Source organism: Dorea sp. MB18-49, from assembly GCF_023669465.1.
GTDB classification, from domain to species: domain Bacteria; phylum Bacillota; class Clostridia; order Lachnospirales; family Lachnospiraceae; genus Dorea_A; species Dorea_A longicatena.
On record NZ_JAMOYX010000019.1, the window covers coordinates 1 to 48,249 of the forward strand.

Genomic DNA, 48,249 nt, shown 5'->3' on the forward strand with positions numbered 1-48,249 from the left:
CTTCTATATAGATCTTATTCCCCTGCTATTTCTATATCTTTAATCTACAGGAGTAACTGAATTTATGGAAACAAAAACAGACAAGTCTAAAACAAGAAAATTAAAACATGTAAAAATATACAATGAATTATATGAACTGATCCAGAACGGAACTTATGAACCCGGTTCACAGCTTCCGTCAGAAACTACACTTTCCGCGACTATGAATGTCAGCCGTATGACACTGCGGAAAGCACTTACTTTATTAAGAGAAGACGGACTGATCAAAGATGTACAGGGTGTCGGACATTTTGTGCGTGAGCCTAAAGCTGCCGGTTCCAGGGGACGCAAACATCCCCAGAGAGCCGGTTCTGCAGATTCCGCAGCTGTTGCAGATGCGGAAGACAGCGCTTCAGATGAAATGCTGTCTTCTGATGGCAGTATGACACATCCTGTCTACGACAGTTGTCAGGAAGAACTGGACAGTGTCGAACTGGATTTCCGTATCGAGCCGCCGTCAAAATCCATTTTAGACAACTTCGACCACTACACCGCCGCTGTTGTCATCGTCGACCGCTGGTATAAGCATGAAGGACATACCATTGCATATTCTTTAAGCTTTATTCCGATTGAATTGGTCGGCAGGCTGCAGATCGACCTGAACAGCACAGATGCACTGTTGGAATTTCTGGAGCATACCTGCTATGAACAGGGACATCACTGCAGCCGCTGTGTTACATATTCTACTGCCGGTAACTTCTCTGCAAAGAATTATAAGCTTTCCAGCCACGATTCTTTCCTTATGACACAGGAGAATGTGTATGATGAGAATGAGGAGATACTTGTGGTTAGTAAGCATTATATACCGGCGGAGGTTTTTGAATTGAAGTTTTCCATTTAATTTATCAGGCTGGCGGATACCCGGGTCTCCATAAAAGTCAGGAACACTTTCTCCACATTCACTGGAAAGAGTTCCTGACTTTTATTCCGTGGATATAGAATGCCTGAAGAATTAAGTGGCAGAAGCGGTAGCCTTTGTAATATTGATAACATATTTACGCTCTCTTTAACAAGAAATTTTATTTTTATTATTGAACTTTTCTACTCTAGATTTAAAGACTCTTATATATTTTTCTACACCTTTAGACACCTTTAAATATTCTGCTCCTTTTTGAGACTCTTCCAACTCTCTATAATAATTCTCCCATTTTTCAACATTTCCTTCAAATCCCAATTCTTCATTATTTCTATAAATATACCTTCCTGCTGCCGGGTGTAACATTTCAATCCCATTTTTCTTTTCTAAGATTTTTCCCATTGGCTTTTCACCCGCACACCAGATAATATAATCTGGCTGCAAAATTTCAATTTCTTCTTTTATCTCGTTTTTATATTCTTCTACATAATCATTAAGTACTTTCTCATTAACTTTCTGTGATCCGCCACGTTTATTTAAATTCATAAATGCGACCTGCTTTACAGCATCTTGAATTTCTTTTCCGCTAGGTCTATTGGCATCTATTTTTTGATTTTTTGTGTACTTCTGTAACAAGTATGCCATTCTTCCAATTGATTCTTTTTGCGGTATGTTGTCAGATTTTTTTCTACACCCATTTTCATCTGTCCAAACACCCTCTTGTATAGTGCCATTAACAAATTCCCGATACCAGTATCTCTGATCGTCTATCATATGCTCCTTTAACCATTCTTCCGTTTTATTATCCGCAATATTAGCTTCCTTAAGTACGACCAGAATTTTACAAGAAGAAACTTCATAAGCTTCAGGATCCACCATTCCATCCTTTGTAAAATGTATCCGTAATATTTCACGTCCTCCTACAGTAGTTTTTTCCCATCCTTTCTCTTCTCCCTGTTTTTTCATCCATCTCTGAAATAAATCTTCTAATTCTTTTTCTCTTTTAGTCATGATGCTACCTCTATTTTTATAAACATCCAAGATCCATGAAACTAATCTCGTTAATCAGTTAAATAGCAGCTATCACATCTGTCACAAGTTTTTCAAAATCTTTCGCTACGCGGTCCGCTGTCTCCTGAACTTCGGCGTGATTCAGTTTCGCATTGCTGACACCTGCCGCCATATTCGTAATGCAGGAGATTCCACACACTTCCATTCCCATATGTCTTGCTGCCATGGCTTCGCAGGCGGTACTCATACCGACTGCATCTGCGCCCCAGCTTCTGACCATGCGGATTTCTGCCGGTGTCTCGTAGTTTGGTCCGGTCAGCTGCACGTATACGCCTTCCTGAAGTGGTATTCCACAGTCTTTGGCACTTTTACGGATGATATCCTGCAGTTTTTTACTGTATACTTCACTCATATCCGGGAATCTGGTTCCGAGTTCTTCGATATTCGGTCCGATCAGCGGACTTGGTACTGCTGTCGTAATGTGGTCTTTGATCAGCATAAAGTCACCCGGTCTGAATGATGGATTGACTCCGCCTGCCGCATTGGTCAGAAGGATCTTCTTTGCTCCCATCATCCCCATCAGTCTGGTCGGAAGTACAACGTCCTGCATCGGGTAACCTTCATAATAATGTACCCTTCCCTGCATCAGTACAACCGGAACATCTTCCACATATCCGAATACAAACTGACCTTTATGCCCCTGAACAGTCGATACCGGAAAGTCTTCGATGTCTGTATATTTTACGATCTTTTCTATCTTGATCTTCTCGGCATAATCTCCAAGGCCCGATCCTAAGATGACTGCTTTTTCTGGTTTGAAATCCGTCTTTTCTCTTATGCTTTTTAAACATTTTTCCAGCTTTTTATACATACTTCAACATCCTTTCTTTCACCGCATCATCTGCAAATGCCACATCCACTGCGTTCCGCATCATAAGATGAATCTCTTCATCGGTGATTCTATAATTCTTCTGGATGAATTCCAGTTCTTTTGTCAGTGTCGTATTGCTGACTGTACGGTTATCGGTATTTACTGTTACCTTTAATCCGGCATTCAGGAATTCCCGCATCGGATAGTTCTTTGTACTTTCCACTGCCTTGGTCTGCAGATTACTGATCGGACACATCTCGATACCGATACCCTTTTTCTGCAATTCTTTCTGCACATCTGCGTATCCTCTCATTGCGATTCCATGTCCGATTCTTCCGGCTCCGGTTTCCACAGAATCAAGGATATTCTGTACACTTCCGCATTCACCGGCATGTAAGGTAAATGGCATGCCAAGTGCTTTCGTCTTTTTGAACAGTTCCATGAATTCTGACATTGGATACAGGCTTTCCGCCCCGGCAAGATCTGCCGCACACACGCCGTGTCCCAGATATTCTCTGGCAGTCCGCAGCATCCGGGCATTCTCTTCTTCACTGTGATGGCGCATCGCGCACGTGATCACTCCGTACTCTATGCCAAAATCGCGTTTTCCTTTTTCCAGTCCTGCAAGCAGTGCTTCGATCACTTTATTGCAGTTCATGTCCGGAGTCTCGGACAGAAGCGGAGCAAAACGGATCTCTGCATAGCATACATTTTCCTGTTTCATACTTTTTAATACATCATAACCGGCTTCTTTCAGTCCTGTCTCATCCATAATGCATTTGCCCGGAAGGTCGAATTTTTCCAAATATTCATTCAGACTTCTGCAGTCTTCGGATACACTCAGCTCACTTTGTGATACTTCCCGTCCCAGCCTCTTTTCTATAAATCCACGGCTCAGCGACCCGTCCAGATGACAATGCAGTTCTACTTTTGGTAGTGCTGTTAATTCTTCTGTTGTCATATTGCTTTTATCATTTCCTCCATTTTACATTCTTCATTTTTCTTCTATTTCAACATTCCACTTTTTTCCTGAATATTGCCTTTCCCCCTTATACGGTCTTCTTTTCTTTCAGATTTCCAGGTCCGAAGCCCAACGGCAATAACTCCTTCAACGTATAGATATCATAATGTTCTACATCCGTTGCAAGAATGATCTGAAATTCTTCCGGATCACAGAATTCCATCATCACCTGTCTGCACACTCCGCACGGCGGTGCATATTCTGTCAGGACTCCGTTCTTTCCTCCTACGATACAGATTGCATCGAATTCCTTCACGCCTTCACTTACCGCCTTGAAAAATGCCGTTCTTTCTGCACAGTTTGTCGGTGTGTATGCCGCATTTTCAATATTACATCCGGTATAAACCGTTCCATTTTTTGCCAGCAGTGCTGCCCCGACCTTGAAGCCGGAGTACGGTGTATAAGAATATTTCAACTGTTCTATCGCCGTCTCAATCAACTGACTTGTATGATATGTTTTGCTTTGTTCTGTCTTCCCCATCTTGTTTCCCCGCTTTTATATTCGTATTCCATTTCTGGTAATCAGTATTATACATGATTTTCCGAATGATTCTACTTATTTTTTTCATTATCCTGCCGGATCAGATTCCGGACTGCCCCGACCGCTGTCCTAACTGCCATATCAGTATCATGTACCACCGGATTTTCCAGTCCGAGTTTCTCTCTTTCCTGATTTGCCATAACAAGAAAGCATGCACCTGCTCTGACACGTAATTTACCGGCCACGATGAACAATGCCGCTGATTCCATCTCGGAAGCCAGACATCCCATCTTCTTCCAGGCCTCCCATTTGTTCAGCAGCTCATAGCCGACAGGCATTGCTTCCGGTTCATGCTGTCCGTAGAATGCATCCTTTGACTGTACCACTCCTGTATGCCAGGTGCAGCCATCTTCTTTTGCAGCCTGCACCAGTGCATTCGTTACTTCCAGATTGGCAACTGCCGGATATTCGATCGGTGCATATTCTTTACTTGTCCCTTCCATGCGGATCGAACCGGTCGCGATCACGATATCGCCGCTTTTTACTTCCGGCTGCATTCCACCGCAGGTTCCGATCCTGACAAATGTATCTGCCCCGCAGCGTACCAGTTCTTCCATTGCGATTGCTGCCGACGGTCCTCCGATTCCGGTCGACGTCACACTGACTTTTTCCCCGTCCAGCATTCCGGTATAAGTGGTGAATTCCCGGTTGCTTGCAACCAGCACCGGATCATCCAGATACGCAGCAATCTTTTCGCATCTGCCCGGATCTCCCGGCATGATCACATAACGTCCGACTTCACCTTTTGCAACCTGAATGTGATACTGTCTGCTTGCATCTTCTGAATAGTTTTTCATACCGATCCTTCCTTTCTGTACATTCTTATCTTACCATTATTTTACCACAATTCATATCAAAACGTTTTATATTCTGACTTTTTCACAAAAAGCTTTCAAATATAACCGTATCTGCAAGACCTGCCACTGGCAATTTCTTTCAAACACATGGTAATACAGAAAACTTGCCACTGGCAACTTTTCTTGCATACTATGGTATAAAAAAGCCAATGAGGACAGAAAAAATATATTTTTCACGTCCGCACTGGCTCATCTTTTTTATGTCTGCTTTTTTATTTCTTTATTCACTTTGTACTTTCTCGATATAATCTATGATCAGATCTGCCGCATCTTCCAGGTCGATCTTACCGGTATTGATCATCAGATCATAATTCAATGGATCGCCCCATGTCCTGCCGGTATAATAATTATAATATCTCTGTCTGGATACATCTTCTTTATCCATCTCTTTCAGGGAAATGCCCTCGTATGCTTCTTTACTTCTTTTTTCTCTAAATGCATCGTCTGCATAAATGAAGATATGATAACAGTCCGGTGTATCTGCAAGTACTGCATCTGCACAGCGTCCCAGGAATACTCCTCCGAATTTATCTGCAAGTCTGTGGATCAGTGCTGCCTGCTCTTTATACATCTTATTATAGTCCGGGATGACATCGCTTCCGATTCCAAGTCCGCCGAAGAAACCGCTGTGACTGCCCGGCACCTTATATGCTTCTTCCAGAATGCTTTCCACATCCAGATCGCCATTTCCGATTTTCTCTGCTGCCAGATATACGATCTGTCTGTCATAACAGCGCACCTGCATCTTCTTTGCAAGAATCTCTGCAACTTCTCTTCCGCCGCTTCCGTATTGGCGGCTGATGGTAACAATCGTATGTTCTCTCATTTTACAGTTCTCCTTTCGCTTCACGTTCGATCAGTTCTTTCATGATATCCGGATACTGTTTATCCAGATGATAGAACAGAAGTACTACAAGCACACCACCTGCAACGATCAATGGACCGCCTTTGTAAATGTTCACGATCATATGTAATGCACTGTCCGGCTGAGTGACACTTCCGGCCGCCGTACTGATGTATCCACCCATAGAAAGAAGTCCTGTCATAACTGCAGATGCCACACCGGCACCGACTTTCGTTCCGATCGAACCACCGGCAAAGATCAGACTTTCCTGACGTACATGTGTCTTCCACTGTCCGAATTCTACTACATCACCAATCATACCGAATACAACTGCATTCAGTGGAGCAAGGCCGACTGCTCTTGCAACACAACTCATCACCATCCATGGAATGCTGTATGGATTCAGGAAGTATAACAGATGACCCACCAGGGCAATGATACTTCCAGCCAGAGCAATGTTTCGCTTTCCGAACTTACGGATCAACGGTGCACATAAGAAAATACATACAACCAGTGTCAGAATTTCTGTCAGATACAGTGCACTGTAAAGCCATGTATCATTGTGGAAAATGTATTTGCAATAATATGGTAAGATCGTTCCTGATACGCTAAATGACACACTCTGGAACATCCAAAGTAATAATACAGCCCAGAAATACTGGTTGGTAAGAAGAAGTTTTAACCCTTTCTTTACCGGAACCTTTTCCGCCTTATCCTGTCCTGCGATCACAACAGTCTCTTTGCAGTTTATAAAGCAGATCAGAAGTAAGATCAGGGCGATGACTGCCCATACCGTCATCGTCTTTACCCATGCTGCCTGGTCATTACCGAATAGTTTAACCAGCGGAGTGGTACAGGTAACGGCAATAATCTTACCGAGCGGTGATAATCCCATTCGTACTACACTTAACATATCTCTTTCGGATGATACACGTGTCATCATGGCCGACAGACTTCCGTATGGAAGATTGATTGCTGTATAACATACAGTTGTACAGAAGTTATAAGTTACAAAAATATAGATCGACTGAACCACTCCCATCGTATGCGGTACAGTAAATAACAGGATCGCAGACAGCGCATATGGTACACTCATCCACAAGATCCATGGTCTTGATTTTCCCCATTTGGAATTGGTCTTTTCTACGATGATTCCCATGATCATATCGGAAAATCCATCGAAGAATCTGGATAACAGCATGATCAGACCTACGGTTGCTGCTGCCACTCCTACATAGTCTGTATAAAATAATGTCAGAAGTGTTCCGACCATACCGAATACTACATTACATGCCACGTCGCCTCCGGCATAAGATAATCTGACCGGCCATGACAGTTTTCCGTTTGCTGCATTGTTCGCCTTTTTTTCTTCCACGTCTCTTCTCTCCTTTTCCTCCATAAAATGACTTCCTTTTCCGGTTCATTTCATGTCTCTCTTGATATGCGAAAAGATCTGTAAATTCATGCTTCACAGATCTTTTCTTTTTTATGCCTTATACTACTTATATTCTAGACTGTGATCTCAGATATTTTAACCGGACGGTGTTCTTCCAGAGATTTCTTAGCTGCAAGTCCCATCAGTACCGGCTGCAGTCCGTCCATAACGCCAAGCGGTGTGTCTGTATCATTTTCGATTGCTTCAATGAAGCACTTGATCTCTTTTGCATAAGCTGCCATGTAACGCTCCAGGAAGAAATATAATGGTTTCTCACCTGTTACGCCATCTGCATTGCTGATGACTGCGGATGATGTAGAGTCATTGGATACGGCAACCATTCCTTTGGATCCGAATACTTCGGCTCTCTGGTCATATCCGTAAGCTGCTTTTCTGGAGTTATCGATCACTGCGATCGCACCATTTTCCATCTTCAGTGTGATGACTGCCGTATCTACATCTCCGGCTTCTCCGATTGCAGGGTCTACCAGTACGGCTGCCTCTACGTATACTTCTGTTGCATTGCATCCTGCAAGGAAACGTACCATATCAAAATCATGGATTGTCATGTCAAGGAAGATTCCTCCGGATACTTTTACATAGTCTGCACATGGCGGCTCCGGATCTCTGGATGTGATCTTGATGATATGTGTATCTCCGATCTTTCCGTCTGCTACTGCTTTCTGTACTGCTTCAAAGTTATGGTCAAATCTTCTGTTGAATCCAACCTGGTATTTTACATTGCTGTCTTTTAATGCATCGATGACTTCTTTGATCTTTGCTACATCATGATCGATTGGTTTCTCACAGAATACATGCTTTCCAGCTTTGATTGCCTCTACCGAAATTGGTGAATGTGTATCTGTGGATGAGCAGATCAGCACTGCATCGATCTCCGGGTCTGCAAGGATTTCTTTATAATCCTTTGTAACTGCTTCTACGCCCATGTCTTTTGCCCATTTTGCAGTCTCATCATTCATGAATGGGTCTGCAAGCATCTTGACTTTTGCATCCTTTACCTGTGTGCAGATACTTTCTACATGTACTTTTCCGATTCTTCCTGCTCCGATAATTCCTACGTTAACCATTTTTTCTTCTCCTTTTCGCGTTTATAATCTTTTTATTTCTATATTTTTGTTCAGTTCCGTTTTTATCCCTTTGGAAAATCTCCCGGTATTTTTCCTGGATGATTTTGTCTGCAGATTGTATTTTTCTTCTATAATCCTGTCTTTTCAGAAATGAACTTTCTTGCTTTCAGTGCATATTCCAGTGGATTGGCTTTTGCCGGATCCTGTTCTGCCTCTACTACCATGTATCCGGTATATCCTGATTCTTCCAGAACTTTGAAAATTGGATCAAAATCAATATCGCCGTCTCCAGGTACTGTGAACGTTCCCATTCTGACTCCGTCTAAGAAACTTAATTCTTCTTTCTTTACTTTCTCTACCATGTCTTTTCTGATGTCTTTCAGATGTACATGTTTGATTCTGTCTGCGTATTTCTTCACCATTTCCAGTGGGTCTTCTCCACAGTATGCGAAATGTCCGGTATCGAATAAGAGACTTACATATTCCGGATCCGTATTGTCCATCATGCGCTCTACTTCATCTGCATTCTGTACAACCGTTCCCATATGATGATGGAAGGTAAGTGCAATTCCGTATTCCTCTTTTGCGATCTTTCCAAGCTTGTTCATTCCGTCACAGAATATCTTCCACTCTTCATCATTCATCACATATTTGTGTCCGAAGATCGGTGTATCAAGCATGCCCTGTACGCTGTAGCTCTGCTCGGAAGCTCCGATCACTTTTGCTCCCATTTCTTTTAAGTATGCAAGCTGTGCACGGAACTCTTTTTCTACTTCTTCGAATGGCTTTGTGATCAGGAATGCTGAGAACCACTGGTTGCAGATCTCTACACCTCGAAGATCCAGTGCATGTTTCAGGACTTTCGTATCTTTTGGATATTTGTTGCCGACTTCCGATCCTGTGAATCCTGCAAGTGCCATCTCGCTTACGCACTGTTCAAATGTATTCTCACTTCCAAGGTCCGGCATGTCGTCATTGGTCCATGCGATTGGTGCGATTCCAAGTTTTACTTTCTTTTTGTCAAACATTTTTCTTACCTCTTTCTTTATGATGTTTTTTCTATGTCTTTCATGTTTTTCTTTGTAACTATATAATACTAAGGATCCGCCTGTTCCGGCATTGGGAGAATCTTTTGAAATGTGTACTTTATTTTTAGATGGTATTTTTCTGATTTTTGTGTCTTTTTTCAGGTATTGCTTTCCACACTTTTTGTGTCTTTTTTTTGGGTTTTATTTTTTGATTTTTCTTTGTGCTTTCTTTTTTGCCAGGTATTTGCACGCAAAAAAAGATACAGTTGCTTTTTCCTTTACATATAGAAAAACAACTGTATCTTTTATTTTTAAGAATGCTTCCGGTACTGCGCCGGGCTCATCCCCTCTGCTTTTTTAAATACTTTTGAAAAATAATGGTAATCATTGAATCCCGATTCTTCTGCTACCTGCCACATCTTAAGATTGGTCTCTCTTAATAACTTCTTCGCATGTTCCATCCGCAGATTCAATAGATAGTTGGCAAATCCAATCCCCATCTCCTGACTGAACAGATAACTCAGATAGGTGCTGTTCACGCCTGCCGCTTCTGCCGCATCACCAAGTCCCACTGCTTCCCGGTAATGTCTCGCCGCATAATCCGCTGCAATCTTAACTGCCTGGCTTAAATCTTCCGGGATATTCGGTTCGCCACATTCAAATGCCTGCTCTGCCAGATGTTCCAGCTCTTTTTTCACCTCTCCGATATAGCCAAAATGCTGGTCCGCCCTTGAGCCGTCTACCTGTAACTTATGTTCCAGCTTCCGGAACCACTGCCGTACCAGCTGACTGTCGCACCGCTCTTTTTTGAACGCCTGTATTACTGTCCCGGCCATGAGAAGAAATTTATCCTTTTCACTTTTCTTCTTTAACAGCTCTGCCTCCTCCAAAAGTGTTTCTGCTTCTTTCGGAAGTTCTTTTCCCATCGCTCTATCTGCTTCATAATAGGCAATTCCATCCTTTTCATAGAAACTATTCTTTATCATCATCCTTGCCTGCTGATATGCCTGGCGAAGTGCATCTGCTCCAATACAGATATTACTGACACCGATCTTGTAGGCTTCCTCTTCTTCCGCACAGATCTTATAACACGCCGATGCCGTTCCGGTCAGATGCTGATACATCACACTGCTTTTGTATTCATCTGACAGATCCAGAAAGCAACAATATGTTCCATTTCCTAGATAGATCATTTCTTTTTCCGTCTCGGATTCGCCGGGTCTTGACTGTAACTTTTCCTGCATACGCCTGTAGAATTCCAGACTATACTGCTCTTTTCTTGCTTCTTCCAGCGGATCCTCGGTATACTCTGTTTCTTCTCTTTTGATCACGATCACTGCACTGTTCTTATATTTTCCACGTATTCCTGCCCGGATTCTTTTTTCTTCCCGTTCCTCTCCGGACAGGGTTCCCGCCAGGATCTGGTTAAAAAACAGGAATTTTTCATTCATATTTCCTGTCTGATCCGACTTCTCTCCCGTTTTCCCGTCAGCATCTGCATTGTTATCTTCTTCTGGATCCTTTTTCATATCCGCATGTTCCTGCGTCTGCTGTTTCTGATCTTTCACACCTGCTTCTTCCTTGCTCTGCCGGATATGTTCTTCCGCCGCTTCAAGAACCGTATACAGACTTTCTTCATTCAGTGTATTCTTTAATACATACTCGTCTGCTCCTTCTTTCATCGCCTTTTTCACATATTCGAATTCATCATGACAGCTAAGTACGATCACATAGATGTCCGGATATTTTCTCCGGATTTCCCGGATCAGTTCGATCCCGTCCATCAGCGGCATTGCAATATCAGTAACAACCAGATCTATCTTTTCCCGGTCCAACACCTCCAGTGCTTCTTCCCCATCTCTTACATCCGCCGTAATCTCAAATCCTGCCTTTTCCCATGACGACAACATCTTCAGATAACTCCGCACAAGAAAGTCATCGTCCGCCAGTAATGCTTTTCTCATGATTCTTCATCCTCACTTCTGTTCACAGGCAGATAGATCGTTGCCTCTGTACCTTCTCCGCTGCTTTTCAGCGAAAGCTTTGCCTGTGTTCCATAATATAATTGCAGTCTTTCCTGAATATTCGGTATTCCGACTGCCGTAAGTCCCTTCGTCTTCTTTCCCTTCTTTTTCAATAATTCTTCAATCTGTTCCTGTGTCATTCCTCTTCCGTTATCCCTGACCTTCATATAAAGTCTGGAGCCGGAAGTATACGCTTCTATCGTTAAATGTTTTCTGTTATTTTTCAGATCCAGTCCATGAATCAACGCATTTTCTACAAGGGGCTGTAAGATCAGTCTTGGTATCAGACATTGCTCTGCTTCGCGCTCTATCGCGTAAGCTGCCTGATATTCTTCTCCATTGCGGAATTCCTGCAGATGAATATAATTCTTCAACACCTGTATTTCCTCTGCAACAGTCAGAAATGTGCCCTTTTTCCGTATACATGTCTGCAATAACTCTACAAAATCCCCGATGACCGTTGCAATCTCTTTCTCATTGTGGATCATTGCATAACACTTGATCGAATTCAGTGTATTATACATAAAATGCGGTGTGATCTGATACTGCAGTGCCTCCAGTTCCGCATCCTTTTTCTTCTTTTCTTCCTGAATAAGCTGTCCGATCAGTTCTTCGATCCGGTCTAACATCCGGTTAAATTCTTCCGCAGCAAGACCAATCTCGTCTTTGGATACGACCTCTGCCCTGGTGTCCATCTCGCCATCCGCAATTGACTGCATTGCAGTCATCAGCTTTCTCACCGGTTTATAGACAATCCTTGAAATGTATATCGCCGCCAGCATTGCGATCAGCCCGAACACGGCCGCCACACCGAATACATATTTCCGCATCTGCGCCAGGTCACCTAATACGGCACTTCTCTTTACACTGGCAAAAATTCCGCAGCCGGAAAAGCTTCCTTCACAGTAAATGTATATATTTTCTTTATCTGCCCCGGTAACTTCAGAATGACTGATAAAATTTTTATACTTCTTTACCGGAAATTTATTGCCCATCCGGGACTGCTCTCTGGCTGCAATGATCCTGCCGTCTTCGATCAGTTCGATCTGTCCCAGTTCCTGATTCGACGGATCTTCCAGATAATCATATCTTAAGTTCTGTTCTTCGATATTCGCACACAGATAACCGATCACCTGTCCATCTTCTCCGGTTACCTTTTCCGTAAACTGTAATAATTTATCTTTGCTGTGCACCAGATCATCCATGATCGCCGGTCCGCCATTTTTTCCACATAGTGTTTCAAATTGACGAAGGTTATCCTCCTTAAGTCCACTTCTGTACACCAGATAATCCAGCGTTGTAACAAACTGACTCTCGCCTGGGATCACCAGATACATACTGGAGATTGCCTGATCCATCTTGGAAAATGTACGTAATCTTGTTGAGATATTGTTCAGCCGTTTCTCATCTTTGTCATTCAGATATTGTTCCAGTTCCTCTTTGATCTCTTTGTCACAGGATGCTTTGATATCGATATTGCATACATTTTTTAACATATCATCTACGGTATCCGTAAGCAGCCTGGTTCTCTGACTGAGCACTGTTATGTAATTTTCCTCAATCATCCGGGATGACCTTCCATAAAATACGAAAGCCATGGCTGCTGCCGTAAGCAGTGTGATCCCGGTGATTGCGATCAGGACCTTACTTCTTATACTTCTGACTTTCATCTTTTTTTCTGTACTCCTTTACATTGTCCTGTGTCAGTATCTCTGCATTCAGATAATACTTCTTTTTCAGATGCTTTCCGTTCCGCAGATTCTGGATATAGTGAATCGTTTCATAACCAATCTCATATCCCGACTGTGCCGCAAGCGCCAAGATCTGCCCATTTTCTACTGCCTTAAGGGAATCTTCCTGTTCATCCACTGCCACAATTTTGATATCAGTATCTTTCAATTCATCAACAAGTCCCATCGCAGTGACAGCACTGGTCGCCATAATTCCCCTGATTTGCGGATATTGTCCCATAAGATCCCGTACTTTCTGTTCCGACATCTGCAGATTGGCATAGCCGCTTTCTACGAACTTCACCGTCATCTCCGGTTCGGACTTCATATATTCTTCAAATCCTTCCACACGTTCTCTGTGGCCTTTCTGTTTTAAATCACCTGCCACAATTCCTACCTGGCCTTTGTGGTCTAACTGTTCTGCCAGTTCCTGTGCCAGCTGATATCCTGTCTTATGATTGTCGATTCCGATATATGGAAGTTCTCCGCCCACCATTCCATTGTCAAAACATACTGCCGTAATCTTCTTTTTCTCTATTTCATCCAGATAGTCCGGAACATGATAAGAGTCAATCGGTGCAACTGCCAGCGCATCCACATTCTGATCGATCAGCTTTTCCACCTGCTTTTCCTGAACTTCCCGGTCCAGTTCCGAATCCGGAGCAAGCGTGATCACATCCATGTCATATTTTGCAGCTGCCGCTTCCATGCCGGAATTCACCGACATCCAGTACTCACTGGTATTGGATTTGGTTACAACTCCTACCACATACCGGTCTTTTGCCTTCTGCCAGGAACTGTGATTACTGCAGCCGCAGCACAGAATTACCGTCATGAGTAATAAAGCTGATATCTGTTTTCCTCTTCTCTGTCTTATTATCATTCTAATCATCCCTTTATCTGCAAAACCTGCCACTGGCACCTTCTCTTGCATCTCTGGTATCAGGGCTGTGTACCCCGGATTATCTTACAGGTTGTATTTTGTCTTAATATCGATTCCTGTATACAGATATTCTGTGTCCGGATAGGTTCCGTTCAACAAGATATCTGCAAGGATCCTCGGCGGCCGGTATCCCTGTTCGAACCCATTCTGATCGATCAGGAAATCTGCGGTTCCTTCTTTTAACAGTGTTTCATTCTTTGCAGTCTGGTCATAGATCACAACATATGGCCGCTGCTCTACACCAAGTTTGCGGAATGCCTCGACGATGCCTTCCTGTCCGCCGGATACCACAAAGATTCCGTTAATCCCGGATATACTCATCATGGCATTCTCTATAATGTGTTCCACTTCATCTGCATTGTTAAAGCTTCCCTGCACGCCGGCAATCTCAAGCTTTGGTGAAATATTCTTTATCTCTTCTACGAATCCGTCTACACGAGAGTTATTCAGCATACTGCTGAAATATCCGGTAATGACAAGGATCTTTCCGACGCCTCTGGTCATCATCCCGAATAACCCTGCTGCTGTCTGCCCGCTTAACTTATTATCCATTCCGACAAAACAGCATCTCTTTGTTCCTACGATATCCGAGTTGAATGTCACGACCGGAATCTTCTTTTCATTCACCAGCCAGTTTAATTTCTCCCTGACGCCTTCGGTATCTACCGGCATCAGTGCCAGTCCCTGGATTCCTTCTTTCACCAGTTCGTCAATTGCACGCAACTGGTCCTCTTCACGAACGGAAGTATTCTCTTTTACGATCACTTCTACGCCAAGTTCTTCCAGTTCTTTTTTTCCGGTCTGTATTCCTCTTTTGACTTCCAGCATGAAGGAAGATCCCGAAAGCTGTGTTACGATCCCGATCTTTTTCTTTCCTCCGGCACTTTTCTGTCTCTTTCTTGCTTTGTGCACATATCCCATCTCTTCGGCGGTTCTTTTCACCATTTCTGCCACTTCCGGGTTGATCCGGCCGCGGTTATTAAGTGCCCGGTCTACGGTTCCTCTTGATACACCTGCTTTTTCGGCGATCTGTTGTATTGTTACTGACATATACGCTCTCCTTATAACTACTGATTCACTGTGTAAATCTCTGATTTCTTATCTTGCATACTATACTATAATAATATCACGCACTCAAAAAGCACGCAATATCCCACTGCGTGCTTTTCTTATTTCGTAACATTTTACAATTCTGTTCTCTCTGTAACAGGCCTTACCTCCTGTTTTTCGGCATATTGCCGATACTATCTATTCAGGCGGTATCCTGCTCCCCATACTGTCTCTATGATCTTCGGATCTCTCGGATCGTCTTCCAGTTTTTCTCTTAACCGGTTGATATGCACCGATACGGTTGCCGCATCCGACACATAATCGAATCCCCATATCTTTTCAAATAATGCTTCCTTTGAAAATACAATGTTCGGATTCTTTGCCAGAAATACGAGAAGTTCAAATTCCCTGTGAGGAAGCTTCACTTCTTCTCCTGCTTTCCATACTCTCCATGTCTGCGGCTCAATCACGACATCTTCTACTTTGATCTGCTCCTGTGCATTTTCTTTCTCTTCTCTTTCTTTATGCCTGGTCGTCAGCCTTTCATAACGCTTCAGATGTGAACGTACTCTTGCGACAAGCTGTGACGGATCAAATGGCTTCGTGATATAATCATCCGCACCAAGTCCCAGTCCCCTGATCACATCAACGCCTTCTGTCCGTGCCGTCACCATAAGGATCGGAATGTCTATCTCATCCCTGATCTTCCTGCAGATATCATATCCGCTGCATCCCGGAAGCATCAGATCCAGAAGTATCAGGTCATAATGATTCGTTTTCAATTCGGAAAGTGCCTTTTTCCCGTCTTCAATGATTTTTGTCTCATATCCGTTACTCTCCAGATAATCACTTTCTAACTGTGCAATCTTCCTGTCATCTTCTACGATCAGTATTCTGGACATCCTACATTCACTCCTCACATATTTTTATCAGCTCTTGGAAAGCGCAGTATCAATTTCAGCCCGCCGTCATTCACAGCTTCCACACTTCCTCCATGCTCTTCCATAATGTATTTTACCACATAAAGTCCGACACCGCTTCCCTTCTTTGTTCTGGCCTCATCGCATCTGTAAAACCTGTCAAATATCCTGCCGATCTTTTCTTCCGGCACGCCGTCTCCGTTATCTTTCCATTCCAGGATTACATGACTTTCATCCTTTCTGACACGCAGCCAGATCTCCACCGGTTTTCTTTCTACATATTTCCTGCTGTTCTCCAGAAGGTTCTCCAGTATACGTTGGATCTGCTCTATATCCACATTGACATCCGGAAGGATCTCTTCTTCCTGTTCCATTACAAGCTGGACTTCGGACGGATCCAGGGTCTTTTCTTTTTGTGCTGTGAATCCCTGTACATATTCTGCAAGATCGATCTGTATCATATGAACTGGCATCTGCCCGCTTTCCATTCTGGAGAAATCGAACAATTTCTGTAGCAAGATATTCATATCTTCCGTAGATTCATAGGCCGTCTCCAGATACATTGTCCGTTTGTCTTCCGTATTTGCCACACCATCCAGAACCCCTTTGATATAGCCCCGGATTGACGTAAGCGGAGTTCTTAGATCGTGAGAGATTCCTGTTACCATATCTGTCCTTGCCTTTTCATTCCGTTCCCGTATCTTCTGATCTTCCAGAATTGTCCTCTGCATCTCATTGAACGCACGGCAGACCCGTTCGAACTCTTCCTGTCCTTCATATACGATCTCTTCTTCCAGATTGCCGTCCTGGATCCTTTTTGCACCTTCAACCAGGCAGTCTAACGGCTCCATGACAAGACGGTTCATTCTTTTTGTAAATATGGATGCCAGGAGAAGCAATGCCAGAATCGCTATAATGCCTACAACCAGCACGATCAGTACCAGAAATGAAAAAGACTCCCGGATGGCTTCTTTCCCGATATCCTTCGAGATATCCCATACATCCCTGTCCATCTTTTCATATCCGATCTCTTCAAATGTTCTTTCAAATCTGTCTTCACATGCTCCTATCACAGCTGTTCCGATTAGAAGCAGCGTAACCATCGACAGGAATAAAAACAGCATATTGGAACGAAATAATTTCTTTTTTAACGGCATAGCTTCTCACCTTCTTGTTGTTCTTATCTCTTTTCTTCATCATAGCATATTCTTATCTTCTATGCATTGCCGGTCTGCAGATTTTACTTTACGCTTCTCTTTTTATTTTTTTCTTACGCATATGTGCTTTGTATTCTTCCTGCTGTCCTCTTAAATTTAATATGATCAGCAGTCCGGCAACCGATGTAAGACTTCCGATCAGGAAATGTCCCCACATTGCAACCGACATCGCACTGATCTCAAATAATCCCGGCAGGATCACAAGTGCTCCAAATGTTCCACATATCATTGTAACACAGATAAATCCACGCAATACATTAAACGGAATACAACTGCGGATCACTGCTGTCATGGAAATAATAATCAGTGTCAGGTACATGATTGTCTGTTTCTCGCCGGATGCCATCGGAAGAAAGAGCGTTGTAACACCTATCATCACCGCGGCCACAATTCCGAATGGTGCCGCATTCCAGATCGCAGTGGAAAGGAATCTTCCTTTGATCCGTCTCGTATCTGATTCCAGAATTGTCAGGAAGGACGGATAAGCTTCTATACACGCATCGATCAATGTAATCTGTATCGGAATGAATGGAAATGGCGTATTCGTAAGGACACAGAAGATGGATACCAGTACCGAATAAATCGTTTTTATAAAGAATACTCCTGCTGTTCTTGTTACATTATGGATGACCTTTCTTCCTTCCATTACTACCTGCGGAAGGTGTGTAAAGTCAGAATCCATAAGGACAACCTGCGCGATCTGTCTGCTTGCATCACTTCCGTCTGCAATTGCGATCGAACAATCTGCTTCTCTGAGTGCGAGAAGATCATTCACTCCGTCTCCGGTCATTGCCACCTTGTGCCCCTGTCTCTGGAATGCCTTTACCAGTTCCTGCTTCTGCTTAGGTGTCACTCTTGCAAATACGGTATACTCCCGGCAGATTGCATCATAATCCGGCTCCTCACCGACGGATGACATATCAATTGCATCTGCCCATCCTCTCAGCCCTGCACGTTTTGCTATCATAGCAACTGTCTTGACATGATCGCCGGAAATGACTTTGACATCTACTCCCTGTCTGTGGAAAAATTCCAGTGTCTCTTTTGCATTGCGACGGATCTGATCCTCAAGCACGACACCGTATAATGGCTGGATCTGTGCCGGTAAATGTTCCTCATCTTTCCATTCTCCGTCATAATATCCGATCGCTACCAGTCTTCTTCCATGCTCCAGTTCATTTTCCAGACTTTCCGGAAGTGTTCCAAGAATCCGCTCCGGTGCACCGACAAAAACGGTTCCCTTTCCAATAAAACTGATACTTCCCCATTTTCGTTTTGATGAAAAGGATATTTTATTCTTTATAAAGTACGTTTTATCTGTCCTGTCATTATATTTTTCTTTATATCTGATATTTTTTTCTTCCACATTTTTCTCTTCAGACTTCTTCTCCGCAAATGCTTTTTTCAGTGCCTGGAATGTTGCATTATTATCATCACTTGCATCCAGATAAGCCCGTACCAACTGTTTTTCTTCATCTTCCGTCAGATTAATTTCTTCATCTCGGTCCATCGGGATCACATATTTTACTTTCAGTTTTCCATCTGTAATGGTTCCGGTCTTATCCAGACACAGCACATCTACATGCGCCAGTGTTTCCAGTGAATAGATATTCTGAACCAGGATTTTCATCTTCGCCAGACGGATCACACCGGTTGCCAGTGATACAGAGATCAGTAACACCAGTCCTTTTGGAAGCATTCCGAGAAGTGCCGCCGCTGAAGCGACAACCGATTCATTTACCGGTGCTTTCCGCAATACAAACGCTTCTAAGAATAAGAGGATTCCAAGTGGAATAATCAAGCTACTTGTAAATCTTGTAACCTTTCTCATAGAGCCTAATAGCTCTGACTGTACCTGCTTTTCTTTTTTTACTTCGTTTACAAGACTAGTTGCATAGTTATCATTTCCTACATGGATGACTTCCGCACAGGCCTTACCGGAAATCACGGAACTTCCTGAATATAACGTACTTCCCACTTCCTTTATCACAGGATCACTTTCTCCTGTCAGAAGGGATTCATTGACCTCCAGACTGCCGCTTGTAACAATACTGTCATTGCAGATCTGGCTTCCGCTTTCCAGGATCACGATATCTCCTTTTACGATATCTTTTAATTCAATCTCCTGATCTTCGCCTTCTCTTCTTACTTTTATAGCTGGCCGGTTCAGAATAGATAATTCATCTACCAGTTTCTTGGCTTTGCATTCCTGTGCGATCCCAATCACGATATTCAGTATAATGATCGCGATGAAGATCATGTTGGTATACGCTCCCACTGCGAATAACAATCCTGCAATGATGAAATTCAACAGATTGAATAATGTCAGCACATTTTCCCGGATGATCTGTTTCTTGCTTTTTGTAATGCTTTCCGGTTCTTGCTCTCCTTCGCCTTTTTTCCTTTTTTCTTCTACTTCCTGCATGGACAGACCATATATCTTTTTTTCCATAATACAATCCCCTCCTGTACGACTTGACTTTTTTCAGTCTCTATCCTACAGAAGGGGATTAAATAAACGGATATGAAGTTTTAAATATTTTTTAAACTCTTATTATTTCTTCACATTAAATGCTGCTTTTCCAGGATATACAGCACTTGTTCCAAGTTCTTCTTCAATTCTCAGCAACTGGTTGTATTTTGCAACTCGTTCTGATCTGGAAGGTGCTCCTGTCTTGATCTGGCAGGTATTAAGTGCTACTGCAAGATCTGCAATTGTTGTATCTTCTGTCTCTCCGGAACGTTGAGATGAGATAGCTGTGTAGCCGGCTTTATGAGCCATCTTGATTGCTTCCAGTGTCTCTGATACTGATCCGATCTGGTTTAACTTGATAAGGATTGAGTTACCGCATCCAAGTTCGATACCTTTGGAAAGTCTCTCTGTATTCGTTACGAACAGATCGTCTCCGACTAATTGTACCTTATCTCCAAGTTCAGCTGTCAGTTTCTGCCATCCTTCCCAGTCTTCTTCGTCTAATGCATCTTCGATAGAGATGATCGGATACTTGTCTACCAGTTTCTTCCAGTGCTCGATAAGTTCTTCGGAAGTAAATTTTGTACCTGCTTTTGGAAGTACATATTCGCCCTTCTTCTCACCTTTCCATTCAGAAGATGCTGCATCCATAGCAATCATGAAGTCTTTTCCAGGCTCATATCCAGCATCTTTTACTGCATCTAAGATGTACTGGATTGCTTCTTCATCAGATGCAAGGTCCGGTGCAAATCCACCTTCATCACCTACGGAAGTTGCAAGTCCTTTTGATTTTAATAATGCTGCCAGTGCATGGAATACTTCTGCACACCAGCGGAGTGCTTCTTTGAAGCTTGGTGCTCCTACAGGCATGATCATGAATTCCTGTACGTCAACTGTGTTGGCCGCATGTGCGCCTCCGTTTAATATATTCATCATAGGTACCGGAAGTCTGTTACCATTTACGCCTCCGAGGAAACGGTAAAGCGGGATCTCCAGTGCATTTGCTGCTGCACGTGCACTTGCGATCGATACCGCAAGGATTGCATTTGCTCCTAAGTTCGATTTATCTTTTGTTCCGTCTGCTGCGATCATTGCTGTATCTACTACATAAATGTCTGATGCATCTACACCTTTCAGTGCATCGTTAATCACTGTATTAATATTCTCTACGGCTTTGGTTACACCTTTTCCGCCGAAACGTGATTTGTCTCCGTCACGAAGTTCCAGTGCTTCGAATTCTCCTGTAGATGCGCCGCTTGGTGCTACACCTCTTCCTACAGTTCCATCCAGAAGATATACTTCTGCCTCTACCGTCGGATTACCTCTCGAATCAATAATCTCTCTTCCAATAACCTTCTCAATTGCTAAAAAATTCTCCATGTCAAGATCCTTTCCCATGGAACTACTTCTGCCTCTCTTGCTCAGGGATGAGACAGAAGGAGTATGCCATGATTTATTCACACGATAGTTAGATTATTCTAACTATCGTCAGCATATCATATCTTTTTAGGTGAATCAAAACGCGGCTAGCAAAGTGCCTTTCCAAGTGCCTGGCAAGCTGCAACTGCATCATCATCCGGTGCTTCATTTGCAAGTACACTATCACATGCAAGAACAGCTCCATCAGCCTTGCATGTCTCTTCCCATGTTCTCATCCATTCTCCGTCTCCCCATCCATAAGATCCGAAGAGTGCGATCTTCTTGCCTCCAAGTTTTCCTTCACAGTCAGAGAACATTGGCTCGAATTCGCTGTCTTCCAGTTCTTCTGCTCCCATAGCCGGGCAGCCAAATGCCACTGCATCGTAAGCGTCCATCTTGTCTGCGCCAAATTCTGAAGCCGTTAATACATCAACTTCTGCTCCTGCCGCCTTTGCTCCTTCTGCTACTTCGTTGGCCATTGCCTCTGTGTTACCTGTTCCGCTCCAATATACTACTGCAATTTTACTCATTGTTTCTACCTCTTTCATTGATAAATTTATATGTCAGGCAGCTACCGTAAGCTGCAAAACACTTCTTCCCTGCTGCCAGAGACGTACATAGACATCTCTGCATTTTTTATATTTTGCAAATGTTTTCCGGCATGCACACTCATCACAATATACCTTCCAGCATCCTGCGCATTTGAAATTGCGTCCCTGATTCACAATGAATCCGATCACGTCACCAAGCGGATAATCCAGAAAAATTCCGATTTCATGTGGAAATTCATTATTTTCCCCTATTCTTGACTTTAACCGGCTCAATGCATATTTGATCTCTGTGCTTTCATAGCCGTATTTCTTCAGGAACTTTGCTACTCCCGGCCGGTTCAGACTGACCTCGAGCTGTTTCTTCCGATAGACATAGACCAGTACACGTTTATCCTGTCTCTGTAATATATAGAGACGGATTCCTTTTTCTTTCATGCACTGATTCCAGAACTCAATCTGATCTTCCACGTCTGTATCATCTGCAAATGTCATATTAAATAAATTTGCTGATTTCATAGATGCCAGTGTTGCCGAACAATGTTCCACCAGACATTTTTCAATCAGATATCTGTCCATCACCTTAGTACCTCCTAACAAGCGTTAGTTATATCTAACAATCTATATTTGAATACTATATCATTCTTCCCTTGCTGTCAAGAATTATGTATAAAAAAAGAAGCTTAATGACATAAATCCTCATTAAACTTCTTAGATTGTAAATATTTTTAGCAAAACCGTCTCATATGTATAATATTCCAAATACAACTCTTCCTTATAATGCTTCTAACGCTGTATTAGATCCAACCAAAATCAAAACCATATCTTTTCGCAATACTTCTAAAGGATCCGGGTTGACTTCTACATGCGCCCCACTTTTAATTCCTACGACATTCACTTCATAGTTCCGGCGCACATCCAGTTCTTTCAAAGTTTTTCCACTCCATTTAGCCGGCATTGGAGTTTCCACTATACTATAGGCCGGAGATAGTGCAATCCAATCTGTAAAACTGGCTGACATAAGATTCTTTGCCAGACGGACTCCCATTTCTTTCTCCGGAAAAATGATGGTATCCACACCGATTTTCTTTAATACAGTTGCATGACGGTTATTTTTTGCTTTTGCGATTACGTTCGGTACTCCAATTTCCTTACACTCAAGTGCTGCCATAATACTTGCTTCCAGACTTTCTGCTTCAGCAATCACAACAGCGTCCAGATTTCTTGTTCCAAGAGATCTGATAAATTCTGGATCTCCAATATCTGCCTGCATCGCATATGATACAGAATCAGCAATTCCATTTACCCGCTCCATATCTTTATCTACAGCAACTACCTCACATCCAAGTTTTTGTAATTCTAATGCAATGCTTTCTCCAAAACTTCCCAAACCAAATACTGCAAATTGTTTCTTCATAATCTTTTCCTCCTTGTTACCCAATCATAATCTTTTCCGTTGGAAGTGTCCGCATCTTTTCTTTTAAGTTCACCTTTCCTGCAAATAATAATGCAATGGTCATAGGCCCGACACGTCCTATATACATCATTATCATCAGCACAATCTTGCTTCCCGTCCGCAAGTGTGTTGTCAGATCCTGCGAGAGTCCAACTGTCGCCATTGCAGATGCGGTCTCATACATGATTCTCTGAAATGAAATTGTATCTGGTTCAATGACAGCAACAAATGTTGTTCCTGTTATGTATATAGCTAATGCCAACATAATTGTAACAAATGCTACATGGAAGTTTTTTTCATCCACTTTTCTCCGGAAACATTCAATATCATGCCCTCCCCGAAGCATTGTATGAAATGCGAGAAATAAAAGTGCAAATGTCGTCGTCTTCAGACCACCTGCAGTTCCTCCCGGAGAACCGCCTATAAACATCAAAATAATATTTAAAAAACCAGTTTCTTCGTACATCCCAGATTGCTGAAATGTACTAAACCCAGCCGTTCTTGTTGTCACAGCCTGAAATGCGGAAACCATCAATTTCTGTCCGGTATTAAGATGCCCTATCGTTGCCGGATTATGATACTCCAGTGCAAAGTTCAAAACTGTCCCTGCTATCAATAAGAATCCCGTTGTAATGATCGCTATTTTTGAATGTAACTTAAGTCTGGTAAACCAGCATTTTCCGGGAATTTCCCGATGCCAAATCTTCTTTCCGTTATCAATCACGTCATACCACACGGTAAAACCAATTCCGCCAAGGATAATCAACAGCATTGTTATAATATTAATCAAAGGATCTGTTGCGTATCTTGCCAGACTGTCATCTCCAAGGATGTCAATTCCTGCGTTGCAAAATGCAGAAATTGAATGAAAAATTCCATACCAGATTCCTTTTGCAACCCCATAGTCCCGAATAAATTGTATGGCGTAAAAAACGGCCCCAATTCCTTCTACTACTACTGTCCCAATCAAAATTTTACGTACCAGACCTACCAGACCACCGAGAGAATTCATATTATAAGCTTCTTGAATAACAACTCTCTCTTTTACCGTAATCTTTCTTTTCAGAAGCATAAAAAATGCGGTAATACATGCAATCACGCCCAATCCTCCAATCTGAATTAAAATCAGCAAAATTACTTTTCCTGTAATTGTAAATTGGTATTTGGGAACAATTGTAACCAATCCGGTCACACATACCGATGATGTTGATGTAAAAAGCGCATCCAGAAAACTGATTGATTTTTCGTTAGATACCGGCAACCATAAAAGCACCGCTCCAAGAAAAATTACACTTAGAAAACCTACTGCCAGAATTTTCATGGTATTCCATCTGATATTTTGTTTTCCTGTTTTCTTCATTTATATTTTTCCTCTTTTCTGTCTTGTTCTTCCAAAATTGACTATCTTTTAATCTACACTTGCGCTTCGCAAAAGTCAACAGTTATTCTTCCTTCGTACAGAGAACTTGCCACCGGCAACTTCTCTTGCATACTTTGATCGGGTAGGAGGTCAATAATTATTCCCACTACTAGAGCGGATTAGGGACTTTCACCCGTTAGAAACGTGCGCCGCAAGGCGCACGTATTAAAATGAACAGGGACGACTTTTGTCATCCCTGTTCATTTCTTTATCCATTATTTTTTAGATATTTTTTCATATTGTATCTTTACTCATCGAGCAGATTCTGCATACTTCTAAGTCCAATGATCAGAGTGGATGTATTATGAAGTAATGCGGATGTTGTCGGCATGATGATACCTGCTACACCAAGTGCGATCAGTCCTGCATTGAATCCTACAATTGAATGATAATTGTGGCTGATTCTCTTGATCAGACCGTTACTGATCTTCTTTAATGTAACCAGTTCTTTTAAATTGTCTGCGCCAACTGTAATATCAGCAATTTCTCTTGCAATCTCTGCTCCATCACTGATTGCGATTCCTACATTGGCTGCGGAAAGTGCCGGTGAATCGTTGATACCGTCACCAATCATGATAACTTTACGTCCGGCTGCTTTTTCTCTTTCACAGAATTCTGCCTTATCTTCCGGTAATACCTCCGCATAATATTCATCTACACCAACACGCTTTGCAATAGCCTTTGCTGTACGTTCACTGTCACCTGTCATCATGACAATTTTGCTAAGTCCGGCCTTTCGCAGTTCACAAATCACTTCTACTGCTTCTTCACGCAGTGGATCTTCGATACAGATCACGGCTGCAAGTTTTCCTTCAATTGCCATATAAAGATGTGAATATTCTTCGGGCAGATTCTCAAATTTTTCTTCCATGCCTTCCGGTATTACTACTTTTTCATCTTCAAATACAAAGTGATAACTTCCGATTACGGCTTTCTTTCCTTCAATCTGTGTTGAGATGCCGTGAGCAACAATATACTCAACTTTTGAATGCATTTCTTCGTGATCCAAATGTTTTGTCTTTGCCGCGCTTACCACTGCTTTTGCCATTGAGTGAGGGAAATGTTCCTCCAGGCATGCAGCAATACGGAGCAGTTCATCCTCACTCATTCCGTTAAATGATACCACTTCTGCTACCGTCGGTTTTGCCTTTGTCAGTGTACCGGTCTTGTCAAATACGATCGTATCTGCTTCGGCAACCGCTTCCAGATATTTTCCACCTTTTACAGTAATCTTGTACATACCTGCTTCACGGATTGCAGAAAGTACGGAGATTGGCATAGCGAGCTTTAATGCACATGAAAAGTCTACCATCAGAATCGACAGTGCCTTTGTTGCATTTCTTGTAAGCAGATAAGTAAGGGCCGTACCGCCAAGCGAATACGGAACTAGTTTATCTGCAAGATGCTCTGCCCTGCTTTCCAGTCCGGATTTTAATTTCTCGGATTCTTCGATCATTGCTGCAATCTTCTCATAACGGCTGGAACCGCCGACTGCTTTAACATCGACTGTCACTTCTCCTTCTTCTACAACAGTTCCGGCATAAACATAATTTCCTGTAGTTCTTCTTACCGGAACAGATTCTCCTGTCAGTGAAGCCTGATTGATCATAGCTTCTCCATCCACAACCTCTCCGTCAAACGGGATGACATTTCCCATATGTACGACAACCTGGTCTCCGGATTTGATCTGATTAGAAGAAACCAGAACCGTCTGATCTCCGGTCTTTAACCATACTTTTCCTACATTTAATGACATGGTTCTTGCCAGGTCATCTACAGACTTTTTATGTGTCCACTCTTCTAAGAGTTCACCGATTCCAAGCAAGAACATGATCGAACTTGCCGTACTGAAATCACTTCTGAAGATTGATACTCCGATTGCTGTTGCATCCAGTACCGGAACTTCAATCCTTCTTTCCATCAGGGTCTTGATGCCTTTCCAGATATATTTTGCCGACATGATCGTTGTATATGCTGCCGAGATCGGATATGGCAGTAAGAATTTTCTTCCATAATGGAACAGAATCTTATCCACCAGTTTCTCCTGATACTCTGCATTCATTGCTCTTCCGGATGTCTCTAACAGGCCATTCGGCACTTCTACTTCCTCATAACGGAATCTGCGGAGTCCTTCGATGATTGTTTCTCTGTTTCCCTTATAATGAATCGTTGCGTCCGCCGTTCTGTCATAGACATCTGCGCGGAATACGCCGTCTATATTCTGCAAATAAAAGAGAAGAATGTCCGCCTGTTCATGAGTCATGCGTTTCTGCTCCATGTGGATACGGATTCTTCCTCTTATCTCATGCTTAATCTTAAATTTCACTCTTGTCACCTCTTGCTAGTCTTACAAAAGCACCTGCAGATGTTCCGCAGGTGCCTGTATCTATGTATTTTCGGCAACTTTTCTTTATCTTCAGTGCCGGATTTTTATTCTTCTGTTGCTTCAGCAGTATCTTCTGCTGTCTCTTCTGTCTCGCAAAAATCATCTACAACTTCTGCTTCTGCCTCTGCTGCTCTGTCTTCATTGATCTGCTTTGCTTCTGCTAAAATATCTCCTGCATTCTCCTGAACGCTTGTTGCAGTCTTCATCACACAAGATTTTGCTCTTAATACGGCTGCTGTACAGTTTGTATATAATTTCTTTGCATCATCACTTGTCAGGATCTTGATTCCCGCTGTTCCGAAAGCTACTCCTGCCGCAAAAAGTCCTGGTTTTTTCCAATTAATGTCTTTTAAATTTAACATATGTATTCCCTCCATTGTATATTTATTAATTCATCACTACAAACATTATAACAAAAAGGACATCCCTTCATTTGTGTCCGGCAGTCGTTTTTGTTTCTGCAAATTATAACACCAAGGAATGTCCTTTTCAAATATTTTCAGGCTATTGATAAATTTTATCAACTGCATATTTATGACTGCACTGTTATGTTCCGTACTTTCTGATCTTCTACATAACCACATGCTTTCAGTCCTGCCTGTATCACAGCATTCCAGTTCTTTGCAGACAGATGCTTGATCGTATCATCGTCCAGTTCAACCGTACATGCATTCTGCAGGTCACAATCCGGATCACATGCTACTTTATACATATTTCTTCGATTGATCGCTCCGATTTCCTCCAGCTTGTTGATCATCCGGTATACGGTTGCTGTTCCGATGCTTGGATCGATCCGAGATGCGCGGTAATAGATTTCTTTGCAACAGGAACAGTTTTCTTCCAGTATAATATCCAGAAGCATCAGTCTCTGCTTGGTGATCCTGCATCCACTGGCTTTTAGTTTCTGTACAATCGCTTCTTTTGCCTTATCCACCTGTCATCCTCCTATCGTATCTACTCTGTAATAGAAGCAACCTGAAATCCTGCTTTTTCAACTGTTTTTTTCAAAACATCATTTGCAATCTCACGGTCATAAGACACCACTGCTTCTTTCTTCTGTAAGTCCACTCTTGCCGAAACACCTTTTATCTCATTTAACGCTTTCTTTACTGACTGTACGCAGTGCTCACAGGTCATACCTTCGATATGAACTATCTTCTTTCCGATCACCGGATTCTTCAGTTCTTTATCGTCAGTTTTGATGATACCGGTTCCGCCGCCACAGCAGGGACTGTCACCTTTAAAATGCCTGATTGCTCCTCTCAGTGCAAATCCAAGAAGAACGATCACGATTAATACAACTATAATATCTGCCATATCTCTATCCCTCTATTCTTTGTTCTCCTCATTATCCATGCTGAACTTTTCGTCTCTTTTTTTCTCCTGCCATTTCCTGAACCAGAGAAATGCCTGATAGATAGAAGCACCGACAATGTAAAGGACAATCACGATCACGAACAGGTAGAACATAGAGCCTGTCGAATTGCCCATGACTGCCAACTCCTTTATTTACCATACATATTTTCGATCATTTTTTTCACTTCATCAGGATCTGAACTGTAGCATCCACCACCGCATCCACTGCATCCGGCACAGCTGCCGCCGCATCCCTGGATGACTCCATTTTTAAATCTCTTCACAATTCCGTATACCAGGTATGCGCAATACCCTAATATTAATGCTAAAATAATGATATCTGCTAAAATGGCTACCATGAAAACTGCCTCCTTCAAAGGGAAATCCGGACGTAAATGAGTTACGTCCGGTCCGCTCTACTTATGCATTTACAGAACGTTTGGAATAAACTTTCTGATCTTTATACGGATCAGGTCTGAATAACAGGAACAGCATGACTGCTACTACCACAAATGCCACTGCTGTACCAACTCCAAATCCGCCGCCAGTTACCAATGTACCGATCTGGTATACACAAAGTGTTACGAGATAAGCGAATACATTCTGGAACAGGATTGCAAACCAGAACCATTTTCTGGACTGCATCTGCTGTGCCATTGTTGCAATCGCTGCCAGACAAGGTGAATCTAACAGGTTGAATAGCAGGAATGAGAACGCTGCTACTGCACTTGGGAACCATGCCTGAATAGCCTGAGCTACTGTTACAGTATCTTCTGACTGACTCTCTGCTACGTTTGCAAGTACACCCATTGTTGAAACGATTGCTTCTTTTGCTGTGAATCCAGAAAGAGAAGCTGCTACTGGCTGCCACTCTCCAAATCCAAGTGGTGCAAAGATTGGTGCGATAAATCCACCGATTGCTGCAAGTAAGCTGTCTGCACTGTCGTCTACAAGTCCGAATCCGCCATTTGTGAATCCGAATCCACCAAGGAACCACATTACTACACAAGCAAGGAACAGGATTGTTCCGGCTTTGATGATGAATCCTTTCAGTCTTTCCCATACATGGAGAAGAACTGTCTTAGCCTGTGGAATATGATACTGTGGAAGCTCCATAACGAATGGTGCCGGTTTTCCTGAGAATGGTTTTGTCTTCTTCAGGATGATTGCTGCTACTAATACTGCTACGATACCTACGAAGTACATGATAGGTGCCATAAATCCACCTGCCGTGTAGCTTCCTGTTGCATAGCTTGTCATAACTCCACCCATTAATGCGATAACCGGTAATTTAGCTCCGCATGGGATGAATGTTGCTGTCATGATTGTCAGACGTCTGTCATTGTCCTGCTCAATGGTCTTAGAAGCCATAATTCCAGGGATACCACAACCTGATGAGATCAGAAGTGGAATGAAACTTTTACCAGACAGTCCGAAGTGTCTGAATACACGGTCCATAACGAATGCGATACGTACCATATATCCGCAGTCTTCCAGGATAGAAAGGAAGAGGAACAGGATTGCCATCTGTGGTACGAATCCAAGTACCGCTCCGATACCGCCGATGATACCATCAACTACCAATCCTTCGATCACGCTGCTTACACCGGCTGCTTCGAGTCCTTTTGAAGCGAGATCCTGAACAGCAACTACAAATGTATCATTTGTCCAGTCTGTTACGATTGTACCGATTGTTGTTACGGAAATGTAGTAAACAACAAACATAACTGCGATGAAGATCGGGATACCAAGAATACGGTTTGTAACAATTCTGTCAATCTTATCGGATGTTGTTAATTTGTCTTTTCCTTTTTTGACAGTTGTCTCAACGATCTTCTGGATGAATTTGTAACGTTCATCTGTTACGATACTTTCCATATCATCGTCGTGTTTTGTCTCAAGTTCTTTTCTGTCTTTATCAACTGCTGCCTTTGCTGCTGCGGAAAGGTTCATACTTTCTACAACCTTGCTGTCGTTCTCAAGGAATTTCACAGCATACCATCTCTTCTTGTCTTCTGAGATTGTATCCGGAAGAACTCCCTTCACGTCTGCAACTGCTGCTTCCATTTCTTTAGAGAAGATTTCTCTTGGAAGATCAACTTCTTTTTTATTAGCTACTTTGATTGCTGTCTCAATCAGAGTATCCAGTCCTGTCTGCTTCAGAGCAGAAGTTTCAACAATCGGGCAGTCTAATAACATTGAAAGCCTATTTGTATCGATCTTGATTCCTCTCTTCTCCAAAAGATCTGTCATGTTCAGTGCGATAACTACCGGCACACCTGTCTCGATAAGCTGTGTAGTAAGATACAGGTTACGCTCGATATTCGTTGCATCTACAAGATCGATGATAACATCCGGATCATCATTTAAGATATAATCACGACTGACTACTTCTTCCAGTGTATATGGTGAAAGAGAATAGATACCCGGAAGGTCTGTTACGATGATGTCATCGTTCTTTCTCTTTCCTTTTAATTTTCCCTCTTTTTTCTCTACTGTAACACCTGGCCAGTTACCAACATACTGGTTGGCACCCGTTAAGGCGTTAAACATTGTGGTTTTACCACAGTTTGGGTTTCCCGCAAGTGCGATCTTGATTCCCATTCCTATTTACCTCCTTGAACGTGTAAATTCTAATGCGACAATATGTATCTGTCAGTTCCTTCGGTAAGTCTTATTTTACCTGGACACACTGAGCATCGTCTTTTCTTACTGAAAGCTCATAGCCTCTTACTGTAATCTCTACAGGATCTCCAAGTGGAGCTACCTTTCTGATATACAGCTCGCTTCCTTTTGTAATGCCCATGTCCATAATACGGCGCTTGTATGCGCTGTCCCCTTTAATCTTCGTTACAACAACTGTACTTCCAACTTTTGCATCACCTAAAGTCATTGCTGTTTCTCCTTTCCTTAGATTGTTAGTATCTATAATACAGCAGACACCCCGGTACTAAACCATGATGTGCCGCGCCATATCCTCATTTACTGCCACTCTGGAGTCTTTGACATTTACGATCACATTGCCTCCGATCTTCGACAGTACAACAACTTCCGCTCCTGCAACAAATCCAAGATTTGCCAGAAAACGTCTTGTCTCTTCATTTCCACCAATACGTGAGATTGTGTTTGTTTCACCGATACCGGCCATTGTAAGCGGCATAATAACACCTCGTTTTCTTTATGTATGATTTTTTGCATTTTCTCTGCCTGTTTTGATAATGATTTTGATAATGATAAATGTTTTCATTATCTCCTGCAATAGTTAGTATATGCTAACGTTCGTTAGCTGTCAACCACTTTATTTCATTTTATTGATTATTTTTTCTCATTAAGATTTTTCTTTTATTTGCCAGTAATTTGGAACTATGCTATACTAAATTCAATGTTAACGTATGAAGGAAGGAATGACTTATTATGAGCAATGTATTAAATGAATCTGCTGAGAACTACCTTGAAACGATTCTGATTTTAAGCCAGAAACTGCCTGTAGTGCGTTCCGTAGATATTGCCAATGAGCTTGGATTCAAGAAATCCAGCGTCAGTGTTGCCATGAAGAACCTTCGCGAGAAGAAACATATTAAAGTAGATGAGCAGGGATTTATTCATTTGACACCATCCGGCCTGGAGATTGCAAATATGATTTACGAACGCCACACACTTTTATCATCCTGGCTGATACATCTCGGCGTACCTGCGGATGTCGCTGCTGCCGATGCATGTAAGATGGAGCATGTGATCAGTAAAGAAAGTTTCGAAGCGATCAAGAGACATGTATACGAGAACAAAGAAGTGTAAATCATCCGTTTCGTTTTATTTTCTTTTTATATTATGAGATTTTATTTTTTCACTGTATTCTAAAGGAGTCTTGATTTATGAACGAAAGTATTAAAAACATGATCGAACGCCGCAGTGTACGCGGTTACAAACCGGACATGATCCCGAAAGAAGATCTGGATCTGATTCTTGAAGCAGGCACTTATGCCGCAACCGGCATGGGAATGCAGTCACCGGTTATTATTGCCGTTACAGACAAAGCCACCCGCGATCAGCTTTCCAAAATGAATGCGGATGTCATGGGAACTGATACAGATCCGTTCTACGGAGCACCGGTTGTCCTGGTTGTATTAGCTGATAAGAACAGACCGACACATATCTATGACGGAAGCCTTGTCATGGGCAATCTGATGAATGCTGCCGCTTCTCTTGGAATCGGAAGCTGCTGGATCCACCGGGCGAAAGAAGTCTTTGCATCGGAAGAAGGTAAGGCTCTTTTGAAAAAATGGGGCGTGGAAGGTGATTATGAAGGCATCGGACACTGCGTGCTCGGATATCCGGCCGGAGATGTGCCGAAAGCGAAGCCTCGTAAAGAGAATTATGTGTATCATGTAGATTAAATGAATAACGAGAACAGAAAAAGAGGAATCCTGGATCAATGTGATCTTTGGGATTCCTTTTTTCTTCGAGCAGCGTATTGTAAATCTGCTGTTTGATACTTCGGTATGTATGGTCTTATGCGTCCTTCCATACCTCTTCTGCGATTTCTTTCACCAGTTTTAATTTTGCCCACTGCTCTTCTTCTGTCAGTTTGTTACCAATTTCACAGGATGCAAATCCGCACTGCGGGCTTAAACACAATCTCTCAAGTGGAATATATTTTGCTGCTTCATAGATTCGTTTGATCACTGTTTCTTTGTCTTCAAGTTCCGGTGACTTAGTTGTGATCAGTCCCAGAACGACTTTCTTATCTTCTGAAACCTTTGCCAGCGGCGCAAATCCGCCCGATCTTGCATCATCATACTCCAGGAATAAAGCGTCTACATTTTCCTTTGCAAATACATAGTCTGCTACGGAATCATATGGGCCGCTTGTGAAGAATGTAGAGTGATAGTTACCTCTGCAGATATGTGAAGTAATCACCATATCTTCCGGTTTTCCTTCTAATGCAAGGTTATTCACTTCCAGTAACTGTGCTTTTACTTTGTTCAGATCCAGCCCCAGTCTCTCATATCTCTGCTTTGCGGCATCTCCTACGATTGCGCCCCATGTACAGTCATCTAACTGAAGGTTACTGCATCCCGCTTCATAGAACTGTCTGATAACTTCCTGATATGCTTTTCCGATGTCCTGAATCAATTCTTCGTTTGTTGCATAATATTTTCTTGTATTCTCAAAGTTTGCCGGAACGATCATCTGCTGGAACATCTGTGCCGGTGCCGGGATTGTATATTTTGCAACGGTGTTCTCATCTTCGAACTGTTTTAAGAATTTGAATCCTTCTACAAATGGATGTGCTTTTGCCTTTACTTTTCCTGTCAGGTAAGTATCTTCTACTGCTGCCATCTCTGCATTGAACTGTACGCCGGCTCCTGTCTGCTCATGACCAACGCCTTCGAATCCCCACATAAAGTCCAGATGCCAGTAAGTTCTTCTGAATTCTCCGTCTGTAATGATGTGGAATCCCAATTCTTTCTGCTTTGCAACTACTTCTGTGACTGCCTTATCAACGATTGCATCACATTCTTCTTTTGTGATCTTTCCTTCGCTGTAATCTGCTTTTGCCTGTTTTACTTCCTGTGGTCTTAAAAAGCTTCCCACAAAATCATATCTGTATGGTGTCTGGTATTTGCTCATTTTCTATATCCTCCTGTGCTTTTCTTCCTGTTGTTTTTGTCTGGATATAGAGTAGCATGATTTGGATGATTTGGATAATACATATAACTTGTGTGTTGCTATAGCTTTAAGCTATAGCAATTAAAGCATCTATAAACCATATATCGCTGACGTTTTTACAAATACCAAGAATTACACTCTTTGACATAAAAAAATACAGTACCTATATCAGATACTGTATCATTCAATCGGAGTGACGTGATTCGAACACGCGACCTCTACGTCCCGAACGTAGCGCTCTACCAAGCTGAGCCACACTCCGATATATGCAATTTTAAAAAGTAACCGGACACTTTCAAAAGCATCCGGCGCCCCTGCCAAGGAACTACGGATAGAGGACTCGAACCTCTACTAACAGAGTCAGAGTCTGCTGTGCTGCCATTACACCAATCCGCATCAGTGTTATGTTCTGCATTGTTCAGCGAACAAATATTATTATACTGATTTTTAGAAAAAAGTCAATAGGTATTTTTGATTTTTTTCATACATTTCCGACAATATGAAAAACCGGATACTTCTTAATGAAGTATCCGGCATTGTAACTACGGATAGAGGACTCGAACCTCTACTAACAGAGTCAGAGTCTGCTGTGCTGCCATTACACCAATCCGCATCAATGTGACTTTTCTCTGCTGTTCTTAAGTTGTCCAGCGAATATTAATTATACTCGGATACAGAGAAAAGTCAATAGGATTTTTTTAAAAAGTTATTTTTTGTCATAAATTTTTGGTTCTACCGTTTTATTTTCAAAGTCTATGAATAACTGGAACGCATATCCGTCATCACTGGTATCCCAGACTTCCACATACTTTGGCTGTACTTCAATCAAAATCTCTGTATCTTCATGGCTGTATTTGTTATAACTTTCCCAGAGATGTTCTTTGTATCCCTTTTCAAAGCGTCTTCCCGGTTCTTCGACAACCAGGCCTTTATTCACAGCAATTCCTTCTACCTGCACACCGCCCCAGCATAATAATTGTGATTGCAGTAACATCATCTGCTAGATTTCATCTATATTCCTCTATGCTATATATGTAAATATTTCCAATTGAAATATTTTATCATTTTTCTCTTTTCCTGTACCACCGATAAAGCCCCAGTGCCAGCACCACACAGCAGCTCTCCGCAATCACCGGTGCCCACCAGATCGCTTCTCCTCCAAATACTGCCGTAAGGAACACCAGACTGATCACCAGTGCAACCAGACTCCTTGTAAGCGAGATCATCGTTGCAAATCCGGCCCTTTCTACAGAAGTAAAATATCCGCCAAGGACCACATTGAATCCCGCAATCAGGAAAGACAGGATAAAGATACGGAACACCCTTACGGAATACTTAATCAACGATGCTTCACTTTCTTTCAAAAACAGTCTTACAATGCCGCCTGCTCCCATATAACATACGACAACTGCTCCTACGGAACCCACAAGAGCCGCCGTGATTCCATATTTCAAAAGCTTTTTATATTTACCCGGTTCATTTTTCCCATAATAGTAGCTGATCAATGGCTGTGATCCCTGTGCAATGCCTGCCATGGACATGACAACGATCGTATTCACATACGAGATGATCGTATAACTTACCAGTGCGTATTCTCCGATGTACTTCAGGATTGCCTGATTAAAGAAGAAGATAATGATTCCACTTGAGAATTCCGTCACGCCGGACGACATACCATTGCGAATCTGACGCCAGATTTCTGACGGCATCAAATGGAACTTCGAAAATCTTATCGTTCCTTTCGGTCCGAGGAAATGCCACAGATACAAGAGGATCACTGCTGCCTGCGAGATTCCCGTAGCAAACGCTGCCCCCCAGACACCTTTATGTAACACCATGACCAAAATATAATCCAGGATACAGTTCAGTACGCTCCCGGACGTTACATAGATTGTCGCAAGCTTTGGATAGCCATCCGTCTTGATCAACGTCTCAAATGAATAAGAGAGAATATATACCATGGAAAATGGTGCAATTGTTCCAATATATGTTTTCGCATAAGAAAGAATATTATCAGTTGCTCCCAGAAATCTGGCAAACGGCTCTAGAAACACTATTACAAGAATTGTGATCAGAACCGATAATGTGCAAAGCAGCACAACATTCTGGGTAAACACTTCATTTGCACGTTCTTTTTCTCCCTGTCCCAGAAGAATCGCCACGATTGTCGAATTTCCCACCGCAAACAGGATAGAGATGGAAAACAGCCCCGTTGTAAATGGCATTGAGATATTGACGGCAGTTAATGCCACTTCTGACACTCCTCTTGCCACAAATATTCCGTCTACCATGGTATAAAGCGAGAATACCCACTGGGCAATGATCGATGGGATAATAAAACGTAAAAAATCACTTTTTAAAGACTTTCCCTCAAGTCTCATTCATAAAACCTCATTTCTTTTTGTTCTTTTCTTTCATTTATAGTTTAAACCTTGGTATAATACTAAGGTCAAGTATCATATTTTCATATACACAGGAGGTTTTCTTATGAATATTTTAATTTTAAACGGAAGTCCACATCCAAATGGTACAACTGCACAGCTTCGTGCCGCATTCGAAGCAGGTGCACTATCTCTTCCAAACAGTAATTATATTGAAGAAGCCGAAAAATCAGGCGCCTCTCTTTCATAGTTCCATCGCACAAAACATATGAAGCAGTTTTACAAAATTAATGAAATATCCAAACTATACAATATCGGACCAGATTCTCTCCGCTATTATGAAAAGCTGGGCCTTCTGGCACCAAAACGCGGGAAAAATAATTATCGGCTATATACTCTTGATGACCTGTGGCGACTGAACATCATCCGCGATCTGCGTCGTCTGGGATTCCCTATGGAAAAGATCCGGGAATATATGGACAACCGAAGCGTAGAAAATACACGTAAACTACTCACGGAAGAGCTCGATGCCATTCATCAGCAGATTCAGGAATTAAATCGCCTGCAGAAAAACGTTGAAGAACGTCTGCAGACATTATCCAGTGCCGAAGACCAGACATTACTTAAAATCCGGCTGCAGACGTTCCCTGACCGCTATTGCCATATATTGAATACACCTTACCATACAGATGAGGAGATGGATCTTCTGGTAAAACAGTTGTTGAATAAAAATACGGAGAATCTTTATATTATCAGCAACCATAACATTGGCTCATTCCTTCCGCTTAAGGAAATCAATAACGGGCAGTATGAAAATTATTCCGGTGTATTTATCATCGATAATTACGGAGAGTATTGTCTCAGTGGCGGCACATATCTTACATTCACCTACGCAGGGGATTACCGTCAGAATGTTACTTATATTCCAGAACTTTTAACCTATGCAGCCCGTCACGGTCTGGTTCCGGATGGACCTCTTCTGGAGCTGATCTGGGTAGACAACCATCAATCGGCAGATATCAGCGAACATATTACAGAACTTCAATTACGAGTATATCCGAAAGACTGATTTCAAATCTTTCTGTATGAATTGTAACCGCATGTGCCGGACACATAGCAATAAAAAACCGGTCAGTATTCGCATGCTTTTATTTTTTCAGCATACGAATACCGGCCGTTTTTTTATTTCATATTTTTTCTTATGCTATAACTTTCAAGATTTACACCGTAAATGCTTCCGGATTATTACATCTTCTTAATTCTTTCAATCGCTGCAACCGTATTCTCATATGTTCCGAATGCAGTCAGACGGAAGTATCCTTCTCCGCTTGGTCCAAATCCTGATCCAGGAGTACCTACTACATTCGCCTTATCAAGCAGGTAGTCGAAGAAATCCCATGAGGTCATTCCCTTAGGTGTCTCAAGCCAGATGTATGGTGCATTGACACCGCCTGATACGTTGTATCCAGCATCTTTTAAGCCTTCTTTGATGACTTTTGCATTGTTCATGTAATAAGCAACCTGAGCGCTTAATTGCTCTTTTCCTGCGTCAGAATATACAGCCTCTCCTGCTTTCTGGATAATGTAAGATGTTCCGTTAAACTTTGTACCGTGACGTCTTGCCCACAGAGAATGTAACATCACATCTCCGGATTTTACATCTTTTGGAATTACAGTGGCACTCAGACGCACGCCTGTAAATCCTGCATTTTTAGAGAAACTTCTGATCTCGATTGCACAGGTTCTTGCTCCGTCACATTCATAGATAGAATGCGGCACTTCTTTTTCTGAAATATATGCCTCATAAGCTGCATCATAAATGATGACTGCACCGACTTCATTTGCATAATCTACCCATTTCTGCAGCAGTTCTTTTGTAATCGTAGAACCTGTCGGGTTATTTGGGAAGCACAGATAAATGATATCCGGTGTCTCTTTCGGAATCTCCGGTGCGAAGTTCGTCTCTTTTGTACAAGGCATATAGATGACATTACTCCATGTTCCTGTAGCAGCATCATATGTACCTGTACGTCCTGCCATAACATTTGTATCTACATAAACCGGATATACTGGATCACATACAGCGATCTTGCTGTCCTTTGAGAAGATTTCCTGGATATTACCGCAATCTTCTTTTGCTCCGTCGGAAATGAAGATCTCATCTGCATTGATGTCGCATCCTTTTGCCTGATAATCGTTCTTAGCCATTGCACTTCTTAAGAACTCATATCCCAGATCCGGTGCATATCCGTGGAATGTCTCTGCATGTGCCATCTCGTCAACTGCTCCATGAAGAGCTTCAACGATTGCCGGTGCCAGAGGCTGTGTTACATCACCGATACTTAACTTAATAATCTCGGCTTCCGGATGTGCTGCCTGATATTCACGCTGTTTTCTTGCTACTGTTGAGAACAGATAGCTTCCTGGTAACTTCAAATAATCCTGGTTTACTTTAAACATCTTCTTACTCCTTTATCTCTGTAATGTCTATCACGCCGTCGAATACAACTTTTGCAAGGCCTGTCATAAATACATGATTCTTCTCCCGATCCCATTCGATCTGCAAGTCTCCACCTAATAATTTTACCGTAACACGCGTATCTGTCAAGTTATTTAATATACTGGCTACGGCTACGGCACATGCTCCTGTGCCACATGCAAGTGTCTCACCCGAACCGCGTTCCCATACACGCATCTCTACTGTATTCCGGTCAATGCAATGTACAAATTCTGTATTAATACGTTTTGGGAATCTCTCATGATTCTCGAATTTCGGTCCGATCTTTTCCAGATCCAGATTCTTTACATCATCCACATAGATGACTGTATGTGGATTTCCCATAGATACACCTGTCATATGGTATACCTGTCCATCTACTTCGATTGGCTCATCAATTACTTTTTCATTTTCTGATATGATAGGAATCAGATCTGATTTCAGTTCCGGTTTTCCCATGTCTACTTTGACAAGTACCACTTTTCCATCTTTTACGGTAAGATCCAGATATTTGATTCCGCCAAGTGTCTCTACAGAGATCTGTGTCTTATCTGTAAGTCCGTAATCATAGACATATTTTGCCACACACCGGATCCCATTTCCACACATCTCACCGCGGGAACCGTCTGCATTATACATCTCCATCTCAAAATCAGCTACTTCGGACGGATTGATCATGATCAGTCCATCCGATCCAATTCCGAAATGTCTGTCACTTACATATCTCGCCACCGCCGGCGGGTTTTCTATCTTTTCTTCAAAACAGTTCACATAGACATAATCATTGCCCAGTCCCTGCATCTTTGTAAACTTCATGCATTTCTCTCCTTTTATTGTCTCACATATTACTCTGCCATAATGCTCAGTACCATCTCTGCTGTTTCAACCATATTCGTCCCGCTGTCCATGCTGCTTTTCTGAAGATACCTGTGTGCTTCTTCCTCCGACATATTATTACGTGTCATCAGAAGTTCTTTTGCCTTTCTGATCGTCTCCTGCTGCTTCGGATCTCTGTTTTTCAGTTCTTTCCTTCGTTTCTTACGTCTCCGGTCCATGGATTGCAGCATCATATTCACAGTATTCAGAAGATCATATACTTTAATCGGCGTAGAAAGGCCTACGGTTCCTTCCACATCACCACTGCTCCATTTGTCCTGTGATGCTACCAGAAGCATTTCAAATGACTCTGGTAAATATTCACGAAGCTGTGTATACATCATATCTTTCATCCGATAACCGCAGACCACGATCCCATCGTCTACAGTATCTGCATAATGCATGGCCTGCGCACCAGTGGTACACACACCAATTACATCCATGCCTCCTCTGGCCAGCAGGTTTCTGATATTGGTTGCATTATCTTTATTCGGGAATACAACAATAAGCCCTGCCACTTACGCCACCTCCTGTCAGATACTCTTTTGCCCGTTCCTTTTTGTGCAAAATCTGTATTACAGTAAGTGCAGGTATTTTTCAAGTTCCCAGTCTGTAATCTGGATTCTGTAATCCTGATACTCAGATGCCTTAGCTTCTATATATTTTCTTGATAGGTCTTCTCCTAATATCTCCTGGATAAATGTATCCTTCTGAAATTCTTTTGCTGCCTCTATTAAACTTCCCGGCAATTTTTCAATTCCGAAAATCTTGCGTTCTTCATCTGTCATCTCATATACATTACGGTTTACTGCCTTCGGCGGCATCGTTCCTTCCTTGATTCCGTCCAGTCCTGCTGCCAGGCATACCGCCAGTGCAAGATATGGGTTAGCCGACGGATCCGGGTTACGAAGTTCGACTCTTGTATACTCCCCTCGTGTTCCCGGAATACGGATCAGAGGTGTACGGTTCTTTGCAGACCATGCAATATATACCGGAGCTTCAAATCCAGGGATCAGGCGCTTGTACGAGTTAACACTTGGATTCGTGATAAAAGTCAGTGCCTTCATGTGTTTCATAATTCCGCCGATAAAGCAATATGCTTCTTTGCTAAGTCCATATTCATCACTGGCATCCTGGAATACATTGATTCCGTCTCTGCTAATAGACATGTTCAGGTGCATACCAGAACCATTGATCCCGAATTTCGGTTTTGGCATAAATGTTGCATGTAACCCATGACGTTTTGCGATCGTCTTAACTACAAGTTTAAATGTCATAATATTATCTGCGGTCGTCAGCGCCTCATCATAACGGAAATCTATCTCATGCTGCGCCGGAGCCGCCTCATGATGGGAAGATTCAATCTCAAATCCCATATCTTCCAGCGTCAACACCATATCACGTCTTGCATTCTCACCAAGGTCCAGAGGCCCGAGATCAAAATATCCGGCACTTTCATGTGACAGCGTGGTCGGCAATCCGTCATCATCTGTATGGAACAGGAAGAATTCCAGCTCAGGTCCGACATTAAATTCGTATCCCATCTCTTTCGCATCTTCCATTACTTTTTTCAGGATATATCTCGGATCACTTTCATAAGGCGTTCCATCTGGTTTATACACATCACAGATCAGTCTGGCAACTTTTCCCTGCTGCGGTCTCCATGGAAATATCTCAAATGTATTCAGATTCGGATACAGATACATATCCGACTCTTCTACTCTTGCAAAACCTTCTATAGATGATCCATCAAACATGATTTCATTATCCAGTGCTTTTTCCAGCTGGCTTGTGGTTATCGCGATATTTTTCATGGTTCCGAAAATATCCGTAAACTGCAGCCGGATAAATCCTACATCCTCTTCTTCTACCATTCTCAATATATCTTCTCTTGTGTAATTGTTCATTCTATCGACCTCCACTCAATACACGTCTTTCATATCATGACATCTGCATTCTATTGTTCTTCACTGCTTCTTAGATGCATTTACATAGCATCTATGATCTGCTGTGCAAATGCATCTAAGTTATCTTCCTGATCCGCTTTTAATGTAGATTTGATCGACAGTTTCTGATCGAGTACCGTCATATTTTTCATCTCTTCTAACTGTTTTACGATCTGCTTTCCTGCTGTTGCAGCCCAGGTTCCGTTATCCATAACAGCAACCGTTCTGTTCTGTACAGCCAGTGCCTTCATGTGCGCCAGCAGATTTTCGATCGGTGGATAGATGCCTCCGTTGTATGTCGGGCATGCGATCACCACATGGCTGACACGGAAGATCTCGGCGATCAGTTCTGATACATCTGTCTTGGATGCATCATAGACTGCAATATTTTTTACACCTTTTGCACCAAGCTTTGCTGCCAGTGCATCTGCTGCCTGCTCTGTATTTCCGTAAATAGAACCATAGATAATGGCAACAGCCTGGTCTTCCGGCTCGTATTTGCTCCACTTATCGTGTTTCTCAATAAAGTAATTCAGATTATTTCTCCATACCGGTCCGTGAAGCGGGCAGATCATCTGAATATCCAGCCCTGCTGCTTTTTTCAGAAGTGCCTGTACCTGTATGCCATATTTTCCTACGATATTCGTGAAGTATCTTCTTGCATCATCAATCCAGTCCTTTTCGAAATCAACCTCGTCGTTGAACAGATTGCCGTTCAATGCGCCAAATGTTCCAAATGCGTCTGCAGAGAACAGGATCTTCTCCGAATCTTCATAAGATACCATAACCTCCGGCCAGTGTACCATCGGTGCCATCACAAAATGAAGGGTATGATTTCCAAGTTCCAGCGTGTCGCCTTCTTTTACCACAACCTGTCTGCCTTCCAGATCTGCATCAAAGAACTGGCTGATCATCTGCATGGTTTTTACATTTCCAACTACTTTTGTCTCTGGATATAACTCCAGAATTCTCTGGATATTGGCACAATGATCCGGTTCCATATGCTGTACGACAAGGTAATCTAATTTCCCGCCGTTTAATGCATAAGCTACATTTTCAATAAATTGTTCGGATGCGGATGCATCTACTGTATCCATCAGGGCATTCTTCTCATCTTTAATCAGATATGCATTATAGGATACCCCTCTTGGAATCGGGAATAAATTCTCGAATAAGTTTAATCTTCTGTCATTTGCGCCCACCCAGATCACGTGATCTGTTACATTTCTTGTACATTTCATAGTTCATTCCTCCTCGTCACATAATATCACATTTTTTACCACATTAACGCACAAACTTTTAGAATTTACGCATTATTTTTAATACAATTTTTCCAGTATTCCGATTTTCTTTTTTTGTGTTATAATCTAACAATATGAAAAGAATATCTGACCGGCTTTCGGAGAAAGGAGCAACATTGAAAAAAACAGCAAAAACCGACAATTCATCTGACCCTAAGACTTTATGCTATAATATTCTTTCTACTATCTGTATCCTGACACTGGCAACGGTTCTGGCTTTCTCATTTTTTCATATTACCAGAAGCGATCCTGCCAATATTGCACTTATTTATATTCTTGCTCTTATTATCATTGCCAGAATTACCAGTGGATATGTTTTTGGTATTATTTCTGCTTTGTTTTGTGTTATATTCATCAACTGGTGCTTTACATATCCTTATTTTAAAGTTAATTTTCAGATCAGCGGATACCCTGTCACATTTGTATTTCTGCTTTCCATTTCACTGATCGTATCCACATTGACAACACAGTTAAAGAAACAGGACAAAATGATTCTGGAAAGAGAGCGTGCGATCAATGAGGCAGACAAAGAACGGATACGTGCCAATCTTCTGCGGGCAATCTCTCATGATCTTCGTACACCGCTTACTTCTATTATAGGCTCTTCGGATTCTTTTATAGAAAATTATCAGAATCTGACTGATCCGGAAAAGCAAAGTCTTGTATCGTCTATTAACGAAGATTCACACTGGCTTTTGAATATGGTCGAAAATCTTCTGTCTGTCACAAGAATTCAGGATGATACCGGAACTGTTAAAAAAGAGGACGAAGTCGTAGAAGAAGTCGTTTCCGAAGCAATCATCCGATTAAAACGGCGGCTTCCGGATATTGAAATTCACGTAAGTGCTCCGGAAGATGTCCTGATCATTCCGATGGATCCGCTTCTTATCGAACAGGTTCTAATGAATCTGATGGAAAATGCTTTTGTTCATTCCGAAAGCGACAGGCCTATCGACCTTCGTATTACAGAAAACCCGGATACCGTTACCTTTCATATCATAGATTATGGAAAGGGTATTGACGAACAGACCATCCCACTGATTTTAAAAGGCGAATATACAGCCCCACGTACATCGGATACCCACCGTGGCATGGGAATCGGTCTTTCTATCTGCAACACTATTGTCCAGGCACATGGCGGAAAAATTGCCGCACATAATCATGCAGATGGCGCTGAATTTCTATTTACATTACCAAAGGGGGATACTTAATCATGAATGACAGCTATTCTATTTTGATCATAGAGGATGAAAAAAATATTCTGGACTTCATGTCCAGAACATTAAAGGCCAATGGATATAAAACAACTACCGTCACTTCCGGGAAGGCCGGATTGTCCATTATCAATTCACAATGTCCGGATCTGATCCTTTTGGACCTTGGACTTCCGGACATGGATGGAAATGATATCATAGCTTCTGTCCGCGAATGGACCAGTTGCCCGATCATCGTCATTTCAGCAAGAACCGGAGAACATGATAAGGTGGCCGCTCTGGATCTTGGTGCCGATGACTATATCACCAAGCCATTCGGCACTTCGGAACTGCTTGCCAGAATCCGTACTTCTTTACGTCACAGCAACCGTATGGCATCAAACTCGCCTCTTTATATCCGTCCTTACAAATGTCAGGGACTTATACTTGATTTCGAAAAAAGAATGCTGACTCTGGACGGCGAGGAGATACATCTGACACCTGTAGAATACAAAATTGTTGCCTACCTTGCGCGCAATTCCGGAAAGGTTATGACCTATGCTTCTGTAATGGCAAATGTATGGGGACCTTTTACCGACAACAATAATCGTATTCTGCGTGTAAATATGGCCAATATACGCCGCAAAATAGAACGGAATCCATCACAGCCACAGTTTTTATTTACCGAAGTCGGTGTCGGTTATCGTATGTGCGAAGATGAGAATGAAGTGTAATTTACTGCTCTATCTGCCGGGTACCCTTTTATATATACGATTGCTAAGAATGTGTTAAGGAACCCTGTCGGGTCTATACATTCACTTTAAATGTGTTATTATAGTTAATGAAGTGGCATATCGAAAAGAAAAGCCTCATTCATTATTCTCTCAAAAAAGGATGCAAATTGATGCATCCTTTTTTACTATCTGTATTTATTTCCTGTATTTATTTCGAATTGATATTCAAAATGAAAAGTGTAGATAATACCAGTGCAAATCCCAGAATATCTATTGCCGGGAATGCAGTTCCTAAAAAGATCGCCGCCACGATCGTTGCCGCTACCGGCTCCACGCTTGATAATAATCCTGCATATACACTTCCTGCGTATTTTACCGCTGCCAGATACAGACAGAACGGTAAGATTGTTCCCACGATTACGATTGTCAGGAATCCTACAATCACAATCATATCCAGATGTGCCTCAATTCTCCACGGTCTTAAGAATACCGCCAGCACGCCTCCGCCGATCAGCATCGCCCATGCGCATACTGACTCGGCCGGATATTTCTTAAGAAGCGGTCCCGGAAGTACTCCGTAGAAACAGGTCGTAATCGCCAGCAGCATTCCCATGATCAGGCCTTTCGGTGAAATGGATAATGCATGGATATTTCCCTGCGTTGCCACCAGAAAGATACCTGCATTCATTTTCCGATTGTTTTTGTGCGGCTTATTCCCTTGCACACATTTTATACATGCCAGATATCTCTGTTATACTCGGCGATCGTACGATCTGATGAGAAGAATCCTGCTTTTGCAATGTTCACGATCATCTTCTTTGCCCATGTCATACGGTCTTCGTAATCTGCAAATACTCTTTCTTTTGTCTGAATGTAATCTTTTACATCCAGAAGTGTCATGAACCAGTCTTTCTGGATCAGTTCTGCATGAATCTCAAGAAGTGTACGCACATCACCGATTTTCAGCATCTCAGGGCTGATAATGAAGTCTACCCACTTACGGATGTCTTTGTCATTGATATAGTAATCTGCTGCCACATAGTCTGATTTTGCATAGTGCTCGATTACCTGGTCGCTGCTCTCTCCGAAGATATAGATATTCTCGTCCCCGACAAGCTGATGGATCTCTACATTTGCACCGTCCTCTGTTCCAAGCGTTACAGCACCGTTCAACATGAACTTCATGTTACCTGTTCCACTTGCTTCCTTAGATGCCAGTGAAATCTGCTCAGATACTTCGCATGCCGGGATCAGTTTCTCTGCCATTGTCACATTGTAGTTCTCTACCATAACAACCTGCAGGTACGGTGCCACTTCCGGATCATTCTTGAGCAGTTCCTGTAAGCACAGGATTACATGAATGATGTCCTTTGCAATAATGTAAGCAGGTGCTGCCTTGGCACCGAAGATCATTGTAATCGGTCTCTTTGGTTTATTTCCGGCTTTGATGTCCAGATATTTGTAAATGATATACAGGACATTCATCTGCTGTCTCTTATACTCATGGAGACGTTTGATCTGAATATCGAAGATTGCGTTGTCGTTCAGTACAACTCCGGATTCTTTTTCCAGATATTCTTTTAATGCTGTCTTATTCTGCTGCTTAACATCCAGAAGCTCATTCAGTGCTTCTTCGTTATCGATCTGTACAAGAAGTCCTTCCAGTTTGGAAGCATCTTTACGGAACTCACCGACTCCGTATTTATCCATCCATTCTACCAGTTTCTTATCACAGTGCATCAGCCATCTTCTGAATGTGATACCATTGGTCTTATTGTTGAATTTCTCCGGATAAATGTCATAGAATGGCTTCAATTCTACATTTTTCAGGATCTCTGTGTGGAGTGCTGCAACACCATTGACACTGAATCCGTAATGCATATCCATTCTTGCCATGTGTACACGGTTCCACTCGTCGATGATCTGCACATCTTTGTTATCATATTTTGCTGCCACTCTTGCTGCCAGTTCACGGATGATCGGCATTAAGTGCGGAACAACCGCCTCCAGATAGTCGATCGGCCATTTCTCCAGTGCTTCTGCAAGGATCGTATGGTTCGTGTATGCACAAGTATTTGTCACGATCTCGATTGCTTTATCCATAGAGATTCCTCTTGCTGTCAAAAGACGGATCAGCTCCGGAATTACCATAGACGGATGTGTATCGTTGATCTGGATTACAACGTGTTTGTCAAGTTCTTCCAGTGAATAGCCCTTTTCTTCACATTCTTTTAAAATGAACTGTGCACCATTACTTACCATGAAATACTGCTGATAGATACGAAGCAGTTCGCCCTGTTTGTCACTGTCGTCCGGATAGAGAAACAGCGTCAGGTTCTCACGGATATCATTCTTGTCAAATGAGATTCCGTCGCCTACGATGTTTTCATTTACAGATTCGATATCGAATAAGTGAAGTTTGTTGGTTCCATTTTCATATCCGGTTACATCGATATCGTATAATTTTGAATGCAGGCTGAAATCTTTGAATGGTACATCGAATCCGATTCCTGTATCAGTAAGCCAGCTTGTATTCTGGATCCATGGGTTTGGAGTCTCTTTCTGTTTGTGATTTTCAAATACCTGTTTGAACAGTCCAAGGTGATAGTTCAGTCCGATTCCGTCTCCTTCCAGACCGAGTGTTGCAATAGAATCTAAGAAGCATGCTGCCAGTCTTCCAAGTCCGCCGTTACCAAGTGACGGTTCCGGTTCTACTTCTTCGATCTCGCAGATGTCTTTTCCATTTGCTGCAAGAAGCTCTCTTACTTCATCGTATACGCCAAGGTTGATCAGGTTGTTGGATAACAGTTTTCCGATCAGGAATTCTGCTGATATATAATATACTTTTCTTCCTTTTTCGGAAATATTTCTTCCTTTATCTGCTGCAGCTTCTTTTACCGTGTTAAGAAGTGCTGCGTAAATCTCTTCATTCGATGCATCTTTGATTGCTTTGCCAAGTGTCTGCTGTAACTTTTCTGAGAAATTCATAATTAACCTCCTGAATGTGTGCTGTCGCATGATTGTTTTTAATATTGATCTGAATCTTTGTTTCATCAGTTTTCTTTTGTTTTACACTGATATTATAATAGGATTATACATTTTATCTCTTGCATCATAG

The 48,249-nt window shown here is 42.2% G+C and carries 47 protein-coding genes and 3 tRNA genes; 7 read left to right on the top strand and 43 right to left on the bottom strand.

What is annotated here, in order from left to right:
• The first annotated feature begins 64 nt into the window (after positions 1-64).
• Positions 65-880, top strand: coding sequence for a GntR family transcriptional regulator (locus NCY30_RS07415; RefSeq protein ID WP_006428476.1), 816 nt, complete (start codon positions 65-67; stop codon positions 878-880).
• A gap of 165 nt (positions 881-1,045) precedes the next feature.
• Here the strand turns inward: NCY30_RS07415 and NCY30_RS07420 are convergent, their stop codons facing one another.
• The 30 genes from NCY30_RS07420 to NCY30_RS07565 all read right to left on the bottom strand — a co-directional run bounded on the left by NCY30_RS07420 (position 1,046) and on the right by NCY30_RS07565 (position 31,693).
• Positions 1,046-1,906: a hypothetical protein gene (locus NCY30_RS07420; RefSeq protein WP_022415950.1), complete on the bottom strand. Its 861-nt coding sequence runs from the start codon at positions 1,904-1,906 to the stop codon at positions 1,046-1,048.
• Between the two features lie 58 nt (positions 1,907-1,964).
• Complete coding sequence (locus tag NCY30_RS07425; RefSeq protein WP_006428474.1) at positions 1,965-2,777, bottom strand: purine-nucleoside phosphorylase; 813 nt, start codon at positions 2,775-2,777, stop codon at positions 1,965-1,967.
• Positions 2,770-3,738, bottom strand: a complete 969-nt coding sequence (add, locus tag NCY30_RS07430) for an adenosine deaminase (RefSeq protein WP_006428473.1) — start codon at positions 3,736-3,738, stop codon at positions 2,770-2,772. Before add ends, NCY30_RS07425 begins: the two co-directional genes overlap by 8 nt.
• Positions 3,739-3,826: 88 nt before the next feature.
• Positions 3,827-4,279 (bottom strand): cytidine deaminase, encoded by a 453-nt coding sequence (gene cdd, locus NCY30_RS07435; protein ID WP_006428472.1) that lies wholly within the window; start codon positions 4,277-4,279, stop codon positions 3,827-3,829.
• A 71-nt stretch (positions 4,280-4,350) separates the two neighbouring features.
• Entirely contained in the window at positions 4,351-5,136 is a 786-nt protein-coding gene (udp, locus tag NCY30_RS07440) for a uridine phosphorylase (protein ID WP_006428471.1), read from the bottom strand.
• 280 nt (positions 5,137-5,416) lie between these two features.
• Positions 5,417-6,022 carry a cytidylate kinase-like family protein gene (locus tag NCY30_RS07445; RefSeq protein ID WP_006428470.1) on the bottom strand — a complete coding sequence of 202 codons (606 nt, stop codon included), beginning with the start codon at positions 6,020-6,022 and terminating at the stop codon, positions 5,417-5,419.
• A gap of 1 nt (position 6,023) precedes the next feature.
• On the bottom strand, positions 6,024-7,439 hold the full coding sequence (locus tag NCY30_RS07450) for an MFS transporter (protein ID WP_006428469.1): 1,416 nt from the start codon (positions 7,437-7,439) through the stop codon (positions 6,024-6,026).
• Positions 7,440-7,549: 110 nt separating this feature from the next.
• The gene (gene iolG, locus NCY30_RS07455; protein ID WP_006428467.1) at positions 7,550-8,563 is read right to left on the bottom strand and encodes an inositol 2-dehydrogenase; all 1,014 of its coding nucleotides are present in this window, start codon (positions 8,561-8,563) and stop codon (positions 7,550-7,552) included.
• A 128-nt stretch (positions 8,564-8,691) separates the two neighbouring features.
• The gene (gene iolE / locus NCY30_RS07460; protein WP_006428466.1) at positions 8,692-9,591 is read right to left on the bottom strand and encodes a myo-inosose-2 dehydratase; all 900 of its coding nucleotides are present in this window, start codon (positions 9,589-9,591) and stop codon (positions 8,692-8,694) included.
• A 311-nt stretch (positions 9,592-9,902) separates the two neighbouring features.
• Positions 9,903-11,555 carry a response regulator transcription factor gene (locus NCY30_RS07465; protein WP_006428465.1) on the bottom strand — a complete coding sequence of 551 codons (1,653 nt, stop codon included), beginning with the start codon at positions 11,553-11,555 and terminating at the stop codon, positions 9,903-9,905.
• On the bottom strand, positions 11,552-13,285 hold the full coding sequence (locus tag NCY30_RS07470) for a sensor histidine kinase (RefSeq protein ID WP_250818598.1): 1,734 nt from the start codon (positions 13,283-13,285) through the stop codon (positions 11,552-11,554). Before NCY30_RS07470 ends, NCY30_RS07465 begins: the two co-directional genes overlap by 4 nt.
• Complete coding sequence (locus tag NCY30_RS07475) at positions 13,260-14,228, bottom strand: ABC transporter substrate-binding protein (RefSeq protein ID WP_070099001.1); 969 nt, start codon at positions 14,226-14,228, stop codon at positions 13,260-13,262. The genes NCY30_RS07470 and NCY30_RS07475 overlap by 26 nt, the downstream gene beginning before the upstream one ends.
• Before the next feature lie 84 nt (positions 14,229-14,312).
• A complete protein-coding gene (locus tag NCY30_RS07480; RefSeq protein ID WP_022415946.1) occupies positions 14,313-15,338 on the bottom strand; it encodes a LacI family DNA-binding transcriptional regulator in 1,026 nt (341 codons plus the stop codon).
• A 194-nt stretch (positions 15,339-15,532) separates the two neighbouring features.
• Positions 15,533-16,240, bottom strand: coding sequence for a response regulator transcription factor (locus tag NCY30_RS07485; RefSeq protein ID WP_006428460.1), 708 nt, complete (start codon positions 16,238-16,240; stop codon positions 15,533-15,535).
• Between the two features lie 14 nt (positions 16,241-16,254).
• Positions 16,255-17,415: a HAMP domain-containing sensor histidine kinase gene (locus NCY30_RS07490; protein WP_130096182.1), complete on the bottom strand. Its 1,161-nt coding sequence runs from the start codon at positions 17,413-17,415 to the stop codon at positions 16,255-16,257.
• A gap of 88 nt (positions 17,416-17,503) precedes the next feature.
• Positions 17,504-19,927, bottom strand: a complete 2,424-nt coding sequence (locus tag NCY30_RS07495; protein WP_006428458.1) for a cation-translocating P-type ATPase — start codon at positions 19,925-19,927, stop codon at positions 17,504-17,506.
• Positions 19,928-20,029: 102 nt separating this feature from the next.
• Positions 20,030-21,328: a phosphopyruvate hydratase gene (gene eno, locus NCY30_RS07500; RefSeq protein ID WP_243121226.1), complete on the bottom strand. Its 1,299-nt coding sequence runs from the start codon at positions 21,326-21,328 to the stop codon at positions 20,030-20,032.
• Positions 21,329-21,474: 146 nt separating this feature from the next.
• Entirely contained in the window at positions 21,475-21,897 is a 423-nt protein-coding gene (locus NCY30_RS07505) for a flavodoxin (protein WP_022415942.1), read from the bottom strand.
• A 33-nt stretch (positions 21,898-21,930) separates the two neighbouring features.
• Positions 21,931-22,494 carry a DUF3793 family protein gene (locus tag NCY30_RS07510; protein ID WP_006428455.1) on the bottom strand — a complete coding sequence of 188 codons (564 nt, stop codon included), beginning with the start codon at positions 22,492-22,494 and terminating at the stop codon, positions 21,931-21,933.
• A 196-nt stretch (positions 22,495-22,690) separates the two neighbouring features.
• Positions 22,691-23,332, bottom strand: coding sequence for a potassium channel family protein (locus tag NCY30_RS07515; protein ID WP_006428454.1), 642 nt, complete (start codon positions 23,330-23,332; stop codon positions 22,691-22,693).
• Between the two features lie 16 nt (positions 23,333-23,348).
• Positions 23,349-24,731: a TrkH family potassium uptake protein gene (locus NCY30_RS07520; RefSeq protein ID WP_006428453.1), complete on the bottom strand. Its 1,383-nt coding sequence runs from the start codon at positions 24,729-24,731 to the stop codon at positions 23,349-23,351.
• 307 nt (positions 24,732-25,038) lie between these two features.
• Positions 25,039-27,117, bottom strand: a complete 2,079-nt coding sequence (locus NCY30_RS07525) for a heavy metal translocating P-type ATPase (RefSeq protein ID WP_022415940.1) — start codon at positions 27,115-27,117, stop codon at positions 25,039-25,041.
• A gap of 104 nt (positions 27,118-27,221) precedes the next feature.
• Positions 27,222-27,539 (bottom strand): DUF6110 family protein, encoded by a 318-nt coding sequence (locus NCY30_RS07530; protein ID WP_022415939.1) that lies wholly within the window; start codon positions 27,537-27,539, stop codon positions 27,222-27,224.
• A gap of 170 nt (positions 27,540-27,709) precedes the next feature.
• Positions 27,710-28,111 carry a transcriptional repressor gene (locus NCY30_RS07535; RefSeq protein WP_022415938.1) on the bottom strand — a complete coding sequence of 134 codons (402 nt, stop codon included), beginning with the start codon at positions 28,109-28,111 and terminating at the stop codon, positions 27,710-27,712.
• 20 nt (positions 28,112-28,131) lie between these two features.
• Positions 28,132-28,494 carry a heavy-metal-associated domain-containing protein gene (locus NCY30_RS07540; protein WP_022415937.1) on the bottom strand — a complete coding sequence of 121 codons (363 nt, stop codon included), beginning with the start codon at positions 28,492-28,494 and terminating at the stop codon, positions 28,132-28,134.
• Positions 28,495-28,506: 12 nt separating this feature from the next.
• Positions 28,507-28,668: an ACS family MFS transporter gene (locus tag NCY30_RS07545; protein ID WP_138376016.1), complete on the bottom strand. Its 162-nt coding sequence runs from the start codon at positions 28,666-28,668 to the stop codon at positions 28,507-28,509.
• A gap of 14 nt (positions 28,669-28,682) precedes the next feature.
• Positions 28,683-28,892, bottom strand: coding sequence for a FeoB-associated Cys-rich membrane protein (locus NCY30_RS07550; RefSeq protein WP_161170300.1), 210 nt, complete (start codon positions 28,890-28,892; stop codon positions 28,683-28,685).
• Positions 28,893-28,953: 61 nt separating this feature from the next.
• Entirely contained in the window at positions 28,954-31,137 is a 2,184-nt protein-coding gene (feoB, locus tag NCY30_RS07555) for a ferrous iron transport protein B (RefSeq protein WP_250818599.1), read from the bottom strand.
• A 70-nt stretch (positions 31,138-31,207) separates the two neighbouring features.
• Complete coding sequence (locus NCY30_RS07560) at positions 31,208-31,426, bottom strand: FeoA family protein (RefSeq protein WP_250818600.1); 219 nt, start codon at positions 31,424-31,426, stop codon at positions 31,208-31,210.
• Between the two features lie 57 nt (positions 31,427-31,483).
• Positions 31,484-31,693 carry a FeoA family protein gene (locus tag NCY30_RS07565; protein ID WP_006428444.1) on the bottom strand — a complete coding sequence of 70 codons (210 nt, stop codon included), beginning with the start codon at positions 31,691-31,693 and terminating at the stop codon, positions 31,484-31,486.
• Between the two features lie 254 nt (positions 31,694-31,947).
• Here NCY30_RS07565 and NCY30_RS07570 point away from each other — a divergent pair, with 254 nt between their 5' ends.
• Both NCY30_RS07570 and NCY30_RS07575 read left to right on the top strand, forming a co-directional pair.
• Positions 31,948-32,328 (top strand): metal-dependent transcriptional regulator, encoded by a 381-nt coding sequence (locus NCY30_RS07570; protein WP_055193370.1) that lies wholly within the window; start codon positions 31,948-31,950, stop codon positions 32,326-32,328.
• Positions 32,329-32,405: 77 nt separating this feature from the next.
• Positions 32,406-32,927, top strand: a complete 522-nt coding sequence (locus NCY30_RS07575) for a nitroreductase (protein ID WP_055193372.1) — start codon at positions 32,406-32,408, stop codon at positions 32,925-32,927.
• A gap of 115 nt (positions 32,928-33,042) precedes the next feature.
• Here NCY30_RS07575 and NCY30_RS07580 read toward each other — a convergent pair whose 3' ends face one another.
• From NCY30_RS07580 to NCY30_RS07605, 6 genes are all read right to left on the bottom strand, one after another.
• Complete coding sequence (locus NCY30_RS07580; RefSeq protein ID WP_006428441.1) at positions 33,043-34,164, bottom strand: 5-methyltetrahydropteroyltriglutamate--homocysteine S-methyltransferase; 1,122 nt, start codon at positions 34,162-34,164, stop codon at positions 33,043-33,045.
• Between the two features lie 227 nt (positions 34,165-34,391).
• Positions 34,392-34,465, bottom strand: a tRNA-Pro gene (locus NCY30_RS07585).
• A 63-nt stretch (positions 34,466-34,528) separates the two neighbouring features.
• Positions 34,529-34,599 (bottom strand) — tRNA-Gln (locus NCY30_RS07590).
• 146 nt (positions 34,600-34,745) lie between these two features.
• A tRNA-Gln gene (locus NCY30_RS07595) sits at positions 34,746-34,816 on the bottom strand.
• A gap of 93 nt (positions 34,817-34,909) precedes the next feature.
• Complete coding sequence (locus NCY30_RS07600) at positions 34,910-35,200, bottom strand: hypothetical protein (protein WP_242853876.1); 291 nt, start codon at positions 35,198-35,200, stop codon at positions 34,910-34,912.
• Positions 35,201-35,264: 64 nt separating this feature from the next.
• Positions 35,265-36,584, bottom strand: coding sequence for an MATE family efflux transporter (locus NCY30_RS07605; RefSeq protein WP_055182075.1), 1,320 nt, complete (start codon positions 36,582-36,584; stop codon positions 35,265-35,267).
• A 106-nt stretch (positions 36,585-36,690) separates the two neighbouring features.
• Between NCY30_RS07605 and NCY30_RS07610 the strand changes: the two genes are divergently transcribed.
• The gene (locus tag NCY30_RS07610) at positions 36,691-36,834 is read left to right on the top strand and encodes an NAD(P)H-dependent oxidoreductase (protein WP_139009388.1); all 144 of its coding nucleotides are present in this window, start codon (positions 36,691-36,693) and stop codon (positions 36,832-36,834) included.
• 18 nt (positions 36,835-36,852) lie between these two features.
• Positions 36,853-37,653, top strand: a complete 801-nt coding sequence (locus NCY30_RS07615; protein ID WP_055182074.1) for a MerR family transcriptional regulator — start codon at positions 36,853-36,855, stop codon at positions 37,651-37,653.
• A gap of 176 nt (positions 37,654-37,829) precedes the next feature.
• Here NCY30_RS07615 and NCY30_RS07620 read toward each other — a convergent pair whose 3' ends face one another.
• From NCY30_RS07620 to NCY30_RS07640, 5 genes are all read right to left on the bottom strand, one after another.
• Positions 37,830-39,044 (bottom strand): LL-diaminopimelate aminotransferase, encoded by a 1,215-nt coding sequence (locus NCY30_RS07620; RefSeq protein WP_055182071.1) that lies wholly within the window; start codon positions 39,042-39,044, stop codon positions 37,830-37,832.
• Positions 39,045-39,048: 4 nt separating this feature from the next.
• Complete coding sequence (dapF, locus tag NCY30_RS07625) at positions 39,049-39,897, bottom strand: diaminopimelate epimerase (RefSeq protein ID WP_250818601.1); 849 nt, start codon at positions 39,895-39,897, stop codon at positions 39,049-39,051.
• A gap of 29 nt (positions 39,898-39,926) precedes the next feature.
• Positions 39,927-40,475 carry an ANTAR domain-containing response regulator gene (locus NCY30_RS07630; protein ID WP_055182064.1) on the bottom strand — a complete coding sequence of 183 codons (549 nt, stop codon included), beginning with the start codon at positions 40,473-40,475 and terminating at the stop codon, positions 39,927-39,929.
• Between the two features lie 57 nt (positions 40,476-40,532).
• Complete coding sequence (gene glnA, locus NCY30_RS07635; protein WP_006428434.1) at positions 40,533-41,864, bottom strand: type I glutamate--ammonia ligase; 1,332 nt, start codon at positions 41,862-41,864, stop codon at positions 40,533-40,535.
• An 80-nt stretch (positions 41,865-41,944) separates the two neighbouring features.
• Positions 41,945-43,144 carry an FprA family A-type flavoprotein gene (locus NCY30_RS07640; RefSeq protein WP_055182062.1) on the bottom strand — a complete coding sequence of 400 codons (1,200 nt, stop codon included), beginning with the start codon at positions 43,142-43,144 and terminating at the stop codon, positions 41,945-41,947.
• A 134-nt stretch (positions 43,145-43,278) separates the two neighbouring features.
• On the opposite strand from NCY30_RS07640, the gene NCY30_RS07645 reads away from it, so the two are divergent.
• Complete coding sequence (locus tag NCY30_RS07645; protein ID WP_130096188.1) at positions 43,279-44,415, top strand: sensor histidine kinase; 1,137 nt, start codon at positions 43,279-43,281, stop codon at positions 44,413-44,415.
• 2 nt (positions 44,416-44,417) lie between these two features.
• On the top strand, positions 44,418-45,131 hold the full coding sequence (locus NCY30_RS07650; RefSeq protein ID WP_006428431.1) for a response regulator: 714 nt from the start codon (positions 44,418-44,420) through the stop codon (positions 45,129-45,131).
• Between the two features lie 208 nt (positions 45,132-45,339).
• Here the strand turns inward: NCY30_RS07650 and NCY30_RS07655 are convergent, their stop codons facing one another.
• Both NCY30_RS07655 and NCY30_RS07660 read right to left on the bottom strand, forming a co-directional pair.
• Positions 45,340-45,819 carry an EamA family transporter gene (locus NCY30_RS07655; RefSeq protein WP_006428430.1) on the bottom strand — a complete coding sequence of 160 codons (480 nt, stop codon included), beginning with the start codon at positions 45,817-45,819 and terminating at the stop codon, positions 45,340-45,342.
• A gap of 41 nt (positions 45,820-45,860) precedes the next feature.
• Positions 45,861-48,119, bottom strand: coding sequence for a glycogen/starch/alpha-glucan phosphorylase (locus tag NCY30_RS07660; RefSeq protein WP_250818602.1), 2,259 nt, complete (start codon positions 48,117-48,119; stop codon positions 45,861-45,863).
• Positions 48,120-48,249: the final 130 nt, after the last annotated feature.

What these genes read in the sequence shown, in the direction of transcription:
- NCY30_RS07425 (WP_006428474.1), bottom strand. Translation starts at nt 2,777, where the DNA reads ATGTATAAAAAGCTGGAAAAATGTTTAAAAAGCATAAGAGAAAAGACG.
- NCY30_RS07660 (WP_250818602.1), bottom strand. Translation starts at nt 48,119, where the DNA reads ATGAATTTCTCAGAAAAGTTACAGCAGACACTTGGCAAAGCAATCAAA.
- NCY30_RS07540 (WP_022415937.1), bottom strand. Translation starts at nt 28,494, where the DNA reads ATGGCAGATATTATAGTTGTATTAATCGTGATCGTTCTTCTTGGATTT.
- NCY30_RS07580 (WP_006428441.1), bottom strand. Translation starts at nt 34,164, where the DNA reads ATGAGCAAATACCAGACACCATACAGATATGATTTTGTGGGAAGCTTT.
- add (WP_006428473.1), bottom strand. Translation starts at nt 3,738, where the DNA reads ATGACAACAGAAGAATTAACAGCACTACCAAAAGTAGAACTGCATTGT.
- NCY30_RS07560 (WP_250818600.1), bottom strand. Translation starts at nt 31,426, where the DNA reads ATGACTTTAGGTGATGCAAAAGTTGGAAGTACAGTTGTTGTAACGAAG.
- cdd (WP_006428472.1), bottom strand. Translation starts at nt 4,279, where the DNA reads ATGGGGAAGACAGAACAAAGCAAAACATATCATACAAGTCAGTTGATT.
- udp (WP_006428471.1), bottom strand. Translation starts at nt 5,136, where the DNA reads ATGAAAAACTATTCAGAAGATGCAAGCAGACAGTATCACATTCAGGTT.
- NCY30_RS07620 (WP_055182071.1), bottom strand. Translation starts at nt 39,044, where the DNA reads ATGTTTAAAGTAAACCAGGATTATTTGAAGTTACCAGGAAGCTATCTG.
- NCY30_RS07615 (WP_055182074.1), top strand. Translation starts at nt 36,853, where the DNA reads ATGAAGCAGTTTTACAAAATTAATGAAATATCCAAACTATACAATATC.
- NCY30_RS07510 (WP_006428455.1), bottom strand. Translation starts at nt 22,494, where the DNA reads ATGGACAGATATCTGATTGAAAAATGTCTGGTGGAACATTGTTCGGCA.
- NCY30_RS07420 (WP_022415950.1), bottom strand. Translation starts at nt 1,906, where the DNA reads ATGACTAAAAGAGAAAAAGAATTAGAAGATTTATTTCAGAGATGGATG.
- glnA (WP_006428434.1), bottom strand. Translation starts at nt 41,864, where the DNA reads ATGAACAATTACACAAGAGAAGATATATTGAGAATGGTAGAAGAAGAG.
- NCY30_RS07515 (WP_006428454.1), bottom strand. Translation starts at nt 23,332, where the DNA reads ATGAAGAAACAATTTGCAGTATTTGGTTTGGGAAGTTTTGGAGAAAGC.
- NCY30_RS07655 (WP_006428430.1), bottom strand. Translation starts at nt 45,819, where the DNA reads ATGAATGCAGGTATCTTTCTGGTGGCAACGCAGGGAAATATCCATGCA.
- NCY30_RS07545 (WP_138376016.1), bottom strand. Translation starts at nt 28,668, where the DNA reads ATGGGCAATTCGACAGGCTCTATGTTCTACCTGTTCGTGATCGTGATT.
- NCY30_RS07445 (WP_006428470.1), bottom strand. Translation starts at nt 6,022, where the DNA reads ATGAGAGAACATACGATTGTTACCATCAGCCGCCAATACGGAAGCGGC.
- NCY30_RS07645 (WP_130096188.1), top strand. Translation starts at nt 43,279, where the DNA reads ATGAAAAGAATATCTGACCGGCTTTCGGAGAAAGGAGCAACATTGAAA.
- NCY30_RS07480 (WP_022415946.1), bottom strand. Translation starts at nt 15,338, where the DNA reads ATGTCAGTAACAATACAACAGATCGCCGAAAAAGCAGGTGTATCAAGA.
- NCY30_RS07600 (WP_242853876.1), bottom strand. Translation starts at nt 35,200, where the DNA reads ATGATGTTACTGCAATCACAATTATTATGCTGGGGCGGTGTGCAGGTA.
- NCY30_RS07550 (WP_161170300.1), bottom strand. Translation starts at nt 28,892, where the DNA reads ATGGTAGCCATTTTAGCAGATATCATTATTTTAGCATTAATATTAGGG.
- NCY30_RS07485 (WP_006428460.1), bottom strand. Translation starts at nt 16,240, where the DNA reads ATGTCCAGAATACTGATCGTAGAAGATGACAGGAAGATTGCACAGTTA.
- feoB (WP_250818599.1), bottom strand. Translation starts at nt 31,137, where the DNA reads ATGGGAATCAAGATCGCACTTGCGGGAAACCCAAACTGTGGTAAAACC.
- NCY30_RS07495 (WP_006428458.1), bottom strand. Translation starts at nt 19,927, where the DNA reads ATGGAAAAAAAGATATATGGTCTGTCCATGCAGGAAGTAGAAGAAAAA.
- NCY30_RS07565 (WP_006428444.1), bottom strand. Translation starts at nt 31,693, where the DNA reads ATGCCGCTTACAATGGCCGGTATCGGTGAAACAAACACAATCTCACGT.
- NCY30_RS07490 (WP_130096182.1), bottom strand. Translation starts at nt 17,415, where the DNA reads ATGCCGTTAAAAAAGAAATTATTTCGTTCCAATATGCTGTTTTTATTC.
- NCY30_RS07450 (WP_006428469.1), bottom strand. Translation starts at nt 7,439, where the DNA reads ATGGAGGAAAAGGAGAGAAGAGACGTGGAAGAAAAAAAGGCGAACAAT.
- NCY30_RS07470 (WP_250818598.1), bottom strand. Translation starts at nt 13,285, where the DNA reads ATGAAAGTCAGAAGTATAAGAAGTAAGGTCCTGATCGCAATCACCGGG.
- eno (WP_243121226.1), bottom strand. Translation starts at nt 21,328, where the DNA reads ATGGAGAATTTTTTAGCAATTGAGAAGGTTATTGGAAGAGAGATTATT.
- NCY30_RS07570 (WP_055193370.1), top strand. Translation starts at nt 31,948, where the DNA reads ATGAGCAATGTATTAAATGAATCTGCTGAGAACTACCTTGAAACGATT.
- NCY30_RS07505 (WP_022415942.1), bottom strand. Translation starts at nt 21,897, where the DNA reads ATGAGTAAAATTGCAGTAGTATATTGGAGCGGAACAGGTAACACAGAG.
- iolE (WP_006428466.1), bottom strand. Translation starts at nt 9,591, where the DNA reads ATGTTTGACAAAAAGAAAGTAAAACTTGGAATCGCACCAATCGCATGG.
- iolG (WP_006428467.1), bottom strand. Translation starts at nt 8,563, where the DNA reads ATGGTTAACGTAGGAATTATCGGAGCAGGAAGAATCGGAAAAGTACAT.
- NCY30_RS07575 (WP_055193372.1), top strand. Translation starts at nt 32,406, where the DNA reads ATGAACGAAAGTATTAAAAACATGATCGAACGCCGCAGTGTACGCGGT.
- NCY30_RS07520 (WP_006428453.1), bottom strand. Translation starts at nt 24,731, where the DNA reads ATGAAGAAAACAGGAAAACAAAATATCAGATGGAATACCATGAAAATT.
- NCY30_RS07640 (WP_055182062.1), bottom strand. Translation starts at nt 43,144, where the DNA reads ATGAAATGTACAAGAAATGTAACAGATCACGTGATCTGGGTGGGCGCA.
- NCY30_RS07530 (WP_022415939.1), bottom strand. Translation starts at nt 27,539, where the DNA reads ATGTTAAATTTAAAAGACATTAATTGGAAAAAACCAGGACTTTTTGCG.
- NCY30_RS07650 (WP_006428431.1), top strand. Translation starts at nt 44,418, where the DNA reads ATGAATGACAGCTATTCTATTTTGATCATAGAGGATGAAAAAAATATT.
- NCY30_RS07465 (WP_006428465.1), bottom strand. Translation starts at nt 11,555, where the DNA reads ATGAGAAAAGCATTACTGGCGGACGATGACTTTCTTGTGCGGAGTTAT.
- dapF (WP_250818601.1), bottom strand. Translation starts at nt 39,897, where the DNA reads ATGAAGTTTACAAAGATGCAGGGACTGGGCAATGATTATGTCTATGTG.
- NCY30_RS07475 (WP_070099001.1), bottom strand. Translation starts at nt 14,228, where the DNA reads ATGATAATAAGACAGAGAAGAGGAAAACAGATATCAGCTTTATTACTC.
- NCY30_RS07610 (WP_139009388.1), top strand. Translation starts at nt 36,691, where the DNA reads ATGAATATTTTAATTTTAAACGGAAGTCCACATCCAAATGGTACAACT.
- NCY30_RS07605 (WP_055182075.1), bottom strand. Translation starts at nt 36,584, where the DNA reads ATGAGACTTGAGGGAAAGTCTTTAAAAAGTGATTTTTTACGTTTTATT.
- NCY30_RS07415 (WP_006428476.1), top strand. Translation starts at nt 65, where the DNA reads ATGGAAACAAAAACAGACAAGTCTAAAACAAGAAAATTAAAACATGTA.